General features: G+C 55.1%; 48 protein-coding genes (1 of these 48 running past the window's edge). 15 read left to right on the top strand and 33 right to left on the bottom strand.

The window, feature by feature from the left end; genetic code table 11:
- From speA to nspC, 4 genes are all read left to right on the top strand, one after another.
- Positions 1-1,511, top strand: partial view of a biosynthetic arginine decarboxylase gene (gene speA / locus CZ345_RS02715; RefSeq protein WP_420538661.1) — the 3' portion only. The gene continues 391 nt to the left of window position 1, outside the view; only the last 1,511 of its 1,902 coding nucleotides appear in the window; its start codon lies off the left edge, out of view; it ends in the stop codon at positions 1,509-1,511.
- 161 nt (positions 1,512-1,672) lie between these two features.
- Complete coding sequence (locus tag CZ345_RS02710; RefSeq protein WP_077071666.1) at positions 1,673-2,869, top strand: saccharopine dehydrogenase family protein; 1,197 nt, start codon at positions 1,673-1,675, stop codon at positions 2,867-2,869.
- A gap of 216 nt (positions 2,870-3,085) precedes the next feature.
- Positions 3,086-3,310, top strand: coding sequence for a SlyX family protein (locus tag CZ345_RS02705; RefSeq protein ID WP_077071665.1), 225 nt, complete (start codon positions 3,086-3,088; stop codon positions 3,308-3,310).
- Positions 3,311-3,345: 35 nt separating this feature from the next.
- A complete protein-coding gene (nspC, locus tag CZ345_RS02700) occupies positions 3,346-4,539 on the top strand; it encodes a carboxynorspermidine decarboxylase (protein WP_077071664.1) in 1,194 nt (397 codons plus the stop codon).
- Positions 4,540-5,569: 1,030 nt separating this feature from the next.
- Here nspC and CZ345_RS02695 read toward each other — a convergent pair.
- The 12 genes from CZ345_RS02695 to CZ345_RS02640 form a co-directional block, all read right to left on the bottom strand.
- Positions 5,570-6,919 (bottom strand): hypothetical protein, encoded by a 1,350-nt coding sequence (locus CZ345_RS02695; RefSeq protein WP_144277218.1) that lies wholly within the window; start codon positions 6,917-6,919, stop codon positions 5,570-5,572.
- Positions 6,920-7,133: 214 nt separating this feature from the next.
- The gene (locus CZ345_RS02690; RefSeq protein ID WP_077071662.1) at positions 7,134-9,224 is read right to left on the bottom strand and encodes an acyltransferase; all 2,091 of its coding nucleotides are present in this window, start codon (positions 9,222-9,224) and stop codon (positions 7,134-7,136) included.
- A 128-nt stretch (positions 9,225-9,352) separates the two neighbouring features.
- Positions 9,353-12,808: a bifunctional glycosyltransferase/CDP-glycerol:glycerophosphate glycerophosphotransferase gene (locus tag CZ345_RS02685; protein ID WP_077071661.1), complete on the bottom strand. Its 3,456-nt coding sequence runs from the start codon at positions 12,806-12,808 to the stop codon at positions 9,353-9,355.
- Between the two features lie 33 nt (positions 12,809-12,841).
- Positions 12,842-13,918 carry an NAD-dependent epimerase/dehydratase family protein gene (locus CZ345_RS02680; RefSeq protein WP_162274917.1) on the bottom strand — a complete coding sequence of 359 codons (1,077 nt, stop codon included), beginning with the start codon at positions 13,916-13,918 and terminating at the stop codon, positions 12,842-12,844.
- Positions 13,919-13,964: 46 nt separating this feature from the next.
- Positions 13,965-14,684, bottom strand: coding sequence for an IspD/TarI family cytidylyltransferase (locus CZ345_RS02675; RefSeq protein ID WP_077071660.1), 720 nt, complete (start codon positions 14,682-14,684; stop codon positions 13,965-13,967).
- Entirely contained in the window at positions 14,681-15,766 is a 1,086-nt protein-coding gene (locus CZ345_RS02670) for a CDP-glycerol glycerophosphotransferase family protein (RefSeq protein ID WP_077071659.1), read from the bottom strand. The genes CZ345_RS02675 and CZ345_RS02670 overlap by 4 nt, the downstream gene beginning before the upstream one ends.
- Before the next feature lie 72 nt (positions 15,767-15,838).
- A complete protein-coding gene (locus CZ345_RS02665) occupies positions 15,839-17,641 on the bottom strand; it encodes a polysaccharide biosynthesis/export family protein (protein ID WP_077071658.1) in 1,803 nt (600 codons plus the stop codon).
- A gap of 1 nt (position 17,642) precedes the next feature.
- Positions 17,643-19,190: a KpsE/RkpR family capsule polysaccharide export protein gene (locus CZ345_RS02660; protein ID WP_239446593.1), complete on the bottom strand. Its 1,548-nt coding sequence runs from the start codon at positions 19,188-19,190 to the stop codon at positions 17,643-17,645.
- On the bottom strand, positions 19,177-19,842 hold the full coding sequence (locus CZ345_RS02655; protein WP_077071657.1) for an ABC transporter ATP-binding protein: 666 nt from the start codon (positions 19,840-19,842) through the stop codon (positions 19,177-19,179). Before CZ345_RS02655 ends, CZ345_RS02660 begins: the two co-directional genes overlap by 14 nt.
- Positions 19,839-20,606 (bottom strand): ABC transporter permease, encoded by a 768-nt coding sequence (locus CZ345_RS02650; RefSeq protein ID WP_077071656.1) that lies wholly within the window; start codon positions 20,604-20,606, stop codon positions 19,839-19,841. The genes CZ345_RS02655 and CZ345_RS02650 overlap by 4 nt, the downstream gene beginning before the upstream one ends.
- A 3-nt stretch (positions 20,607-20,609) precedes the next feature.
- The gene (locus CZ345_RS02645) at positions 20,610-20,999 is read right to left on the bottom strand and encodes a DVU3141 family protein (protein ID WP_077071655.1); all 390 of its coding nucleotides are present in this window, start codon (positions 20,997-20,999) and stop codon (positions 20,610-20,612) included.
- Complete coding sequence (locus CZ345_RS02640; protein ID WP_162274916.1) at positions 20,996-21,853, bottom strand: tyrosine-type recombinase/integrase; 858 nt, start codon at positions 21,851-21,853, stop codon at positions 20,996-20,998. The genes CZ345_RS02645 and CZ345_RS02640 overlap by 4 nt, the downstream gene beginning before the upstream one ends.
- Before the next feature lie 849 nt (positions 21,854-22,702).
- Here CZ345_RS02640 and CZ345_RS02635 point away from each other — a divergent pair.
- Positions 22,703-24,187, top strand: coding sequence for an outer membrane homotrimeric porin (locus CZ345_RS02635; protein WP_077071653.1), 1,485 nt, complete (start codon positions 22,703-22,705; stop codon positions 24,185-24,187).
- Positions 24,188-24,351: 164 nt separating this feature from the next.
- Here the strand turns inward: CZ345_RS02635 and CZ345_RS02630 are convergent, their stop codons facing one another.
- Positions 24,352-25,485, bottom strand: coding sequence for an MFS transporter (locus CZ345_RS02630; RefSeq protein WP_162274915.1), 1,134 nt, complete (start codon positions 25,483-25,485; stop codon positions 24,352-24,354).
- 218 nt (positions 25,486-25,703) lie between these two features.
- Between CZ345_RS02630 and CZ345_RS02625 the strand changes: the two genes are divergently transcribed.
- Positions 25,704-26,303 (top strand): DNA-3-methyladenine glycosylase I, encoded by a 600-nt coding sequence (locus tag CZ345_RS02625; protein WP_077071651.1) that lies wholly within the window; start codon positions 25,704-25,706, stop codon positions 26,301-26,303.
- 29 nt (positions 26,304-26,332) lie between these two features.
- Positions 26,333-27,013, top strand: coding sequence for a DUF3298 and DUF4163 domain-containing protein (locus tag CZ345_RS02620; RefSeq protein WP_077071650.1), 681 nt, complete (start codon positions 26,333-26,335; stop codon positions 27,011-27,013).
- Between the two features lie 215 nt (positions 27,014-27,228).
- On the opposite strand, the gene CZ345_RS02615 is transcribed toward CZ345_RS02620, so the two are convergent.
- The 3 genes from CZ345_RS02615 to CZ345_RS02605 form a co-directional block, all read right to left on the bottom strand.
- A complete protein-coding gene (locus tag CZ345_RS02615) occupies positions 27,229-28,338 on the bottom strand; it encodes a glycoside hydrolase family 3 protein (RefSeq protein ID WP_077071649.1) in 1,110 nt (369 codons plus the stop codon).
- Positions 28,331-29,029: a TetR/AcrR family transcriptional regulator gene (locus CZ345_RS16475; protein WP_077071648.1), complete on the bottom strand. Its 699-nt coding sequence runs from the start codon at positions 29,027-29,029 to the stop codon at positions 28,331-28,333. Before CZ345_RS16475 ends, CZ345_RS02615 begins: the two co-directional genes overlap by 8 nt.
- A 540-nt stretch (positions 29,030-29,569) precedes the next feature.
- The gene (locus tag CZ345_RS02605; protein ID WP_077071647.1) at positions 29,570-29,842 is read right to left on the bottom strand and encodes a hypothetical protein; all 273 of its coding nucleotides are present in this window, start codon (positions 29,840-29,842) and stop codon (positions 29,570-29,572) included.
- Between CZ345_RS02605 and yddG the strand changes: the two genes are divergently transcribed.
- On the top strand, positions 29,841-30,740 hold the full coding sequence (gene yddG / locus CZ345_RS02600) for an aromatic amino acid DMT transporter YddG (protein WP_077071646.1): 900 nt from the start codon (positions 29,841-29,843) through the stop codon (positions 30,738-30,740). The two genes, CZ345_RS02605 and yddG, sit on opposite strands and share 2 nt — an antisense overlap.
- A 117-nt stretch (positions 30,741-30,857) precedes the next feature.
- Here yddG and rlmN read toward each other — a convergent pair whose 3' ends face one another.
- The 6 genes from rlmN to CZ345_RS02570 form a co-directional block, all read right to left on the bottom strand.
- Positions 30,858-31,955, bottom strand: coding sequence for a dual-specificity RNA methyltransferase RlmN (rlmN, locus tag CZ345_RS02595; protein ID WP_077071645.1), 1,098 nt, complete (start codon positions 31,953-31,955; stop codon positions 30,858-30,860).
- Between the two features lie 25 nt (positions 31,956-31,980).
- The gene (locus tag CZ345_RS02590; RefSeq protein ID WP_077071644.1) at positions 31,981-33,075 is read right to left on the bottom strand and encodes a tRNA dihydrouridine synthase; all 1,095 of its coding nucleotides are present in this window, start codon (positions 33,073-33,075) and stop codon (positions 31,981-31,983) included.
- A 202-nt stretch (positions 33,076-33,277) separates the two neighbouring features.
- The gene (locus CZ345_RS02585; RefSeq protein ID WP_162274914.1) at positions 33,278-34,075 is read right to left on the bottom strand and encodes a ComF family protein; all 798 of its coding nucleotides are present in this window, start codon (positions 34,073-34,075) and stop codon (positions 33,278-33,280) included.
- A gap of 26 nt (positions 34,076-34,101) precedes the next feature.
- The gene (locus CZ345_RS02580) at positions 34,102-34,671 is read right to left on the bottom strand and encodes a flavodoxin family protein (RefSeq protein WP_077071643.1); all 570 of its coding nucleotides are present in this window, start codon (positions 34,669-34,671) and stop codon (positions 34,102-34,104) included.
- A gap of 51 nt (positions 34,672-34,722) precedes the next feature.
- Positions 34,723-35,337 (bottom strand): MBL fold metallo-hydrolase, encoded by a 615-nt coding sequence (locus tag CZ345_RS02575; protein WP_077071642.1) that lies wholly within the window; start codon positions 35,335-35,337, stop codon positions 34,723-34,725.
- Positions 35,338-35,432: 95 nt separating this feature from the next.
- Positions 35,433-36,341 (bottom strand): AraC family transcriptional regulator, encoded by a 909-nt coding sequence (locus CZ345_RS02570; RefSeq protein WP_077071641.1) that lies wholly within the window; start codon positions 36,339-36,341, stop codon positions 35,433-35,435.
- Positions 36,342-36,567: 226 nt separating this feature from the next.
- On the opposite strand from CZ345_RS02570, the gene CZ345_RS02565 reads away from it, so the two are divergent.
- Positions 36,568-37,365: a sulfite exporter TauE/SafE family protein gene (locus CZ345_RS02565; RefSeq protein ID WP_077071640.1), complete on the top strand. Its 798-nt coding sequence runs from the start codon at positions 36,568-36,570 to the stop codon at positions 37,363-37,365.
- Positions 37,366-37,431: 66 nt separating this feature from the next.
- Here the strand turns inward: CZ345_RS02565 and CZ345_RS17285 are convergent, their stop codons facing one another.
- The 3 genes from CZ345_RS17285 to CZ345_RS02550 all read right to left on the bottom strand — a co-directional run bounded on the left by CZ345_RS17285 (position 37,432) and on the right by CZ345_RS02550 (position 40,887).
- Entirely contained in the window at positions 37,432-38,358 is a 927-nt protein-coding gene (locus CZ345_RS17285) for a LysO family transporter (RefSeq protein WP_239446591.1), read from the bottom strand.
- Between the two features lie 182 nt (positions 38,359-38,540).
- Positions 38,541-39,263, bottom strand: coding sequence for a dihydrofolate reductase family protein (locus CZ345_RS02555; RefSeq protein WP_077071639.1), 723 nt, complete (start codon positions 39,261-39,263; stop codon positions 38,541-38,543).
- Between the two features lie 226 nt (positions 39,264-39,489).
- Positions 39,490-40,887 (bottom strand): OmpP1/FadL family transporter, encoded by a 1,398-nt coding sequence (locus CZ345_RS02550; protein ID WP_162274913.1) that lies wholly within the window; start codon positions 40,885-40,887, stop codon positions 39,490-39,492.
- Between CZ345_RS02550 and CZ345_RS16985 the strand changes: the two genes are divergently transcribed.
- Complete coding sequence (locus tag CZ345_RS16985; protein ID WP_162274912.1) at positions 40,886-41,131, top strand: hypothetical protein; 246 nt, start codon at positions 40,886-40,888, stop codon at positions 41,129-41,131. The two genes, CZ345_RS02550 and CZ345_RS16985, sit on opposite strands and share 2 nt — an antisense overlap.
- Positions 41,132-41,301: 170 nt before the next feature.
- Here CZ345_RS16985 and CZ345_RS02545 read toward each other — a convergent pair whose 3' ends face one another.
- Positions 41,302-42,036 (bottom strand): purine nucleoside phosphorylase YfiH/LACC1 family protein, encoded by a 735-nt coding sequence (locus tag CZ345_RS02545; RefSeq protein ID WP_077071637.1) that lies wholly within the window; start codon positions 42,034-42,036, stop codon positions 41,302-41,304.
- The gene (locus CZ345_RS02540) at positions 42,021-42,686 is read right to left on the bottom strand and encodes a 5-formyltetrahydrofolate cyclo-ligase (protein ID WP_083717080.1); all 666 of its coding nucleotides are present in this window, start codon (positions 42,684-42,686) and stop codon (positions 42,021-42,023) included. Before CZ345_RS02540 ends, CZ345_RS02545 begins: the two co-directional genes overlap by 16 nt.
- A 208-nt stretch (positions 42,687-42,894) precedes the next feature.
- Between CZ345_RS02540 and CZ345_RS02535 the strand changes: the two genes are divergently transcribed.
- The 3 genes from CZ345_RS02535 to CZ345_RS02525 all read left to right on the top strand — a co-directional run bounded on the left by CZ345_RS02535 (position 42,895) and on the right by CZ345_RS02525 (position 47,168).
- Positions 42,895-43,602: a metallophosphoesterase family protein gene (locus tag CZ345_RS02535; protein WP_144277214.1), complete on the top strand. Its 708-nt coding sequence runs from the start codon at positions 42,895-42,897 to the stop codon at positions 43,600-43,602.
- 33 nt (positions 43,603-43,635) lie between these two features.
- Positions 43,636-46,581 carry an Rne/Rng family ribonuclease gene (locus CZ345_RS17280; protein ID WP_239446589.1) on the top strand — a complete coding sequence of 982 codons (2,946 nt, stop codon included), beginning with the start codon at positions 43,636-43,638 and terminating at the stop codon, positions 46,579-46,581.
- Positions 46,582-46,661: 80 nt separating this feature from the next.
- Positions 46,662-47,168 (top strand): hypothetical protein, encoded by a 507-nt coding sequence (locus CZ345_RS02525; RefSeq protein WP_077071635.1) that lies wholly within the window; start codon positions 46,662-46,664, stop codon positions 47,166-47,168.
- A gap of 464 nt (positions 47,169-47,632) precedes the next feature.
- Here CZ345_RS02525 and CZ345_RS02520 read toward each other — a convergent pair whose 3' ends face one another.
- The 5 genes from CZ345_RS02520 to CZ345_RS02500 all read right to left on the bottom strand — a co-directional run bounded on the left by CZ345_RS02520 (position 47,633) and on the right by CZ345_RS02500 (position 53,625).
- Positions 47,633-48,052, bottom strand: a complete 420-nt coding sequence (locus CZ345_RS02520) for a Ros/MucR family transcriptional regulator (protein ID WP_077071634.1) — start codon at positions 48,050-48,052, stop codon at positions 47,633-47,635.
- A 725-nt stretch (positions 48,053-48,777) separates the two neighbouring features.
- Positions 48,778-49,509, bottom strand: a complete 732-nt coding sequence (thyX, locus tag CZ345_RS02515; RefSeq protein ID WP_077071633.1) for an FAD-dependent thymidylate synthase — start codon at positions 49,507-49,509, stop codon at positions 48,778-48,780.
- A gap of 264 nt (positions 49,510-49,773) precedes the next feature.
- Positions 49,774-50,760, bottom strand: coding sequence for a Holliday junction branch migration DNA helicase RuvB (gene ruvB, locus CZ345_RS02510; RefSeq protein WP_077071822.1), 987 nt, complete (start codon positions 50,758-50,760; stop codon positions 49,774-49,776).
- 24 nt (positions 50,761-50,784) lie between these two features.
- Positions 50,785-51,390, bottom strand: coding sequence for a Holliday junction branch migration protein RuvA (gene ruvA / locus CZ345_RS02505; RefSeq protein ID WP_077071632.1), 606 nt, complete (start codon positions 51,388-51,390; stop codon positions 50,785-50,787).
- 285 nt (positions 51,391-51,675) lie between these two features.
- Positions 51,676-53,625: a sigma-54-dependent Fis family transcriptional regulator gene (locus CZ345_RS02500; RefSeq protein ID WP_077071631.1), complete on the bottom strand. Its 1,950-nt coding sequence runs from the start codon at positions 53,623-53,625 to the stop codon at positions 51,676-51,678.
- 342 nt (positions 53,626-53,967) lie between these two features.
- Between CZ345_RS02500 and hpsG the strand changes: the two genes are divergently transcribed.
- The gene (gene hpsG, locus CZ345_RS02495) at positions 53,968-56,460 is read left to right on the top strand and encodes a (2S)-3-sulfopropanediol dehydratase (protein ID WP_077071630.1); all 2,493 of its coding nucleotides are present in this window, start codon (positions 53,968-53,970) and stop codon (positions 56,458-56,460) included.
- An 86-nt stretch (positions 56,461-56,546) separates the two neighbouring features.
- Positions 56,547-57,425 carry a glycyl-radical enzyme activating protein gene (locus CZ345_RS02490; protein WP_077071629.1) on the top strand — a complete coding sequence of 293 codons (879 nt, stop codon included), beginning with the start codon at positions 56,547-56,549 and terminating at the stop codon, positions 57,423-57,425.
- Here CZ345_RS02490 and CZ345_RS02485 read toward each other — a convergent pair.
- Positions 57,409-57,671: IS5/IS1182 family transposase (locus CZ345_RS02485; protein ID WP_077071628.1), on the bottom strand; the 263-nt coding region annotated here is incomplete at its 5' end. The two genes, CZ345_RS02490 and CZ345_RS02485, sit on opposite strands and share 17 nt — an antisense overlap.

Genomic DNA, 57,671 nt, shown 5'->3' with positions numbered 1-57,671 from the left:
TCATCGCGGCCATCAGCCAGCTCAAAAGCCGCGAAGCCTGCCTCATCTGCAACGGCTACAAGGACGAAGAATTCATCGACCTCGGCCTGCACGCGCTCAGCATGGGCTTCAACGTCATCTTCGTGCTGGAAATGCCCGGCGAGCTGGAAGTCATTCTCGATGAAGCCAAGCGCATGGGCATACGCCCTCAGATCGGCGTGCGCGTCAAGCTCACCACCAAGGCCAGCGGCCACTGGTCGGAATCGGGCGGCGAACGCTCCGCCTTCGGCCTCACCTCCGCGCAGATCGTGGACGTCGTGGATATTCTTAAAGACCACGACATGCTCGACACCCTGAAGCTCATGCACTATCACCTGGGATCCCAGGTTCCGAACATCCGCGACATCCGCGCCGCCGTCATGGAAGCCACGCGCATCTACGCAAGCCTCGTGCAGGAAGGCGCGGCCATGGGCTACCTCGATCTCGGCGGCGGCCTCGCCGTGGACTACGACGGTTCGCACACCAACTACGTCAGCTCCCGCAACTACACCATGATGGAATACTGCACCGACGTGGTGGAAGCCGTCATGACCATTCTCGACGCGCAGGGCATAGCGCACCCGCACATCGTCACGGAATCGGGCCGCGCCACGGTGGCCTACTATTCCATCCTGCTCTTCAACGTGCTCGACGTGAGCCTCATCGAAGTGGGGAGCCTGCCCGAGGAACTGCCGGAAGATACGCCCGAACCCGTGCGCAACCTGAGGGAAACGCTTCAGAACATCAATCCGCGCAACCTGCAGGAAGCCTACAACGACGCCATCTACTACTACGATGAAATGCGCCAGCTCTTCATCACCGGCCGCGTCACTCTGCGTCAGAGAACGCTTGCCGAACGCTTCTTCTGGGCCATCATGCGCGTGCTTTCCGAAGAAAAGAACCGCGTGAAGTACATCCCCAAGGAACTGCATGAAATCGACTCCATGCTGGCCGACATCTATTACTGCAACTTCAGCGTATTCCAGTCGCTGCCGGACAGCTGGGCCATCGACCAGCTCTTCCCGGTCATGCCCATCCACAGGCTGGAGGAGTTCCCCGAAAGACAGGGCATTCTCTCCGACCTCACCTGCGACAGCGACGGCCGTATCTCCCACTTCATCGACCCCCAGGGCCTGAAGACCACGCTGGAGCTGCACCCCCTGAAGGACGGAGAGGAATACTATCTGGGTACCTTCCTTGTGGGAGCCTACCAGGAAACGCTGGGCGACCTGCACAACCTTCTAGGCGATACCAACGTGGTTTCCGTACGCATTCAGGAAGACGGCAGCTACGACTTCGTGCGTGAAATCGACGGCGACTCCGTTTCCGATATTCTCGCCTATGTGGAATACGATCCGCACCGCGTGCTGGTAGGCATACGCAAATCCGCGGAAAGGGCCGTGCGCGAAAACCGCATCACCCCCGCCCAGCGCTACCAGCTCATGCAGGCCTTTGAAGACGGCCTGCGCGGCTACACCTACTTTGAACGCTAATCCTCCGGCCTTTTTGCCGGAACAGGGAATCTGCGGGCCGGAGTCTTCTCCGGCCCATCCCCTTACCACCCCCGGCCGAGAACCTCGTTCTCCCCTTTTTCACTAAGGTTTCAGCACGGCAAATCCGCCGCTGAGGCCTTCATGCTGCAAGGAGCAAGAACATGGCAAAAGTGCTGATCATCGGCGCCGGCGGCGTCAGTTCCGTCGCCACGCACAAGTGCGCGCAGGCCGCTGAAGTCTTTACCGAAATCGTGCTGGCGAGCCGCACGAAATCCAAATGCGACGCCATCGCCGCAAGCGTGAAGGAACGCTACGGCCGCGACATTGAAACCGCTCAGGTGGACGCCGACAACGTGGCCGAACTCACGGCTCTCATCCGCCGCGTGCAGCCCGACCTCGTCATGAACATCGCCCTGCCCTATCAGGATCTGCACATCATGGACGCCTGCCTTGAAGCGGGCGTGAACTATCTGGACACCGCCAACTACGAACCGCCGAACGACGCGCATTTCGAATACAAATGGCAGTGGGCCTACCAGCAGAAATTCAAGGATGCCGGACTCTGCGCCCTGCTCGGCTCCGGCTTCGACCCCGGCGTGACCAACGTGTTCTGCGCCTACGCCCAGAAGCACCTGCTGGATGAAATCCACGTTCTGGACATCATCGACGCCAACGCGGGCGACCACGGCCTGCCGTTCGCCACCAACTTCAACCCGGAAATCAACCTGCGCGAAGTGTCGGCCAAGGGCCGCTACTGGGAACGCGGCGAATGGGTGGAAACCGATCCCCTTTCCTGGAAGATGAACTTCGACTTCCCCGAAGGCATCGGCAAGCGCAACTGCTACCTCATGTATCATGAAGAGCTGGAATCGCTGGTGCAGAACCTCCGTGGCATACGCCGCGCCCGTTTCTGGATGACCTTCGGCGACGCGTATCTGAACCACCTGCAGGTGTTCAAGAACGTGGGCCTCATCGGTATCGAACCGGTGAAGTTCCAGGGCCACGACATCGTTCCCCTCCAGTTCCTGGCCAAACTCCTGCCCGATCCCGCCTCCCTCGGCCCGCGTACCGTGGGCAAGACGTGCATCGGCTGCCTCATGCGCGGCGTGAAGGACGGCAAGGAACGCACCGTGTACATCTACAACATCTGCGACCATCAGGAATGCTACCATGAGCTGGGTTCGCAGGCCATTTCCTACACCACGGGCGTACCCGCCATGGTGGGCGCCATGATGATGGTCACCGGCAAGTGGAACAAGCCCGGCGTATGGAACATGGAACAGATGGACCCCGATCCCTTCCTGGAAGAACTCGGCAAGTACGGTCTGCCCTGGAAGGTCACGGAACCTGCCCTGTAATCTGCGGCCGGGCGCGTATGTACGGGCAACGCCTCCTTCCGGGGGCGTCCGCCGTCATTCGCGTCCGGCTTCTTTTTCACGCTGCCTCCTTGTGCGGCCGTCTCCGGCAAAATGCTGCCGCCCCTTTTTGAGACCGGCCTTTCAAAGGCATGCAGATACCTTACAGGCGCGCCGTGCCGACGATGCCGCAAAGGAAACTCCGTTACGGGAGGCGTCATGACCGTTGAAGAACAGATAGCCCGGCTGGAAGAACTGGCGTATTTTCAGGAAAAACTGCTCGGCCAGCTCAACGAAGCCCTCACGGGTCAGCAGGCCCAGCTTGATGCGCTGGAAAAACGCCTTGCCGGACTGGAAGAAAACGTCTCCGCCCTGCTTGAAGCCTCGGACGGAAACGCTCCCGCCAATACCCTTCCCCCGCACTACATGCCGGAGCGCTACTGATCGGGCGCAACTTTGCCGGCTCAACCCCCGCCGCCATGAACGAATACCTTTCCAGACTCCGCCCCGAATCCTGGCCCTCCCCCTGCTTCGTCACCGATCTTGCTCTGCTCAGAAAAAACGCCGCCGTTCTCGACGACGTGCAGAAGCGCACGGGCGCAAAAATCATGCTCGCGCTCAAGTGCTTTTCCCAGTGGATGACGTTTCCCGTGCTTTCCCGCGCCATGCGCGGCCCGCTTTACGGCTGCTGCGCCAGTTCCCCCGATGAGGCGAGGCTGGCAAAGGAAGACTTCTGCGGGGAAGTGCACGCCTTCGCCGCAGCATGGAGCGAAGAGGAACTTGCGGAAACCCTGCGCTATGCCGACCATATCGTGTTCAACTCCTTCGCCCAGTGGAAGAAATTCCGCCCCATGGTGGAGAGGGCTTCCCGTGAACGCGGCGTGGATATAGAATGCGGGCTCCGCCTCAACCCGGAACACTCCGAAGGGGCCGTTCCCATTTATGATCCCTGTTCGCCCGGTTCCCGCCTCGGCATACGCCCGGCCGCCTTCCATGCCGAACTGGAAAAGGACCAGCACGCCCTGGACGGCATAAGCGGCCTGCATTTCCATACCCTGTGCGAACAGAATGCCGACAGCCTGGAACGCACGCTCAAAGCCGTGGAAAAACATTTCGGCGCGTATTTTTCCGGCATGAAATGGATCAATTTCGGCGGCGGCCACCACATCACCCGCGCCGATTACGACATCGAGCTTCTGTGCCGCTGCATCGAACATGTGCGGGATACCTATGACGTGCAGGTCTATCTGGAACCCGGTGAAGCCGTGGCCCTCAACGCAGGCGTACTCGTCGCCACGGTGCTCGACGTGGTGCAGGCCGACATGCCCATCGCCATTCTCGATGCCTCCGCCGCCTGCCACATGCCCGACGTTCTGGAAATGCCCTACCGCCCCAACATCATCGGCGCAGGAGAAGCGGAAGAAAAGAAGTTCACCTGCCGCCTTGCGGGCAAATCCTGCCTTGCGGGCGACGTCATCGGCGAATATTCCTTTGATGAGGAGCTGAAGCCCGGCGACAGGCTCGTCTTTCTGGACATGGCCATCTACAGCATGGTGAAGACCAATACCTTCAACGGACTCCGCCTGCCCTCCATCGCCATCTGGGATTCGGAAACCGACCAGCGCCGCGTTACCCGCACCTTCAGCTACGAGGACTTCCGCACCAGGCTGTAGGGGAGCCCTACAGCAGTCAGAAAAGGCGACCTGTCCGGGACAGGTCGCCTTCTTTTTTACCAGGCAGGAATGTCATGATAGGCCGTGCTTATGCAGCCTGCCCTGCTCAATGTTATATGGCGGAAGCCAGAACTCCGGTTTTGTTCCGAGTTTCGCCGAGTACGGAGGCATTTTCTGTCGGCATAAGGGTATACGCACATCCTACTGTTGCCGTCCGCAACAATCTGAAGTCAACCCGACATCATCAGAGTTCCTTTTTTGTCACGGTAATAAAGCAGCCTCTGGTAAAAAACACGTTGCTTTTCTGTCTCATGCAACGCAGAGGGATGTATCCGACACACGCTAAAGAACTACATACTGTCTGGCTATGACCTAGTACCTATAGTTGTGATGAGGTTCCAGTCGGATGGATTCACATAAGGTATTCGTATTACCATGAGCGCGAAACAATACCCTAGCCTACCGATATATGCTCATTAAAGTGTAGCACCACATAGCCGACAGGAATGAACTCCGTGTAGAAGACGCATATGCCCATATCGCCACATTCCGCACCGATGAAGAACATCACTGCGCCCCCTAGGGATGACTCCGCGCAGTCCAGACAAGAAACCGTGTTCTAAACACTATTATAGTTACAAATCTAGAACTATGGACGGAAGCGCCATATTCCACTTCCACGCACACGGACACATCGAACTTCTGCGCAAAATCATAGCCCCGTGCCAGAGCTCCGCCCGCTCTGGCCCCGGATACACTCCTCGGCACCATGCAGAGCTGCGTAGATCCAGCATCCCCCGAGGGGGCTGTACGGAAAAGGAAGACTTCGGCGCAAGATATGCGTCACTCCCCACCGCACAGTCAAAAAAGCACTATACCCACGGCAGAGCGATAAAAAAGAACTTTTCTCACGTCATCATCCAGAATAACATGTGTACGGTCAAAACAACCATCACCTTGTTCTTTGAGATGACAATGATATTTGAGTTCAGTACATTGTTATCATAACAAAATATCATCAGATAACAATTTATTTCCTCCACATTAAAGGAAACATATCTTGGATTGTCACATGAAGTGTTCTTTTCAAAGCATATAAATCTTCCAAGGAATAAGAAGGTTGCACTTTTTTTCCATCGGGAGGTGTCAAAGGAACAAAGGAGGAGAAAATTTCCTTGAGACCTTCCTCATCATATCGATACGGAGCCATGCTGGAGTGAAAGGGAAAACCTTTCAGTACATGCGCATGGACGCATGGAAGGCCTGCAATGCGTGCCGCCTCCACCCGGTCAACAGCTTCCGCATCGCCGTAATACATATGGATCTCCAGATTGGCGAGAGAAGTGCTGCTCAGCAACTCTTCAAGGTTTCCCCGCTTCTGAGCGTCTTTCAGCATAAAGGGGAAGCGCCTTATCAGCTCACATGTTCTTCTGTAATGGGTAACATTCACAAGATTATCGTTACCGAAGGCCAGCGTCTGAGGACTGAAGGCATGAACCGTCACCTCCATGCCGGAAAAGCGGACAGCCATGGCGTGCCCCAGCACAATGGAAAAAAAAGCCCCGGCCGACGTGCTGCACACCACTATTCTGGAATATCCCTGAAGCATATCTCCCAGATACTGGAGAAGCGCATCGGAGAAAGCCAGGAAATAGCAGTAGTCGATTGGCTTGATGAACAGTGCGGAACAGCCGAACTCCCTGTTTCCAAACAAAAAGTTCTTTTCCACTAACGGCTGTGTAAAGATGTAGCAGGTATCGCTCTCATTCTTTACCCTGTGTTCCGTAGGATAGAATATTTTTGCAGCCAGCTCATTAAAGTATTCGTGCACATGATTCATGTTTTCGGCATGCAGAATACGTTTTGCCGCCGTAAGCAGCACTGCGGAAAGCTCCTGTGTTTTCAAAAACACGGAGACCTCCGCCAGCAGGGCGCGACTTTTCTCCCTGTATTTCTGAAACGTCAGCCCTCCCGCCTCGGCTCCTGCCAGCATCCAGACGGCGATCAACGCCGAAATGGCTTCGATATCAAACGGGTTAGCGGAGTACGCTCTGATGTAGGACATTTCGGCGCTCATATAATTTTTCATGTAAAAAAGTGAATTTCCTATACAAAAATCTACCTTACTGGAAAATTCACTATGAGACGAAAGTTTATATTTTGTAAAATAATATAACGCTTCATGATATCTTTTAACAGAATATAAAGCAAGCCCACCAAACATATATATAACGGGAGTTCTTTCATTACATGAATCAATGATAGAAATAATACTTTCTATATTTTTATCTTTCCATAACTTTCTCAGTTTTTCCTCAAGATCATCCTTTTTAGGAGTATCAATATTTTGATTGCTTGCATATGATTTTTTTAATTCCATGTGCATCTCCATTATTAAATTCCATGTTTCTGTATTTCTTTTCATACATATTTTATATGTAAAATATATATGAAAAGAAATACATCATGACATGAATGATTTGTATTATCCTTATGGATAAAACATTTTATCCTGCTTATCCATAAGGATAATACATCAAAGGCCCCTGCAATAGAGCACTGTTTGTCCAGTGCATTGTCAGGGCAAGGAATGATTACTCCTTCCCGCTCTGCTTCTTACTGATATAATCATGTATCCTTTTTTCATCCCAGGTGATCCCAGACTTTATGGCCTTCGCCGGAATTCCGGCAATGATGCTGTTCGGGAAAAAGTCCTTTTTACCGACAAGTGAATGAGCACCAACCACGCAGTCTCTGGGAATATGGGTATCTTTCAGCAGGGTGACGCTCTGCCCAAGCCAGACATGGTCATCCACATGGATGCCGAACTTCGGCATGTTGATGGGAGCACCACTTTCGAGATCGATGATGGTGTGTCCATCCGTGGGGCGGAACAGGACATCCAGCGACATGACGATATCCTTGCCCATGATGATCTCCATGCCGGGCTCGGCATTACAGATGCAGCGAAGCGTACGCAGCCAGGAGCGTTCCCCTACCCACATGGTGGTATCATCCGCAGTCAGATTCAGAGAGACGCTGTCCGCCGACACCTGCCTATCCAGATGCAGGAAGCTTCTTTCCCCCATGAACACTTTTATTTTATTTTTTATTTTTACCGTCTCATGTACTTCCACAAGCCCGTTTTTCCCCTTGAACTCGATCTCCATCTTTGGGAAGGAGTCCACCTCCTCACGGCTGCCGTTTTTATGTACCACAATGATTCTATTCCCTTTTTGAATTTCTCCCTCATTGCGGAACTGATGGGCGATCTTGTACGCCGAACTTATATTCACTTCATTGATTTTATTTTCTTTTTCAGAAAATTTCAAAACAGGGTGCAGCGTGTCTGAAATAAACTCCGCAAACACTTCCTCATAGTTATCCTCAGAAAATCCTCTCCTGAAATAGATTTCCTTTGCGTTGTTCATCAGGGACGCAGCATTCACCTTTAATGACCCGAACAACTTTTCATACTTATCTATATCTTTTGCAACGCAGTATATATACATGCTCTTATTGATAAAATATATTCTATAATATATATCATCAATGCCATTTATGGTCATGTCGAATTTTACAGCTTCATATTTACTTATCGATGTTATCATTGGGTAATGTTTATTTATATACATATATAAAATTTTCATCATTTTGCTTTGAAAACTATAAAGATCATCTATAGTTTTCATTGCTTCATATTTTTCATTCAATATTTCATTTATGATGAAACTCGCTTTTCTTGCAGTATTTATATCACTGCCTTTACGCATCTGCTTATTCAGAAAATTCAGGAAATAAAAACCAAACTTTTCTGGACTTGAAGAATGTGCGGATATTCCATTGGTACAGTGCACCCAGGTGACAATATTGCCATACTGGGATATCCCGTAACGCAACGGTATGTTCTTTTTCTTAAAAAAGCTGAAACATTGGTCATAGTCCACCTTCGACGCAATGTTTTCAACAAGGAAAAAACTGCTTTGGGAATTGGTGATATCGATCTTATTTCTTCCGAGGTCGTCTTCTGCAGTTAAGTCAATGCCCAGAACATCATTAAAATATTTGGTGATCTGAGGTTTCCATGCGGCCAGATCATACTGAGGATTCAAAGCGTACGCTGTCGAGCCGCCCAGAAGGTTCGCCAGATAGATTGCGGCGGTAGCACCTCCCGAACTGCCGAAAAACACAATATCTTCCGGCGCAACATTCAACAGCGTCATAAACTTTTCAATGATCGGCAGCATATTCTTTAAATATGACATCTCCTTCGTGCCATAGTACCATAAAACACCATTTGTCTTTTCAGCATATGATTTATTCTTCTTTGCATTATACATGGGATCATCTATGCAAAGATAATTTCCATCCAATATATTGATATATTTCCAACGCAAAAATACAGGATATTTCTTTCCCGCTCTTCCTCCACCACACAGGCTGATATACAGCTTCTTTGCTTTGGAAGGGAAAAACAAACATTCATATTCAACCTGATTATTCTCAATACAGTATCTGTTTACGCCTTCAAGAATTTCAAATGACTTCACATTCGTCTTTATCGGCGTTTCTTTCATCCATGTTCTTGAAACAGTATACAGATTCTTTCTTGATTTTATAATATCAAAGTTATCATCATCTTTATCAAAAAGACTTTCCATATCTTCAAAATTTAAACCGCTCATACTTCCTCCTGAAACAGGACGTACTGATGTGAATACTCATTTTTTCCGCCAAGAGCTATCCTGTCGTCATAATATTCTTTTATCACAAAGAAAAACTTTATATATGTTCATATGATAACCATAAATGATCATACGTTATCCTCATGAATGCCCTTGCCTGCAGCAGGGCTATTATCTACAGCCTCTCCGAGAGCAATATCTTCTACAGCGGGCAGCATCGTATCCGCAGCTTTTTCCTTAAACGATTCCAAGTCGACCATGGCGCAATATCCGCTGTACGCGACTATCCCCGGCGCAGTTTCCGCAAACGCTTCCACCTGAAGGCCTGCTACCTGTCCGAGTCCGGCAGGAATGTCCCAGCTGTGAACCGATCCGGGAAGAACGGCCACTTTGTGCCCATTCGGGTATTGAGCAGACTTGTATCGGATGTTCCATCCTGAAACTGCGGAATCGGCCTCCCATACCAAACGGAGGGAACCATCTTCCAAGCGCTCCAGATGGGCATGTTCCGGCCTTGATACCCGTATGGGCTCTTCCACCTTCAACACAGCCTCCGCCTTCACCTTGTCCCCCAGATCGGCCACCAGCCTGTATTCAACCGGCCAGCCATGCTTGAGGACATCGGTAAACGTTGTCTGCTTTGCGGGAAGTCCGGCAATCTGCTCATATTTCTTGCCGCGGATTTTTCGAAAAAGGGTGTACCCCTTTCCGCCCGGCACATCCGTCCATGCAAGCTGTACGCCTTCGGGAAAGAGCTTGCGCACCCGGAAGGGGGCGGCCATGCTTGCCAGACGACAGGTGCTGGCGGCCAGCATGGCATCGGTATCCGCCACGCCGGTATGGACCTCATACCCGGCAAAGCGCCAGGCAATGTGCCGAGCCTTCACCATATTCCGCGCGCTTTCCAGCGCACGGATATACGTCATCCCTTCAACGACGCGTTTGCAGTTGTTTCTGTCGGTAAAGGCGAAGAATGCTTCTATCCTGCGCTCATACTCCGCCTCAATGGCACAGTTCTTTTCCATATAGGAACAAATTGCCTCCACCACCGATTCGTGATTGCGACAGACCGGGCCGAAACCCATGGTCTCGTAATCCATGGTCTTCGCCTCATACTGCGGCGGCAACGCATCGGGGTGGTAGTACACGAGCGGCTTCTTCATGAAGGCGAAGTCATACTGAATACCGGAATGATCGGTAACCATCAGGCTGGATTCCGACAGCATCTTTTCATAATTGATGTTGCCGCTCGCACCGGCAAGAATCTCCACATAGTCGTTTCGGTCAAAATCATTTACCTGAGGACTGAGTATGGGATGCACCAGATAAATAAGCCGGTAGCCGCAGCGCTTCGCACATGCGATGAGCTTTTCATCGTTGATAAGACTGTTGTAAATCCGGTAGTACTCAGTTTCCTTGAAATTGACGCTGTAGGAGTGCATCTCTCCCTTACGGTTGGTGCCCGCAGTCACATTTCTGCGCCATGTGGGAGCAATGAGTATCTGCCGCTTATCCGTGCTGATCAGTCCGTCATAACGTGGCGCGCCGGTCAAAAGCAGACGCTCTTTACTGTATCCATACACAGGATGAGAAATATTTTTTATTTCATATTCAGACACACAAAAATAATAAAGTGTATTATCGAATATTCTATTCTGATATTCTGCAATCTGCTGTATGGAAAGTCCGTGCTGAAGACAAAGCACGCGATAATTCAAGATATCTCTGAAATATTCCTCAATAGCATTGCTGAATCCGCAATACTGCTTAACGTCAACGCGTGTAGCAAACACATAAGCTGCGTGAAGAGATAAAAGACGAAGTTTAAATGAGTTATAAGCAAGAACATTTTTATATGTCTTCCGCAGACGCCGGGAATCCTCACAGTCTCGATTGATGATGTAGTACATATCTACGCCATCAACGGCATGATCGTTAACATACCGGAACAGATATTCCCCATTATCCCCGCCCTTGAAAAGCTGGTCGAAACTGAGCCATACCTCTTTCTTTATAAAGGGCTTCGTAGCCCAGTAGGCAAGGCGCAGGCCCAAGACTCTGAGCATCCTCCCGAACGGCAGCTCATGTCGACATGCCCTGCGCACCAAAAAGGCATACAGCCCGAGTTCCTTTTTCAGGCAGGGGAACATACCGGCCTGCGTTACGGAAATTCGGCAATGTTCGGAGTCATAACTTATAAGGTAACGCCCGATACGCCAATAAAATGCATCTGCGTTACCCAGGCGCGCTGCTGTTTTTACAAAACGAACGGGAAGACTTATGGTGCAGTCCTTATGCTTCAAGTAAAAACTTATGGATACACCACTTTTTAACAGATCTGTAGGAATAACCACAGATCCGGTAAAACCGCTCTTCATGGTCATGCCGAAATATTTATCAAGGGAATATACAGAATCTTTGATAAAGGGAATTTTCTTCGATGCTACTTTTGCAAAACCTTCTATTTCTTCCTTCTTGAAGATATAGGTATTTGATATTTCATAATCAAAAATAATATTTTTTCCAAAGCGATTTATCGCCTTGATTTCCATGGTCATATTTACATGGCGTTCTATAATTTTTCTTTTGAATACACCAAATAATTCTGTTGAAGAACTACAAATATCAGGAAGCAGTTCAGGCTTTCTATATTTGATCTTCAGCATAACGAGCGACATATACTTAGGAAATAATTTTTTATTATTAATATTATACTTTGTCAGAATAGTATCATCTACACCAGAAAAGACCTGCGCGCACACTTCAAAAAACTCTTTAAGCAGATCACCGGAGAGTATATTCTTATTTCTGTTATTGCGATTGCACGCAAAACGCAACTCCACAAGATATGTTACTGCAAGCTTAACAAATATCGATTTCTTATATTCTTTTACAAGAGGAATATAAACTTCTTTCAGCGTCCGACTGTACCATTCCAAATAATACTGATCTGGATAATTATAAAAATCAGTCTCAAATATAAAATCAACTTCAACTTTTATATTTGAAATATAATATTTTTTTTCATTTGCAATATTGCGTATTATATAATCAAATTCACTTTCGAATACATAATTTTCATTAAATTTTATATTTTTAAATACATCACGCTTCCAAAAATAGCTCTGCAGACAGAGGTTGATGAAGTTATCGCTGTCCTTGTATATACTTTTTACTGCTTCAAAGTAATGTATTTCTTTCTGAGTGTCGGAAAGTTTGTAAGGAGAGATGCAGATGATATTAAATGTATTATTTTTTTTGCATATATCATGAAGTGCCGACAGATGAGCGGCCGATAAAAAAACATCACTGTCACAGAAGTTGACAAAGGCTCCGCTGGAAAGTTCCATGCCCTGATTGCGTATGGACGCCATTTCCTTCCCCGGACATTCCAGACAGCGAGCCCCTCCCCCCAGAGCTTCCACAGCACGCCGCGAAGCCTCCCGGGTTTCCTCGCTGCATACGGTATCAAAGATATTGAGCTGAAGAAGATCGGCAGAGGCCCCGTCATACAGCGCCGCAAGCCTCTCCGCACAAGCCTCAGCCTTGGTTATGATATAATTTATAGAAAAAAAGGCAGACATACGTTATCTTCTCCTCATCACATCCATGAGCTTTCAGCAGAGTTTGTCCCTCATGACGCGCATCATCCGTTCAAACATTTCCCGCAGTCCCTTATGAGGAAAATAATTCAGGCCATTAAAAGCACTGCCGTCCAGCTGAATATGAATTTCTTCGGCATAACGCTTCTGCTTCTCCTCATCACAGTCAAAAACAAGCCTGCTTCCTCTTCCCATAGATGAAACAAGTTCCGCCATTTCCCGAATGGTCGAATATGTCTCAGGGTTGGAAAGATTATAGGCTCTGCCGTTTTCTCCCAGAAGCAGAACGGAAAGTATGCTGCGCACGGCATCGGATGTATAAAGATAGTCGCGCTTTGTCGTTCCCATGGTATGGAGAACAATATCCGCCCCCGCCAACGCGGCACGCGCAAACTGCGCGTAAACACGGTTATCCGTATCGGGTATGCCTGCACCGAAGGTCAGGGTCGGGCGCACTATCTTCACGGGCACCCCATACTGTGAGGCATAAGCTACACACAATGTTTCCGCCATGCGCTTGCTCTGGGGATAGCTGCTGCGTATGGCCAGTGGGTTGATTGATCCGCTTTCTTCTTCCCGCACCCGCTCATGATCAAGCTTCCCATACACTTCCATGGATGAAATATAGACAACGGAACGAGAAGAATGCTGCCGTGCGAAATCAAGAATATTTCTGGTGCCGTCCAATGTTGTGGTGATAACGTCTACCGGCCTGGAAATGAAATCCAGGCTGGCCGTCGAACTCGCCGCATGGATAATGTAATCCGCAGCCATACTCTGCGGAAAAGCATCCCTCACATCCGCCACATGAAAAACAAGCTTTGTTCCCCAGAAATGCTTCTGCCCGGCAAATACCTTTTCCGCCTTGACCATACTGCGGACCACGGCACAGATACGCATGCTCATACCGCGGCTTTCGGCGGCATAAAGAAGAACCTTAACAAGAAGAGAACCGATAAGTCCTGTTGCTCCAGTTACCAGTACAGTAGCACCGTTCAACTTCTCCCACGGGATAACCCGATCGGAAACAACCTCCGCCATGTCTTCAACAAGAACAGGATGTTCAGAGCACCACGATGACTCTTTTTGCATATCACACCTCATTTATTATAATATATTTACAGTTTTCATCATATTATTACATTCCCATAACCTGCATGCTTTCCTGAGCATTCAAAATTCCCTTGAAAAGATAATAATCTATGGGGGTAGTAATTTTTATATTTGAAGTAGAACAAGATACATAGTGAAGTTCATGACCGTAATGCTGCATAAGAGCAGCAGAATCTATCGCATCATTGATACCATCCTGCATAGCTCTGCGATGACATTCAACAATGTCGCGTACCTTAAAAGACTGGGGAGCCTTGGCTATGATACACTGGGGACGAGGTAAAATTTTATCAATCGTCCCGTATTTTTCTACGAGACAAAAAGTTTCAATGGCATTTGAAGACGATATGGCAGAACCAAACTGTTGTACGGAACTGATATTTCTGGAAATCAAATCTTCATCTATGATAGGTCTGACCCCGTCATGAATCAGAACGACATCATCATCGTTGGCGTATTTGGCTATTTCAAAAAGACCATTTCTGATGGATTCCTGTCCTGTACTTCCCCCGGGAACTACTACTTTCACTTTCGAAAGGTCATAATGCGCAATTAGCGAATGCATCAGCTTTATATGCGATTCCACACAGACGACAACGATACCATCTATGCTTCTGTGCCTCTGAAAATGTTCTATAGTATAAACAATGATAGGCTTCCCAAATACTTCAAGAAACTGTTTAGGAACTCCATGCGTATGCATCCGTTCCCCGACTCCACCAGCAAACACAAGCGCATAATTCATTTCACATTCCTTTTACTTAGTTTTTCAATAAAACACGCCACACGTTCAGCACTATGACCATCACAAGCACTCATATACTTTTCCCATATATGGTGTTCGTCATTATTTAAATAGCGTATCTTTTCTACAATCTCCTGTGATGAATGGCATACATATTTTTCACCGACAAGCTCTTCTGGTTCAATATAAATCCCTCTTTCTTTATGTTTGTATCCTATGATATCAGAAATAAATAGAAATATAGGGCGCCTGAAAAAGGAATAATCAAAAAGAATAGAGGAATAATCCGTTACCAACACATCCGACATAGCAAGACAATCTTCCTGCAACAAAAGGGAAACATCTTTCCATCCCTCTGGTACATCCTCCACGACAGAAGGATGCCTTCTCAGCAAGAAACACCAATCCTGCCCCAGTTTCGCCTGAAGAAGCGCAACATCAAGCTGATACCTGTGGGTACGCTTTCCCTGCATATCGCCCGACCGAAAGGTTGGTGCGTACAGGAGCAGTTTTTTTCCCCTGCATTCTGGAAACATATGAAAAAGTTTTTCATGAGCCTCTGCAATATCGCAGGTATATAACCTATCCGTACGCACAAGCCCCAGAGGAAGAACCTGTTTAGGATTTAAATTAAATGCCTGAGCATAGTTATTAATCAATTTTTTATCTGATATAATAAACCAGTCAATATTTCCGTGAATTCTGTTAAGCCGCCTTATTTCAACTTCAACATCTATATGATTTCTTATGGCATCAAAGCCGACATATTTATAAAGTCCGCTACTATGCCATACCTGAACACAGACGGTTTTGTCTTCGATTCGTAAATTACTTACCATCGGAGACGACTGATCCATAACCAGTACGCTTGATCTGGATATATTCCATAGAGCGGAAAGACAGCATGTCGTTCCATCTATACGGACGGATTTCACCTTTTCATGCAAGTACTCCCAGAGAATATCAAGATTGGAATAACTGCGACTTGTCCCGCACTCGATAAAACAGATGCGTGAAGTTCCCGGGAACAGGCAGAAGAGCTTATAAAGCAATTTGCATAGCTGTTTTTTCCAGTATTTCATCTTCATTCCTGAACTCGCCTTCAAGAAAATCCACTCTGCGCTTCCCTCTGCACAAGGACTCATACCGTTTAACTACAGCCCTACCGCCACCTTGGTGGCCACGGCAATCTGGTAGAGTACCTGAGAAATACTCTTGGCCAGTTCCAGATTCTTGGTATCCACGCGGGGCATGACCAGAATGCGGTCTCCAGCATGCACGCCCAGTTCCGCAATGGGGCCCACCTCCCCGTTCATGCGCGCAACAAGAATGTTGTCCTCATCCGCACGGTCGGTAAGGCCGCCCGCGCTCTTCACATAGTCTTCCGCCTTCATGGCGGCATCGAAGGTCACGGCCTTGGGCAGAAGCACCTCGCCGGACACCTGCACCACGTCGCTCTTCTGCGGAATGACCACTTCGTCGCCGTCTTCCAGCAACAGGTCGCGCACCTGCCCGCCCCGGCTCACCACCACCACGCCGTCGGGCGTGAGGCTTGCCGCACGATGGATGAAGTCCTGCACCAGTTCCGCCTCGCGCACGCGGATCTCGGCCTCCTCCGCCGTGGCGGACGTGGCCGTGAGCGCGGAACGCTCCAGGCGGTGCAGCGAATCTTCCAGTATGGTCTTCTGCTGGCGCGCCACGCTCTGGCGGCGCACATACACGGCGGAAACGTCGGCAAGGGCCGGGTCCACCTCCACATAGGCAAGCAGGGCCCGCAGCGTGGTGCTGTTCTTTACCGGGAAACGCGATGCTCCGCGTATGGCGCCGCTCACCGAGGCCATGATGGTGCGGCCACGCGTATCGGCCACGAATTCCACGCTGTCCCCGTCGGCAAGACGCATGGAGGAAAATTCCTGCATGGTCATGTACTCATTGAAGGGCCTGCCGCCCCGGATGCCCGTAACGCTCACATGCGTGGCGCTGGAAAGCGGGCTGCCGTAGGCAATGAGCTGCGAGCCCGTGGCCTGCCCCTTGAACTCATACCGGGCCTCCTGCCGCAACATGCCGCAGGCCGCCACACTCACCCCGCGTTCTCCCACAAGGATGACGTCGCCTTCCTTCAACCGGATGTCGGGCATGTTGCCGTTGAGGGCGAAATCATAAAGATCAAGACTCGCCACCACCTTGTTGCCGCGCTTCACCTTCACGTTGCGGAAGGTGCCCCGGTTCGGCGTAATGCCCCCCGCCCTGTCGAGGTACGACATCACGGAATCCACGGGGCTGCCCGCATAGCGGCCCGGCTGGTTCACAAAGCCCGTCACATACACGGCCACGGGCTGGGAACTCTGGAGATTGACGTAGATGTTCACGTTGTCGGTGAATACCGAGGCAAGGCGCGAGCGCACCGCCCCCTGCAAAGCGGACTGCTTGAGCCCGGCCACACGCACAGGCCCAACTTCCGGCAGAAAGATGTTGCCCTGCTGGTCCACGGGCAGCACGTCGTCATAGGTTTTCGCGCCCCATACGCGCACCATGATGCGGTCGCCGGGCAGAATGACATAGTCGCCGTTCATGCCGTCACTGTAGGTGCCCGCAAAATTTCCCCGGAACAGATTGGCCCCGAAGGGAGCAAGCAGCGCGGAGGCGGAAGGCGACAGACTCCCCTGCGCCCAGGCGGGCGGCGCGTCCATCACCGTGGGGATGGACTGCTTTTCCCGGTACGGGGCCGAAGCGTCGAACACCGGATAGCCCCCGGGCGTGGACTGGGAAACCACATTCATGCCGTTTCTGGCCGAGGCAGGCAGCCCGCCCTGCATGGGCGTGCCCGATGCCATGGAAGAGCCGCCGTACTGCGCCGCCCCGCTGTAGTTCTGGAGCGGATTCTCCGCTGCAAAAACAGGCTGAGCACAGAGCGTGCAGAGCGAAAATAGTATGCCGGCGTGGTATATCGCTTTCATATTAAAATCCCGCATGTTCTCGGATGGACGCCCATACCAGCGACACGATGCCCAGAAGGAGCAGCAGCGCCGCAAACACATAGAGCGTGAAAAGGAAGGGCCGGGGGTACAGAGATTCGTCCGGCAGCGTGGGCTGCTGATACGCCACCACATAGCGCGACTGCGCCATCTGCTGGATGCGCGCCTGCTCCAGGGAGGTCATGGCCGAAACAAGCTGCTTCTGGGCAAATTCCGCCTCTATGGTCAGGTCTTCGTACTCGGCCACAAGGGAGTTCAGGTTGCCCTGCACGGTGCTCTGCCCGGCCACGCGCAGCTTTTCTTCCCCAAGCTGCTTTTCCACCGCCGCAAGGCGCTGGTTCAGCGACTTCAAAAGCGGAGCTTCCGCGTTCATGTACGATTTTGCTTCCGATATCTGGGTGCGGAGCGTCGTGGCCTCGGCTTCCAGCCGCGTCACCAGTTCCTGAAGACCGGCCGCCGTACTCTTGGGGTCGATGAGATTGTGGGTGTCGCGGAATTCCCGCATGGCGCTCTGCGCATGGCGTACACGCTCTTCCGCACGGCTCACTTCCTCGCGCGCAAGTTCCACCGCATCGTGGCGTGCCCGCTCGTTCATGGCGTTCACCAGAGCTTCGCTGGCGGAAAGAATGGCCTGATTGAGTTGCTGCGCCATGTCCGGCGTATAGGCGCGCACGTTCAAATTGATAATGCCGGTATCCGGGTCCAGCTCCGGTGTGATGACACTGTGCCAGTAAGTGATAAGCTCATCCTGCGTTGGGTTCTTCCACAGTCGGGAAATAATATCATGACTGCTGTCAGTATAGTGGTCGACAAACTTCAGCTCGCTATCGATGCGCCGGGCAAGATCGAGGCTCTTGATATAGTCTTCCAGGATATAGACGTCATTGCTGGTGGAAGATGACTTCAGAAAAACGGAAGTGATATCCGTTCCCACAGAAGCGGAACCCGTCTCCGCAGAACGTATGGCGAAGGAAGCCTGGGAAATATACATGGGAGATGCAATCAGCAGAAAATAGCACAACGCCAGTGCGACGGGTGCTATAATCATGGCAGGCAGACGATATTTTTTATACTTCACAAGAATTCGACTGAATACAGTTTCCTTTTCAACTGGCTGTTCCGCAACTACAGGGAGAACTATCTCTGTGGAAGAATTAAAAGCTTCTTCCTCCTGTCGTTTGTTCAGTTCGGTAATCTTGTTGCTTGTATATTGATAAATATATTTGAGCCGTTTTATTCTTTTCGTTTGTGCTTCAAACTGCTTTTCCAGTAATGCAACTGTTTCAGCATGGCTGCGTTGTTCCTCTTCGGAAGGAAGTGTCGACACATCTACAGCCTTTAATTCTTCCAGCGAATCCGCAATGCGCCTTCCTTCCAGACGTGCATGCTTCAGAATATCCCGAAGCCAGACTTCATGCGTGGTGGCAGACTTCAGCTGACGTGCCAGTTCTTCCTGTCCAGCAGCTTTGGTCATCTGTTCCTGCCCCTCTCCTTCATTGGCGACAAGAGGCGTAAGCTTAGACTGTTCCATCACAAACTCCCTTATAGGCCGTCAAAGCTTCATCAAGTGCAGGAAACAAATGGAGGCGACCATCCTTCAATATGGCGGCATTGTCACAGTTCTTCTTGATGACGGAAGTGCTGTGGGCAATAACCAGCAATGTGGAATGCTTCCTCCGTTCGGCAAAAATACGCTGGGCCTTTTCCCGGAAGGAGGCATCGCCCACGGCGTAGCCTTCGTCGATAAGGTAGAAATCAAAACCGATGGCCATGCTCAGCCCGAAGGCCAGCTTGGCTTTCATGCCCGAGGAATAGGTGCGGATGGGCATGTCCATGTAGGGCCCGAGTTCGGAAAAATCCTCTACGAAATCGGTCACCTGCTTGATGTTTGCCCCGTAGATGCGGCAGGTGAAACGCATATTCTCCCGCCCGGTAAGGCTGCCGTGAAAGCCCCCCGTGAACCCTATGGGCCAGGAAACACGGCTGGTACGCCTCACCGTTCCCTTATCCGGTGCTTCCGCACCGCAGATAACGCGCAAGAGCGTGGACTTGCCCGCGCCGTTCAGCCCGAGAATGCCCATGCTCGTCCCCTCATGAAACGTATAGGAAATATCGTTCAGCACGGTTTTCCACTTCCCGTTTCCCATACGATACCGCTTGGTAATGTGCTTAAGTTCTATCATCGCAGTTTCCGCCGGACGTAACGCTCAAGCAATAACCCAAAACACAAGGATACGACTGTGCACGATACAAGATAAAAAATACTGTACGACATAGCTCTGTACCCTTGAGATATGCTCATTCTGCATATTTCAATCAGTTGCAGCATGGGATTCCACCACGCATAATCCATCAGATAGGAAGGAAGGCCAGAAATGGAGAAAAAAAGGCCTGAGGTGAAAAACATGATGCGCAGGACGATGGAAACTATTTTCTCCGTTACCGGGAAAAGGACATTGAAGGCATGGCAGACGAGCCCCACTCCGAGTCCAAGAAGCGGAGTAATGATCAGGGTAAAGACGAGCACGGAAAAATTACTGATGTGAAAGTACACGCCGAAGGCCGCCGACACAGCGATAAGGATGAGGGCGGAAACGATTTCCTTTCCCCAAAGAACCACCATGCGCCCCAGCATGAGATCCAGCGGCGTGACCTGAGGAAAGGTCAAAAGCGCCATATTCCCGGAAACGGCGCTGATGCACTTGTTCACCGTCCCTCGAAAGATGGAAAAGATGCTGAATCCTGCCAGAAGAAAAAAAATGATGGGCATACCGTGCGGGGGATGAAAGCCCATATAGGTGCGCAATCCCCAGAAAATGACGATCCCCATCATGGTATCGAAAAGCGCCCACAGATAGCCCAGGCGGGAGGTGCCGTAGATGGTATGCACCTCGCGCATCATCAGGGCATAGATGACGCGACCCTGCACAGTAAGCGCGCTGTCCATGGCTTATCTCTGCACGTTTTCAAAAATCGGCTCGGCCGTCGTCCAGCCCGAAGCATCTCTGCATGCGGCAATGCGGTGGGTGATGCCCCCGGCGCGAACCGCCGCCCTTCTGCACGTCTGCCCGAGGCCGGACGTGTAGGAAGATTCCAGCATCACCAGGCTGTCCATACCGAAAGGCGTGGGCATGTAAGCTTCTTCCCCCACCTGCATGCGGGAAAGCGCCAGCGCAAAGGCATCCCCGGAAGGCGCCGCCGCTTCCGCGGGCGCAGAAGGCACGGAAGGCTGCTTCTGTACGCAGCCCGAAGCAAGGGCACAGACAAAAAACGACACCGCAAGGCACGCAAAGGCCCTGCCGCCTGCGCGGAGGCTGCCCGGAACAAGGCGAACAATCATTGGAAGGCCCCCTGCGAAGGATCGGCCTGACCGCCCTGCATCTGCGCCTGAAGAAGAAAAGCCTCGGAGGAATAGTGCCCCAGGCGGCTGCGTACATCCTTGTACGTTGCCCCGTTCTGAAGCAGCGAATGCACGAAGATATGACGAAGATCGTTCAGACGCAGGGTGGGACGCCCCAGCTCGCGGCGAAGCTTGTCCCAGAAGGCGAACACCGTGACCACCCTCTCCCCCGTGGCGGGGCGGAAGAACAGCCACGGCACATCGGCACGCACGGGCAGCTCGGCAATAAGCCTGACCGCCGCCTCGCTGAGCGGCAGGCGGCGCACAATTTCGGAGCCCCGGCGTACGGCAAGGCTGCGCCCGGGAAGGTCCACATCTTCCCGGCGGGCATAGAGAATTTCCGACTTGGAAGCCCCGGTCAGAAGCAGAAGGTGAATGGCCTGCGCTGCAATATTGTTCCGGTACAGGTTGAGAAGAGCGATGAGGCGCTGCTTTTCCGAAGAGGAAAGCACCTCCGGGCAGCGCGGCGCGCTGCGGCGGCACACGGCATGGCGGAATGCCTCGTCGCTTGCCAGCACATGCCAGCGTACGGCGCAGTTCAGAATATACTTCACCAGCCAGAACAGCCGGTAGCAGGTATTATGCGAAAGCCCGGCGGCAAGGAGCTTTTCCTTCCACTGATAGAGCTTTTCTTCATTAATATCCTCAAGCCGGCATTCCCCCAGGTAGGGCAGAATATGCCGGTCCACATACCTCACATCCGTCTGCCAGCTGCGCTTGTGTTCCCTGATGTAGGGAACATACCTGGTATGAATGAATTCGCTCAGCACCACACGCCCCGCTGTTTCGTGCAAGAATTGCAGTTTTTTCAAGGGGAAACGTACAAGTCCCCCCTATTAACAGAAGATATGACAGCAGGGAGCGTTTTCTTTATATATTTCAATATGTTATATGTTCCAAACTTCCTGTTCTTCCGCTATAAACTGACAACACGAGAAAAACCTGCGCTACCGTCTTGAATAGTATTATTTTTTTTATAAGAAAAAATAACATGTTAGTGATACCTCTCTCTTTTTCACCCTTGTCAGAATTCTGATATTTGCTATCGTACGTTCATATCTTCTGTTGTGAAAACAAAAGGATACAGAAAAGGCCGCGTTCATTGCCCTGAACGCGGCCTTTTCTGTCTGCTGAAAGAGAAAAAACAAGGCTCTTGAAAACGCTCCGTTCCTCCACAGAAGCCGGCATAAGTCGTTCCTGTCAGCCACAAATCCTCCGTATCGGAGCCGACAGCAAAACTCCCCATCGCTGCCCCGCAGCCTGAAGCGCCCCTTATCAAAAAATCGACAGTTCCAGAAAAACAGAAAGAAACATGTAACCATACGCCATCACATCCATAGCAATCCCCATATCAAAAACCTGACCCAACCCTTCCATGACATTTATTATATTCTTTATTATATAATATTGTACAACATTATTCCTTATTTTTCTATAACAACAATAAGACATCAACGTATAATAACGTGCAAAAAACTGAATATTCTAACATTTATCATATTGTTCTTGTCATAAAAAAGAAACTATACCTTTCTCATGCCTTTACAGCAAAGGCTTATGAACCCCGATCTCTTTAATACATGTGATGTATGGATGAAAGGTTGCCATACAAAAAGGCATCGGGAAAACATGGAAGGTATGGTATGAAAAAAATTCTTACCCTCATGCTTGCGGCCGGAATGACTCTTGCTGCGACAGGCGGCGCTTCCGCCGTAGATCTCAAGGTCAGCGGAACGTACGATTTCTCCTTCAGCGGCTCCGACAATCTGAACGGCAGCAATTCCTTTATGGACTCTTCCGACTACCGCCACAACACCGGCCGGGAACTGAATCAGCGTCACTTCGATGCGTATCAGCGGCTGCGGCTCGGCATGGAATTCACCATGTCGGAACAGCTTTCCGCCTTTTATCAGGCCCAGGTGGGCATATTCACCTGGGGCGGCCCCTATAAGGGCGCGAGCAAGCAGGAAAACGACGGCGGCGCTCTGGGAACCCGCGCAACCAACATCACCACCCGCCTCGCCTATCTGGACTGGATGATTCCGCAGACCGATATCCAGGTGCGCATGGGTCAGCAGGAATTTCTGCTGCCCAACTATGTGGCCGGAAGCCCCGTCATGGATGACCCCGCCACCGGTGTGATGATTTCCGCGCCCATTACCGACACCTTCAACGCCAGCGGCTTCTGGATGCGCGCCGTATCCGATCCGCTGAAGAACGCCTACGGCGAGTATGACTATGATGATGCGGATGTGGATCTCTTCGGCCTCGTCGGCGATCTGAAGTACGACTACTTCCGCCTCACCCCCTGGGCCATGCTCGGCCACGCGGGGAAGAACTTCAGCGAAGTATCCAACGCCGGCCCCACCGCTTCCGGGCTTCTGCCCTTCAACGGCATGAACCGCCTCTCCTGGGATAACGGCGCCCTGGTGGTCACGCCCGACGGCTCCGACTCCACCGTCTGGTTCGCCGGCATAGGCGGCGAAGTCACCATGTTCGACCCGCTGCGCCTCGCCATGGACTTCTATTACAGCGGAACGGATAACGGCGCATCCTCTCTGGAACGTGAAGGCTGGTATCTGGCCGCTCTTGCCGAGTACAGACTGCCCTGGTTCGTCCCCACCCTCAAGGGCTGGTATGCCTCCGGCGACGACAGCAAGGTGACCAACGGTTCCGAGCAGCCGCTCTACCTTTCCGGCGGCTTCAAGCCCGGCGCGAGCTCCTACTTCAAGGGCCGTTTCAACATTGCCAACACCATTGATAACGGCAGCGCAGGCGGCACCTGGGGTATCAGCGCACAGCTCAACAAGATAAGCTTCATCGACGATCTTTCCCACGATCTGCGCGTGACCTACTTCCGGGGCACCAACAGCAGCAACATGCCCAACATCATCAACAACGTGTACGGCGGTTCCGTATCCCCGGCCGACTACCTCACCACCCGGGACCACGTTGTGGAAGTGGACTTCGACACCACCTATCAGATCTACAAGAACTTCGTCTCCGTACTGGAACTGAGCTACGCCTTCCAGGACTTCGACGGCAACGTGTGGAGAAATGCCGCCGGAGAAAGCGGCGACTTTTCCAACGCCTGGCGTGCCGCTTTGAACTTCCGGTACAAGTTCTAGTATTTGATCCTCCGCCGCCGGTCTTCTCCTTCCGTCATTCCGGGAGAAGACCGGACCCTCCGGCGAAAGGATGTAAAAAGGCCGGCGTCATGCCGGCCTTTTTCTTTTCCTTCAAAGTACGGTACGCCTGGCCCCGGATATATGTGCTGCCCCGAAAGGCGCGCTTACCGTTTCACCACGCCCGCGCCGAAGAACAGCGCAGCGCACAGCAGCACCACCACTCCCATGGCCGTCTGCAGGCCTGTCGCAGCCCCCAGCATGCCGATAAGCGGAGGAATGAAAAGCTGCCCGCTTGCGGCCAGCATGGAAAGAAAGGCCGTCACCGTTCCCGTCGGCAGATCGCGCCGCCTGCCCGCCGCACTGAAAAGCACCGGCACCGTCACGGAAAGCCCCATGCCCATGAAGGCGTATCCCGCAAGGCAGAGAACAGGCCAGGGAGAAAGAAGCGCCGTGAGCATACCGCCCAGCGCACAGCCCGAGCATACGCGCATAAGCAGGGAATCGCCGAAATGTTCACGCAGCCTGTCGCCGAAAAAGCGCATGATCACCATGGAAATGGAAAATGCGGCATAGGCGAGCGCGGCCGTCTCTTCCGAAGCACCCTTCACTTCATGCAGAAGCAGCACGCCCCATTCGCCTACCGATCCTTCGGAAGAATAGGAGCACAGCAGGAGCAGACCGAACACCAGCACCCACAGGGGCGGCCGGCGCAGGCGTTCGCCCCTCTCTCTTCTGCGCGGAGTATCATGCAGAAGGTTGCGGGCAAAGAAAGGCAGAAGACACACCAGCACCAGCGCTACGGCAAGGAAGTTTCCGAGAGGCGGAACATCGAGCGCAGCCATGCAGGAGCCGAAAAGCGCCCCCAGAAGCCCCCCGGAGCTGTAAAGCGCATGCATGGAGGATATGACCGGGCGGCGCATGGCGCTTTCCACCAGAATGGAACCAGCGTTGATGCCCACATCATTCACGCCTATGGCAAAGCCCAGAAGGGCAAAGCAGCACGCGGCGGAAAAAAGCCCGGAAACCAGCCCCAGGCAGGGAAAAAGCGCAATAAGGAAAAGGGATGCGGCCGTAAGCACGCGGCGGCAGCTCGAACGGGAAATGGCAAAGCCCGCCAGAGGGAAGGAGCAAAGCCCGCCGAGCCCCATGCATAAAAGCACCATGCCCACATCGGCATCCGTCAGAGAAGCCTGCGCCTTGAGGGCAGGCATGCGCGACATCACGCTTCCGTATGCCAGCCCCGTAACGGCAAAAAAGAAGGAACAGGCCCAGCGCGGGCCTATGGTCGGCTTTTTCATGTTCATATTCCTCAGCCGAAGCAGACTCTGAAAACGCAGGGAGTCCTTCCGGCACACGAAGTTCTACAGCGGTACGGAGCCCGGGCTTCTTCCGCATCAAGGGGCGTTTCAGCCATGCTCCGCGCCCGAGGGCAAGCTCTAGGCCTGAGCGTACGCCGTGTCAAGCCGCCCTGTACTTCACCGGGGAAACAGGCTACGGTGCCGCATGGAGGAACGCCATGGACAACGCCTGCGCATGGTGCCGGACGCATGATCTGCTGCGCCGCTATCACGATACGGAATGGGGAGTCCCCGTGCATGACGATACGCCGCTTTTCGAGCATCTCATGCTGGAAGTCATGCAATGCGGCCTGAACTGGCTGCTCATGCTGAAAAAACGGGACATCTTCCATCGTGCCCTGGCGGACTTTCACGTAAAGGAGCTTGCCGCCTTCACGGAACGCGACATCGAAGCCGCGCTGCTTGTCCCCGGCATGATACGTTCGCGCCGCAAGGTGGAAGCCGTTGTCGCCAATGCCCGTGCCTTTCTGGCAATGCAGCAGAAGTACGGCTCCTTTCACGACTGGCTCTGGAGTTTTACCGACGGGCACATGCTTGTGTACGCCGGGCACGACGGCGCCGTCCCCGCCAGAAACGAACTTTCCGACCGCATAAGCGCCGGGCTGAAGGCGCACGGTTTCCGCCACCTGGGCAGCATCACCGTCTATTCCATGCTTCAGGCCTGCGGCATCATCAACGACCATGAACGCACCTGCCCCCGTTTCCACGCCGTCATGCAGGGAGCGAAGGTCGCCCGGATCAACGATGAAACAGTCTGACGCGCCCAAATCCCCGGCAAGGAGACGCCATGAAACTTTTTTCCGTTGCCCTGACCGCCTGCCTGATCCTGAACGCGGGCTCCTGCATCGCCGCCGAAAACGTCGTATCCACCTACACGGAATCCTCTTCGTCCGTCAGCTTCACGGCATCCTGGCAGAGATCCGGCCTTTCCCTGCCCGACAGGATTGCCGATGAGCTTGTCGCCCGCAAGGCGGCCGAATTCCGGGCGACGGCCCAGGAAGAACACGCCGCTCTGCAGGACATCCGGGGGGAAGAAACTCCGCCTCTGGAAATGAACCTGAAAGGAACGCTTTCCGGCAACGGCAGAACGCTTTCTCTGCTGTGGGAGGAATACGTCTACACGGGCGGGGCGCACGGCAACCTCATTCTTTCCTCGCAAAACCATATGCTGCCCGGAGCAGAGGTCTTTACCCTCGCCGATCTTTTCCCCCGTAAGGACAAGGCGCTGAAGCTCATCAGCGAACTTTCCCGGAAAAAACTCCTTGCCCGGGGTCTGCCCGAAGACATGGTGAACATGGGCACCGTGCCGGAAGAAGAAAACTTCTGCACCTTCGTGCTGGAAAAGGACGGCATCACCTTCTATTTCAGCCCCTATCAGGTAGGCCCCTGGGCGGAGGGGGTGGTCACCGTTTCCCTGAGCCTCGGGGAACTTTCCGGCGCAGCTCCGCGCATGTCGTTCTGGGAGTAATCCGCCGCACAGAGCGTTTTACCTGTGAAAAAGGTAAAACGCGAGGCGGCGATACCGCGTCGCCCGGCCCAAAGTGAGCGGAAAAACCGCGCTTTTCCGCAAAACGACAGGACGTATGATTTGAAGGGCAAAGCATTTCACACTAAAATGCTCTAAAAACTTTCCGTCAAAAAGGCCGTGGAACATGTTCCACGGCCTTTTTTCGCATCATGCCTTCAGCGCGCTTCAAAAAGATGCGCCTTCATGGCCTCTATGCGTCGCCACGAACGCTCCAGCCTTTCCCCGCTCACCTCTCCGTTGCGCACAAGATCGAGAACGGCCTGAAGAACCTTCTCATGAAGCACAGGGTCATGCTTCAGATAGTTGCCGAAAAGGAGAATATCGTTGCCTGCAAGAAGCGCCAGCCGCACACGCTCTTCCAGAGACCGCCCTTTGTACACGGCCCCCATCTGAAGATCGTCGCTGATGACGACGCCGTTCCAGCCGAGTTCCCGGCGAAGCAGGCCTTCAATAACTGCGGGAGAAAGGGATGACGGCAGCACGGCATCCATGCCGCCGTGATGGATATGGGCCACAAGCACCATGCCCGGCCAGCCTCTGCGGAAGGCTTCCCGGTAAGGCAGAAGTTCCTTTTCACTCCAGCTTTCCGTCACGTCCGGCAGATCGTGATGGGAATCCTTTCCCGCGCTTCCGAGCCCCGGAAAGTGCTTGAGCGCGGGCAGAACGCCCGCCTCATACAGTCCGTCGGCAAAGGCGAGCGCCCGCTTCGTCACCACTTCGGGCTGCGAACCGAAAAGACGGTCGGCATCGCCCAGGCCCGGACTCACGGGGGAAAGGCGAAGATCCACCACCGGAGCAAGATCTACATTGATGCCGAGGACGGCCATTTCCTGCCCTGCACGAAAGCCCAGAACGTGAACGTCCTCCACGCTCATGCGCCCCATATCTGCGGCGGAAGGCAGCGCGCCGAAACCGCGCTCCGTCTTCAGGCGGCGCACCCGGCCTCCTTCCTGATCCACGGCGATGAGCAGCGTACGGGGCGATGCGTTCTGAAGCGACGATGTCAGCGCCTTCAGCTGGGCGGGAGATTCTATGTTGTAGCTCTCCCCGGCCTTCTTTCCCTTATCAAAAAGAATGACGCCGCCGATGCGCCCTGCGGCCACGGCCTCCAGCACGGAAGGCGGTGCGCTCGTTCCCTGAAAACCTACCATGATCATGCCTCCGGCCATCTCCTCCAGCGAGGGGGACTCCCCCTTCTGCCGGATGGAACAGGCCGAAAGCAGAACGCCGCACAAAAAAAGCGTGAAAAAGAACAGTCTACGCATGTTCCGCCCCCTCTTCAGGGAGAACGGGGGGAAGTTTCCCCTGGGCATGGAGTCCGGCAAACTCCCGCAGCGCAGCAAAAAGCAGAATCTTGAAGTGGCGGTTCACATCTTCCTTGCGGTAGGCAAACACGGTGCTCAGCGTACGGGCCATATCCCGCTGTACGCAAAGCATGAGCAGATACGGCGCCATGACCGTGATGATGCAGCTTTGCAGGGCAGGGTCCTCCCGCGGAATCCCCGTAAGTTCCGACAAAAGGGAACCTATGCTTCTTTCCTTGGAAAGCGTTCCCGCCAGAAAGGCCACGCCTCCCAGCGGTGAGGGACTGATGAGTTCATGCGCCCATATTCTCGCATACCAGCTCTGCCCATCGAAGGCAGTGTCGATATAGGCGTCGAGCACTCGTTCCAGCTTCTGTTCCACCGGAAGATCGGCCGAGGTGATGACGGCCATCTCCCTCTCGTTCACAATGTGTTCGTGCACCTCGTCCAGCACGGCGCGGTACAGGTCGTCGCGGCTGCCGAAGTAGTAGTTCACCGCAGCGATGTTGACGCCCGCCTCACGGCAGATCATCTTGCTTGTGGTGTCGGCGTAGCCGTGTTCGGCAAAGAGGCGCACGGCCGTGACGAGAATCTGACGGCGCGTGGCCTCACCGTCTTCGCGGGAATGTTTCTTGCGGGAAAAAAACAGCATTCGGGAGCAACCTCTCATAGGAGCATGTTCCGGGAACGTCATGGCCGGAAGCGGCGCACGTTGCCGCGTCGAAACCGTTGCGGCACAGCCTTCCGGCGCACCATACCGCAGGATGCGCCGGGCCGCCGGAACGACATCTTCAACATACGGCAAGAAGAAACGTCCCGCAACGGCATGCCTGCCCCGGACATCCCGGATAAAAAACGCAGAGAACCGCGGGCGCAAGGCATGACCCGGAGCGCTCGGAAACATGCCTGCGCGCTCCGTGCGCGCGTGAAGGAAGGAACGGGAAAAAGAAACTGGGGCATTGTGGACGGCCATGCCCCAGAACCTTACACAACCGCAGGGGGTGGCAACGCCATGCGTATCTCTTCATGACGCCTCGCCGTCCTTCCCCGCAAAGCGGTTTGCGCTCCCGGGAATGGAGAGGGCTATCCCGGGCGCGCCACGAGCGAAATTTCTCCCGACAGGCGGGAACCTGCCGCCTTTGCAGCGGCAAATAAAATCTAAATTTGAATTTGAACTACTCTCCCCTTTCTGTCAAGGCAAAAAATATTTTTCCCCTTTCCGGCGGATACCTTGCCGGAAAAAACGTCCCCCTCCTTGACAAAAAACAAAAAACTGGCACAAGAGCAGCCGCATACGCGGTACGCCCGGAAAAGACGTTGTAAATACAGCGTAATCCGGGTCCGTCCGGTATTTTTGCCGCATACCGGAAATGCCTGCGGCAGCATAAGACACATGGCCCGTCCCCTTTCGCAGGAGGGAATTTTCCCGCCCTGCCAAAACGCTCCACTCAAGGAGTTTTTCCATGGTCCATCTCCCCGCCGCAAGCCACAAAGCCACGCTTCTCGGTCTTACCGCTCCCGTATGCTGGGGCATGTCCGTCGGTCTGGTGCGAAGCATCACCGAACAGTTCGGCCTCGCCGCCGGGCTGACCATACTCTATGCCGCCACCTGCGTATTTCTGGTCTTCTTTCTCGGTCTGCCGAAGCTGAGCGCCTATCCGAAAAAATACCTTCTTCTGGGGATTCCTCTGGCCAATGTCTGTTCCATCTGCTTTTCCCTGTCGCTCTTTCTTTCCGACGGCGGGCAGCAGACCGTGGAAGTGGGCATGGTCAACTATCTCTGGCCCTGCCTCGTCGTGCTTTTCGCCGTACTTTTCAACGGGCAGAAGGCCCGCTGGTGGATAGCTCCGGGCGTCATCATCAGTTTTCTCGGCGTGATGATGGTGCTCGGCGGAGAACGGGGCATACAGCCCGGAGAGATATGGATGCACGTTCAGCAGAACCCGTGGAGCTATGTGCTCGCCTTCTGCGGCGCGGTGGCCTGGGCCGCCTACTCCAACTTCACCAGAGCCTGGTCCAACGGGCAGAACCCCACGCTCATCGTGTTCGCCATCGATACCGTGCTGTTCTCCTCCCTGTGGGCCGCCGGCTACGGCGATATCTCCCATGCTTCCTTTATGGGCTGGCTCAGCGTCGCCATCGGCGCCGTGGCCATGGGCGGTTCCTATGCGGCATGGAGCTATGGCGTCACCCGGGGCAACATCACCATTCTGGCCATAGCATCTTATTTCACGCCGGTGCTCTCCTGCCTGTTCGCAACCCTGTGGATAGGAGCCAGCCTGGACGGCGCCTTCTGGAAGGGCGTGGCCGTCATCGTGTTCGGTTCGCTTCTGTGCTGGAGTTCCACCGTCATGAGAAAATAGAGCAAAGCCGCAAGCAGCAAAGCCCGCCTTCCCTTTCTCCGAAGCGGGCTTTTTTCCGGCTCTCCGGCAGATACGGACTTCGCCGGGCGTGTTCCGAACGGCGAAACGGAGAAAGCCTCAGGCTCCGGCCTTCGCCGCGTCGTGGGCGGCGCGAAGCTGACCGCAGGCGGCTTCTATGTCCTGCCCCTTGCTCTTGCGCACGATGGCCGTGATGTCCTTGGCCCAGAGCGCCTTTTCAAAGCGCAGAAGCTCTTCCGGCGTGGGGGCCTGATAGGGCGTGCCCGGCGTGGGATTGTAGGGAATGAGGTTCAGCTTTGCCTTGAGGCGCGCGCAGATGCGCGCAAGCTGACGCACATGTTCGGGCTGATCGTTCACCCCTGCAATGACGAGGTATTCCAGAGTAATGCGTTCCCTTGTCTTCAAAGGATACTGTTCCAGCGCGGCAACAAGATCATCCAGATGCCAGTGCGCGGCGCGGGGCATGAGCTTTTCCCTCAGTTCCTGATTGGGGGCATGGAGAGACACGGCAAGAAACGCAAGCCCGCTGTCGCCGAATTCCCTCATGCCCGCCTCAATGCCGCAGGTGGAAACCGTGATGCGGCGGGGAGAAAAGGCCAGCCCCCGGGGATGCTCCAGCGTGCGCAGCGAATCCATGACGTTCTTCAAATTGAGCAGAGGCTCCCCCATGCCCATGTAGACGATGTTGCGGATGATGGGCCGCTCCGGCTGCGTGTCGTGCACATGGGCGCGGGCCACCTGAATCTGCCCCAGTATCTCGCCCATGGTCATGTTGCGGGAAAAGCCAAGCTTCCCCGTACTGCAGAAGGAACAGGCCATGGCACAGCCCACCTGCGTGGAAACACACTGCGTCATGCGTACGGAAAGATCGTTGGGACGCTTGGGCGCTTCGCTGGGAATGAGCACGGTTTCCACAAGCTGCCCGTCGGCAAGCTCCAAAAGAAACTTGGTCGTACCGTCGGAACTCACACGCACATCGGCAATGGAGGGCCAGCGTATCTCCGCAAGGTCGGCAAGCTTTTCCCGGTCGCTCTGGGAAATGTCGGTCATCACGTCGAAGCCGGTTGCGTTCTTCGCCCATATCCACTGCCACAGCTGCATGGCACGGAACTTCTTTGCTCCCAGCTCCTCTACAACGAAGCGTTCAAGGGCGGGATAGGGAAGGTCGCAGAGATTGACTTTGCTTGATGTGAGCATGGCATATCCTCAGGCCGCGGAGCGGTCAGTTGCTTGTGTCGCAGAAATGGCGTTCCAGTATGTCGTCCAGCTCTTCCCAGCTCGTGCAGGAAACGATCTGCTGGCGCAAAGCCCTCGCCCCATCCAGATTCTTCACATAACGGGGAACGAAAGTACGCATTTTCAAAAGGGCAAGAAGAGGCGAGTAACGGCGGGCAAGAAAGGCATGACGGCGTATGACGAGGGCAAGTTCCGCCCTGTCCGCAGGCACATGATCGAGAGCATCGAAGGCCTGCTGCACGCCTTTTTTCGCTTCCGCCCCGGCCACTTCCGAAGCCGAAAGCGGAGACGACGGCAGTTCCCCTTCCAGCGCCCCCTGCGCGATCATTTCCCGGTGTCTTGCAAACACGGCGGGATTCTTCAGCGCGCCGCGCGCGTACATGACTGTGGATGCGCCGGTTTGACGCAGTACGCGGATGCCGTCCTGCGCGGTGAAAAGGTCGCCGCTCGCCACCACGGGCACGGAAAGTTCGGAGGCAAGTTCGCCTATGGCGGAAAAACGCGGCAGCCCGGAAAATCCCTGTACCGCATGACGGGGGTGCAGCGTCACCCAGCCTGCGCCCATGTCCGCCAGACGGCGGGCAAGGTCGAGATACACCTCATGTTCGGCATCCCAGCCGAGGCGCAGCTTGAAGCCCGCCCTGCCCGGCCCTGCCGCACGGATGACGGCCTCGGCCACACGCAGAGCATTGGGCACATCGCGCAGCATGGCCGCCCCCGCCCCGGTTTTCGTCACCTTGGGCACGGAACAGCCCATATTCACGTCGAACCACGAAAAGCCCCGCTCCCGAAGAAGTCCCACGGCCTTTTCCATGAACGGCGCTTCCGCGCCGAAAATCTGCACCACCAGCGGACTGTCGCTGACAAGGGAACCGTCGTCCAGCCTGTCCCCATCCGGGGCCGTGCAGGCCAGAAGTTCCTCGGTATTGCGGCCGCCGTACACCAGGCCCTTGGCGCTTACCATTTCCGTACAGCACACGGCGGCCCCCATCTCCCGGCACAGCAGGCGGAAGGAAAGGTCGGACCAGCCGGCCAGAGGGGCCAGCCACGGAGTATCGGGACGGAAGGAAAGCGCGGTCATGGATGATCCTTAAAGCAGACGAATCGGAAAAACATGCAAGGCACGCTTCTCACGGCAGGGAAAAACACGGGAAAGACGAAACACCGCATTCAGCGGAGGCACTCTCCGCCTCACAGAAAAAATGCGTTCACCGCTTCCGCTCATGGAAACTCCGGCGGGAAAAGCGGCGTTTTCCGGCGTTATCCATAGCAGGCGGAAAAGCTTATGGCAAGGCTGGCTCCCGGCCCGTACCATGCCGGGAGGAGCGGGCAACCACGGCTGCATCCACTCTTGACGCTCCTGCCCTGAGCAGACAGTCCGCAGCTCTCTGCAGCGTGGCCTTCGTGGTGCATACGTCGTCGATAAGCAGCACATGCAGGCCGTCCAGCCGTCCGACCGCCTCGAAAGGCTGAGGGAGCTTTCTGCGCTCCTCCCTGTCCAGCATTGCCTGGGGCGAAAGCGATACGCGCTTCACCAGAATATCGGCCCGCACGGGCACGCCGAGGGCCTTCGCCACGGGGCGGGCTATTTCCAGGCACTGATTGAAACCTCTCTCTCTCAACCTGCCGACATAGAGAGGCATGGGAATCACCACGGAAGGCAGAGGAGCGGCCTCATAGTGCAGGGCGCATACTCCGGCAAGGAGCGCTCCCAGAAAATCAAGCGCCGCAAGGCTGCCGCCGAACTTTGCGCGCAGCACAAGATCGCGCAGCAGCCCCTCGTACACGCCGAAAAACAGAAACTCGCTCCAGGGAGGCAGATGGACCATGCATTCCGAACAGCTTGTGCAGGGAGCATCCTCCACCACGGAAGGTTCCCCGCAGTAGGGACAGAATCCCGACGTCCGCCGTCTGACGCGTTCCGCGCACTGCGGGCAGAGAAAAAAGGCCGCCGCCTCTTCCGGGGAAAGCACGGTCCCGCGCGGAAAAAACGCCGGTTCAAAAGGTTCACGGCAGGCCACGCAGCGCTTTTCCCGAAGTCCCAGGGCGGAAAAAAGACTCTCCGCCCACGACGACGGCATCGGAAAAAGCCCCGAAAGGCGTGCCCTCACCGTTTTTCCCCGGCAAAGGCACGGGCGTATTCCCGAATACGTTCCCGGCTCTGCGCGCTTCCGGCCAGAGCGGAAGGCCCGTCCAGCCCGTAGAGGCAAAGAGGCGCACGCCATTGCATCCCCAGCGTGAGCGCCATGTAGCGGAGCGTTCTTTCCGCCCCTTCAAAAAGCTTTTCTCCCCTCGGCCGGGCGCCGAAGAGCACGGCGGAAAGCGTACCGCCTTTTCCCGGTCTTTCCGCACAGGCCCAGAAACGCTGCGCGCGATCCACCCAGGCCTTGGCCTGCGCCGGAATGTGATAGAAATACACAGGGGAAACGACTATGCAGAACCGTGCGCGGAGCATCTCGTCAAACAGCGCCGCAGCACCGTCCTCCGGGCCGTCCAGCGCGCACCGGCCGGGATTTTCACCGCAGAAGCCGCAGGATATGCAGGGCCTCACCCCGCAGTCCGCCACCCTGCGCAGCGTGCTGCGGCCGGGCAGGGCCTGCTGCAGCAGAGAGGCGGCAAAATCGCTGTTGCCCCCGCGGCGCGGGCTGCACGCGGCAAGAAAAAACTCTTCCGCCATGGCTTCTCCTCCGCACGAAACTGCGCCGGAACGAGGCGTTCCGGCAGCATCTCAGGCGCGGCAGTAGCAGTTGTTCACGGCTTCGTAGCCGATGCTGGTTTCCGGGCCGTGGCCGGGATAGACGACCACGTTTCCGGGCAGCGTGTAAATGCTCTCACGCAGGGAGCGGACCAGTTCGTCCCCGTTGCCTCCCGGCAGGTCGCAACGGCCTACGGAACGGTAGAAAAGCAGATCCCCGGTGATGATGAGGCCGAGGTCGGCGAAATAATAGCAGAGGCTTCCGGCGGAATGGCCGGGAGTATGGATGACACGGCAGTGCAGCGTGCCCCAGTCCACTTCGCCGGGGGCGAGCGTTTCCGCCTCAAAGGGCTTGAGGTTCATGCCGAAGCACATGCCCCTGCACAGAAGCATGGAACGGTCCACCCAGTCTTCCATACCCACCAGAACCGTGAGTCCGGTGGCCTTTTCCATGTCGGCACAGCCCAAACAGTGATCGCTGTGCAGATGGGTCAGCGCCACGGCGCGCAGGGTGAGACTGTTTTCCGCAAGCTTCTTCAGCACAAGCTCCGTGTCGTCGGAAGGATCGAAAACGACGGCGTCCCTGCCGTTGTGCACGATATGGCAGTTGGCCTCCAGCGGACCGAAAGGAAGAGTGATGACGGGCATGACGGCTCCTGAATGAATGTGTTCCTTATGGCTCTACCTTTTTTAGACGCGCCGCGCAATGAGGACGACCGCACGAAAGGCGGGAGCGCTCTTCCCTACGAGCCTCCGCCCTCGATGATGTCGCGCAGAGGCGGCCTGCCGAAAAGACGCTTGTACTCCCGGGAAAACTGCTGCCTGCTCTCATAGCCTACGGCAAAGCAGGCATTGGCGGCGCTGCACTTTTCCAGGGTCATGAGCCTGCGCGCCTCATAAAGCTTGAGGCGCTTATGGAACTGCAGCGGACTCAGGGAGGTGACTCTGCGGAAATTCCTGCCGAAGGTGGATTCGGCCATATTGGCCATACGGGCCAGGGCATCCATACGCAGCCGTTCCCGGCAATGAGCGCGCATGTATCCTACGGTCTGCGCGATCTGCGCGGCAGGCGTACCCGGAGTGTAAAAATTTCTGAGGCAGCCGCCGAGCGGTCCCATGAGAAGGTGAAAGTGAATCTCCTTCACGATCATGGGCGCAAGCACCCTTGCCCTGTCTTTATCCTTCACGGCATCCGCAAGGCGCAGAAAGGCAAAGAGCAGATCCCGCGTCATATCCGCCGTACGAAGCGCACTTTCCGAAGGCGGGGCCGGAAGAGTTCCGCCGCAGGGCACTTCGGTCATGAGCTGAAAAAGCAGCGGCGTACGCAGTTCCAGCGCCATGGAAAGAAAGGGGCGATTCGCGGATGCCTCCTTCACCAGAAAGGAACACGGCATACCCACGCAGTTCAGAAGATACGCTCCCCTGCCGCAGGCATGACGTTCCTCCCCCATGGCCGCCTCCTGAACTCCCTGCACGGCCACCCCCACCGAAGGAGGACAGACAACGCTTTCCAGCCGGACGGATTCCTCTCCCCGGAACAGCGTCACCCCGCCGATGGAGGAAACATATCTCCCCGCCCGGGGCATGAGCTCCATAAGACGGGTTCTCAGCAGGGCGTACCCGTATTCCAATTCCGAAAAGCTTCCTTCCATGTATGTTCCTCTCACGGCGCGGCCCGGACGGGGCTGAGCTTCAAAAACGGAAGGAACGCCCTTCCCTGCGCGATGATATCATAGTTTCACAGGGGAAGAACCTTGTCAAACCTGCGCCGGACTGCCGGGACAAAAGAAAAATTTCGCTTGTCCGGTACAGAACATCCGGCATTGACGTGCCTCTTGCAGCCGTTATGATGGGGCATCGTTTTTACAGGGAGAGCACATGATCACAGCAATGCTTCTTTACTGCGTTCTCGGCGCAGTGGCCGGGCTTCTGGCCGGGCTTCTCGGAATCGGCGGTGGCGCCGTGGTGGTGCCCATGCTCGTCTTTGCCTTTCAGTGGCTGAACATTTCCCAGGATGTGGCCATGCACATGGCCGTGGGCACGTCTCTGGGCAGCATCATGTTCACCGCCGTTTCCAGCGCCTTGGCCCATCACCGGCACGGCGGCGTGGACTGGCGCGTATTCCGTTCCATCGCCATCGGCATTCTGGCGGGCACCTACGGCGGTTCCTTCATCGCCGCGCGCATTCCGGGCCGCTATCTTCAGATGTTCTTCGTGGTGTTTCTGTATTATGTGGCCACCAACATGCTGCTGAACAAAAAGCCCAATGCGAGCCGCACCCTTCCGGGCTTTGCCGGCATGACGGGCGCGGGCGTCTTCATCGGCGCCGTGTCCAGCCTCGTGGGCATAGGCGGCGGCACGCTCTCCGTGCCCTTCCTTGTCTGGCACAATGTGGATATGCGCCGGGCCGTAGGCACTTCCGCAGCCATCGGCTTTCCCATCGCCCTGGCGGGCTGCCTCGGCTTCATCACCAACGGCTGGAATGCTCCGGGTCTGCCCGAATACGCGCTCGGCTACGTCTACCTGCCCGCGCTTGCGGGCATTGTGGCGGTCAGTATGCTTACCGCCCCGCTCGGCGCAAGCATAGCGCATAAGCTTCCCGTGCCGAAGCTCAAGAAATTCTTCGCCTGCTTCCTCTACGTCATCGCCACCAAGATGCTTCTGGATGCGATATAACAGAAAACAACAGAGAGCAGAAAGGGCCGCGAAATGCGGCCCTTTTTCTTCGGCAGAGAAAAGCGCTCAGCGCAGCGCCATGAGAAGCGGCACCACCACGGGTACGAGCAGCGTCAGACACATGCCGGAAAAAAGAGCCAGAATGGCGCATCGCTCGCCGCTCACCTGCGCGATGACGGGCAAACAGGTATCCATGGCGGCCGCCCCGCCGGCCAGCACCGGCCCGAGTCTGCCGGAAAAACGTACCAGAAAGGGCGGCAGAAGCAGCGCGAGAGCCTCATGAATCATGTTGGATAAAAGCGCCACGGAACCGAGCGCAGGATCGCCCAGCCGTGTCATGATGACCGTGGCCAGACTGTAGTAGCCGAAGCCTGCGCCGACGGCCAGCGATTCCGGCAGGGAAAGCCCGGAAAAGGAGGAAAGCACCAGCCAGGCCAGCGCACTCCCGCAGAGCGTTCCCGCCACCACGCCCAGAGGGATGAGCAGAATGCGGCCCTTCATGTCACGAACTATGCCGAGAGCCTTCAGATCAAAGCCCACGGTCATGCCCGCAAGGACGAGAAGCAGGTACAGAACCCATACCGCGGCTTCCGCCGCAGCCACGCCCTGCGGAAGCACACGCAGACAGCCGAGGATCACCCCGGCCATGAAAAAGCCCAGAGCTATGAAGGATGAGGCGTTGGCCGCAAACCTTCCCCCCTCGGAGCTGTCCTTCCCGGCGGCGTATTCAGGGAAGGCGAAGCGGCCGAGAATCCTTGCCGCCACAAAACAGCCCGCCACGGAAAAGGAGCTGATGACGGCGGCATACAGCCCAAGGCTCTTCATCTGTCCGATGAGTTCATCGTCCAGTCCCAGGGAAAGCCCCAGGAGAAACAGCATGATGCGCACGGTCCAGCCGAGAGCCGTATTCACTCCGCGCACCACGGCGGCGCGACGGCGCAGCGCCCAGCCTGCGGGGATGCCCCCTGCAATAAGCCCCATCTCAAGAATCATCCCTGCCTCCCGTGAAAACACATCCTGCCGCGCAGCAGACTCCCGCTGCGGAAATCGCCGGACCAGCGCTGCCCCTGCAGTCCCGGAAAACGGACGGTTCCGTCCTCCGGCGGCCCTTAACCATATTCTTTCCCGCATGTCCCGCCGCCATGCGGCCGAGAACACGCCGCACAAGCCGAAGTCTACGCCCTGCGGTAGCGCAGCCAGGCCGCGCCGTCCTCCAGTCTTTCCATTTCCTCAAGACGGAAAAAAGTCGTCACGCTTCCGTCGAACAGGCTCCTGTCCTGTGCGTTTCCCGTCACGGGCAGAAGAACAAGACTCAGTTCGTCGATGACATCCGCCCGGAGGAAGGAACCGTTCAGAAGGCTTCCCCCTTCCAGCAGAAGTCTGCGTATGCCGAAAATGCTTCTGAGCTTGTGCAGAGCGAGCGGCACGTCGATATCATCCTTCCCCGCAAAGATATAGGACACCCCCGCGCTGTGCAGATAGGCAAGACATGCCTGCGGCACGCTTTCGCAGAGCACTTCAATGATGTGCGCTCCCCCGTACCCCGGGTCCTCATCCTCGATGCGCGGCCCCTTCCAGCCGAGACTGCCGTGCCTGTCGAAGGCCACGGCAAAAAAGGAGGCGTTCTCATCGGCCACATGATCCATGGGCGGAATCACCTCTTCGCGGAAACGGGAAAGGTCGGGCCGGAAGGCGCGGGTGAAGCTTTCCTCCATGGTCACGCGGCCGCAGGCGAAGGCGCTCGCGGCATAATCGCGGTTGATGCGGTAATACGCCTGCACGGCGGATTCACAACGGCTGTCGCGCAGAAAGTCCCCCGTCACCCTGCCGTCCAGCGACATGGACATGTGACAGACGACGTAGGGCCGTTCCTGCTGGTTCTGCACGTTTTCCTTCATCAACAACCTCCAAAGCCCGCATCCCGGGATAATTCGCAGAAAGCCCGGGACACGAAGCCGCGTCCCGCATGTCCGGGACAAACGCTGCGGCAAAAGAACCGCCCTGCCCCGCGGCCGGGTCATATTACCGGAAAAAAGGAAAAAGACCAGAGGGAGAAAAGACCGGAAAAAAGGCCCCTGCGGGGCAGGGGCCTTTATGCACGGGAATTTCTTCCGTATTGAAAGCCTAGAACTTGTAGCCGATGGTCAGGCCGAAGTTGTGGGCATAGCTGTTGTGCGCCCGGCCTTCATAAGTGTTGATCATGGGAAGACCTCCCTGCGTGCCGACTCTGTCACTATAGTTGATGTCGCGCACGTCGATGTACATGTAGGCGAGGTCGAGAGTCCAGTTTTCGTACTTGAAGCCCGCGCCCAGGGTGTAGTAGTTGCGGCCGTTGGAAGGAACGAGATAATCGTAGCAGTTGGTATCCTTGAGGGGCGACGTTTCGTAGGTGAAGCCCGCACGCAGGGTCAGCCAGTCGAGGGGAGCGTATTCCACGCCGAAGGTGAAGGCCCAGGTGTCGCGCCAGTTCTTCTGCTCGAAGAAGGTGGGGGTACGATCGCTGTGCATGTTGATGGTGAGGTTGCGGTAGCGGCTCCACACGGTATAGGCCACGTCGCCTTCAAAGCTCAGGTTGGGCAGGGGCTTGTACATCACGCCCAGGGTGATGACGTCGGGGATGGAAAGCTTGCCGTCGGCATTGCAGTTCTGCATGACCTGCTGCAAAACGCCTACGCTGTAGGGATCTCCAGAGAAGCGGAAGCGGGTGCTGCCCTTGAAGGTCATGTCCTCGCTGGCGCGATAGGTAAGACCGGCGCTCCACTGATCGTTGAAGCGGGCATGCAGGCCGAAGTTGTAACCGAAGGCATAGCCGTTTTCAGAATGGATGCGCGCATCGGCATGGGCCGCACCGAGATCGGTGGCGTAGGAAAACGCGGGATTAGTGTTGTACTGCTCGTTCAGGCTGAGGTAACCCCAGGTGTAGCTCACGCCCGCGCTCACGGACCACACGTCGTTGAGCTTGAAGGCAAGGTTGGGGTTGATGGTGCTGGAAAGCAGCGTGACGGATTTGATGCCGCTGGAAAGCAGCGAAGTCTGCATGGAAGGCTCACCGCCGTAGGCCGTCCAGTTGTCCGGGAACTGGGAACCGAGGCCGTAACGGGTGAAGGCTCCCACGCCGAGCCACACCCTGTCGTTCAGCTGATGGGTGACGTAGAAGTGGGGAATGGGCCAGGCCTGATCGGAGGTGGAAACAGTCTTACCGGTATGATTACGGCTGATGTCGAAGTTCAGCATGGAGACGGCAAGGCCCATCTGCGTAGCCGTGCCGGGAATCTGCGTGATGCCCGCGGGGTTGTAGGCTATGGCCGAAGGGTCGTCGGCACGGGCCACCATGCCGCCGCCGGCGCCGCCGCCGAGGCCCATGCCTCGGGCGCTCCATTCCGTGATGGCGAAACCTTCGGCAAAAGCGCCGGAAACACTGCCCGCCACCAGCCCGAAGGCAAGCAGGGAGGAAGCGACAAATCTGGCCTGGTGGCGCGCAGCACGAAAGAGAGCGCGCATCGCATTACGAGATACGTTCATGAAATCCTCGGATTGGGATGATTTTGCCCGGCCGGTGCCGGAAAGGCGCATTATTTCCCTGAAAAGGGCGGAAAACACCTCCGAAACCGGCCTCTCTCCGGCATCGAAAATAATGCATCCGTTATGCCTATCCCTCTTTGTAAAAAAAATAAACCGTTATTTTACGGTAGATCTTGAACTTTTCCATCAAAAACATGATAACGCTGCCCGATTTTTCCTTTTTCCGTCACAGCGGCAGCGCTGAAAAAACGTGCTTGTCCCTGCGCCGCAAGCCATTGCGCCGCTCCAGCTTCCTTCGGGGGAAAAGTCGGAAGACATGCGCCCTGCCGGCTTTTCCCCCGAAGGGGGGCCACTTCATGAATCAAAAACTTTCAACATTCCGCCGGAAGAACATCCCCATGTCTTCCCCGAATCTTACGCGGAGCGTATCCAGATGAAACTTCCCTGCCGCCCGTCCTCACTGCCCATACGCCGGGCATGACGGTAGGAAAAGAACATGCGCCAGTTCTCAAAGGTGCACAGATCAAGGCCGAGAATATGCCCGGGCACAAGGCCTGCCGCTTCCAGCTGACGGCGGGCAAGCATCCACAAATCCACACTGCGGCGCTCTTCATCATACCAGGGAAGAAATTCCGGTCCCCACTCCTCGGCAAAATTCACGAATTCCGAAGCCGCCGGTCCGAGACTCGGCCCGCGCACGGCCCACAGATCGTGGGGATCAAGGTCGTAATGGCTGCAGAATTCCTCCACGGCCAGACGGGGATAATCCTGCCGGTTTCCCCTCCATCCTGAATGAATGGCCATGACGAAGCGCCCCGAGGCATGGGCTACCAGAATGGGCTGACAATCCGCCGTCTTTATCATGAGCGCAAGGCCGGGACGGGAGGTAGCCATACCGTCGGCCTGCTCCGAGGGTGTCTGCAAAGGGTTCTGGGCCTGAGGTTCAAAAAGGGTGCGCACGCCGTGCACCTGATGCACCTCGGCGAACGCCCCGACCTCCAGAAGGGGAGCAATGGAGGCACGACGCCTCTCGGAAACGCTTCTGTCCTGTCCGCCGGAGAGGGAAACACTGCCGAAGGCCCGTGTGGAAAAGGCGCAGCCCACCCCGGGAATGCCCGGAAACTGAAAGGGAATCACGGCTGAAGACAAAGAAGTTCCTCCTCGGTGCATACGGCTCCCACGGGTCTGTCCCACGCATCGCGGGGCAGACGGGGAACAAGAAGTTCATGAAAGGCGAGCCCCACGGTAGAGCAGCGTGCCCGGGCAAGCATACGGTCGTAATAGCCTCCGCCGTACCCGAGGCGGAAGCCCTCCCTGTCGAAGGCAAGCGCGGGCACAACGATCAGCGTTTCCGCCCCGGAGCAAAGTTCCCCGGCGGAAAGAACTCGGGAATAATCCTCCATGCGCGGTTCCAGAATACCCATGCCCGACGTTTCCAGTTCCCCGGCTCCCCGGCAGAGCAGCATATCCATCATGCCCGCGTCATCCCTGCGGCAACGCGGCAGAAAAACATCGCGCCCGCTTTTCCACGCCTCCGAAAGAAGCAGCGAAGTATCGGCCTCATCCCGCAAGGCCATGTACAGGACGACACGGAGGCTCTGCCGCCAGAAATCACTTTCCAGAAGTCTTTTCTGCATACGAAGGCAAAGCTCCACCCTTCGCCCGTCATAAGTCAGCGCCCTTCGCTTTTCCCGAAAAACGCGGCGAAGCTCCTTCTTGTCGCCCTGCAGGGGGATACCTTCTCCCGCCGGAGCCTTTCCTTCGGCAGAAAAATATGTGCCGTCATAAAAGAAATCCATAAAAAACGCCTCTCTGCCTTTCTCTTTCACATTTGCCCGCCTTCCCCCCTTTGTCAAACGGAAAAAAGTAGGCTATGCTGCGTGCAGCAGAAGAGTTCTGCGGATATTTTCGTCCGCACCAGCGGAAAAGGATTTTCCCTACATGCCAAGCCCCGTTCCGGAATCAGCTCCGTACGTCCCGAGCTGTTCCTCTTCGTCGGCGCGCCTCATGCGCTTCGCCGGCTCCACGGATACGAAAGACATGCCCGATTCCGGGCGCGTCTGGGTCGTGCTCGGCGATATTCACGGTTGCATCCGCCGTGTGGGAGACATCCCGGAGCTGGAACATGCGGCCGGAGTCATTCTCACCGGCGATCTGACCACGCTGGGAGGCGTTGCCGCCGCCCGCACGGTGATCGAGGCCTTTGAGGCCGTGCATCCCGTCGTTCTTGCCCAGATAGGCAACATGGATCGCGCAGAGGTGAATGACTGGCTTGAGGCCAAGGGCATCAACCTGCACCGCAACGTGTGGGAACTGAGCCCGGAAGTCGCCCTGCTCGGCGTGGGCGGCTCCACGTTCAGCCCCTTCGGAACGCCATCGGAATTTCCAGAGGCACGTTTTTCGGAATGGCTGGAGGATCTTGCGCGCCGCGCTTCCCACTACAGGGATTTCGTGCTGGTGGCGCACAACCCTCCGTACAACACCGTCTGCGACCGTACCGACGGGGGCCTTCATGTCGGCTCCACCGCCATACGGGACTTCATAGAAGAATATCAGCCCGCCGCATGCCTGTGCGGGCACATCCATGAATCCGCAGGCATTCAACGCGTCGGCCGCACGCTTGTCGTCAACCCCGGCTCCTTCTCCACCGGAGCCTATGCCCTGTTCACGTCGGATGAAGCCGGCGTAAGGGCCTCTCTTCGCAGGCTTGCATAAGGTCGACGACGCATTAATTTTTTTGAGGATCACATGAGTCAGAACCCCGTTCTTCCCGAAGAGAACAACGAAGAAATCAAAACCGCAAAACCCCGCCGCACCAGAAAAACCTCCACAGAAAACGCGCAGGCTCCCGCCGAAGAGAAAAAGACCGTCCGCCGCAGCCGCAAAAGCGCCTCCGCCGAGACTGCGGAAGAACAAAAAACCGAAGGAACGGAGGAAAAGAAGCCCCGTCGCCGCACGGTGAAAAAGGCCGAACCTGCGCAGGATGCCGTCGAAACGGAAAGCAGTTCCGAAGAAAAGCCCGTCCGCAAGGTTCGCAGCCGCAAAAGCGCGGGCAAGCCCCGGAGCGAACAGGAGGAGGAAACCGTCATTCATATAGGTTCCGCTCTGGTGCTCGACGACATGCTCCCCCCCTCTTCCGTCACCGTGGAGCAGGAAAGCGCCTCTCCCGCACCGGAAAAGAAGCGCCGCACGAAAAAAAGCGCGGCGGTGAAGGAAGCCGCTCCGGTTGAGGAGGCCCGCCCTGCGGACGCTTCCGCCGAGGCCGAACAGAGCCCCGCACCCGAAGAAAAGAAGCCCCGCACCCGCCGCACTTCCCGCAGGAAAAAGGAAGAAAGCAAAGCCCCCGTCGAAACCACGCCGGAAGAAGCCCCCTCGGACGAAGAGGAAACCGTCATCCACATAGGTTCCGCTCTGGTGCTCGACGATATGCTTCCTCCTTCCTCCGTGGCGCCCGCGCCCGTGGAAGAAACGCCGGAAGAAGAAAAGCCCCGCCGTTCCCGCCGTCAGAACAGGGAAAAGGTCGTACAGGAGGCCGGAAACGTCGTTTCCGCCGAAGAAGAGGATGAGGACAACATCGGCAACGTCGCTCCCGCTGCGGAAGAAGGCGAACCCGCCCTGTGGCAGGACGACGGCATCGTCACCCACATTCTGCCCTATCCCGGAGAATTCGACGAGGCCCGTCCTCATTCCCGTTCCCGCAGAAACCGCAGAAACCGCGATGCGCAGCCGGCGTTCAACGGTTCGCCCTACCTGCCCTCCTCCTATCAGCAGAATTTCTATGATCAGCCGCAGGCTCTCGTATCCGACAATCCGTTCGGAAACCGCAAGAACCGCGGCAAGGGCAAGAACCGCAAGAATCAGGGCGTGCCCGCTCTGCCGGACGACTTCGACTTCAACGCCGCCATGCTGAACGACAGCGTGCTCGGCGTGGCTCTCGGCCGTCAGGAAGAAGATTTCCTTCCCGAAGACGACGGCCCCCAGCCCGCGCTGCCCGGTCAGCCCGTAGCCCAGCCCCTTTCCGCAAGCGACATGGCGGAAGAAGATCTTGCCGCGCTCGACGCCGCAGTCAACGGCAACCGTATCGACATGCCCCAGCCTCAGACGCAGAAGGAAGGCCGCGGCAAGGGCAAGAACCGCAAGAATCAGAAGGAAGAAAAGGCCGAAAAGACGGCCAGACCGGAAAAGAAGGCCGAGGTCGAGGAAGGAGCCCGCGCGCGCCGTATTCTTTACGTCAGCGTCGTGCCCGACGAACAGGTGGAAGTGGTCATCACCGAAGACGGGCAGGTCACCGAATACTTCGTGGAAATGGCCCATCAGGTCAAAATTCGCGGCAACATCTATAAAGGCATCATCAACAACATCGATACCAACCTTCAGGCCGCCTTCGTCAACTTCGGCAACGGCAAGAACGGCTTCCTGCAGATCGACGAAGTGCACCCGGAATACTATCTTGTGCCGCACGACGCCTCGCACGGCCCCAAGTATCCGCCCATACAGAAGGTGCTGAAGGTGGGGCAGGAAGTGCTGGTGCAGGTGGTCAAGGAACCTTCCGGCACCAAGGGCGCCTTCCTCACCACCTGGATTTCCATTGCCGGGCGTTTCCTCGTGCTCACTCCCGGTCAGGAACAGATCGGCGTTTCCCGCAAGGTGGAAGACCCCGAGGAACGCGCGCGCCTCAAGGATCTCCTGAACGGCATACAGCCCGGCGAAAACATGGGCGTCATCATCCGCACCGCCAGCGAGGGCGCAAGCAAGGCCAGCATTCAGCAGGACCTGCAGTACCTCAAGAAGCTCTGGAAGGACATTCAGAAAAAGGCCCCCACGGAAAAGTCTCCCTCCCTCATCTATCAGGAGGCCGACCTCGCCACCCGTTCCGTGCGCGACTACCTTTCGGAAGACATCGTGGAGATCTGGACGGACGATGAGACCACCAAGACCCGTGTGGAAGACATCGCCAAGCTCATCTTCCCCGACAGAGCGGGCGACATCGTCAAGCTGCACAAGGATCAGCGCCAGACGCTGTGGGAACGCTTCAACCTGCTCCGCCAGCTGGAAACCGTAACCAGCCGCGAAGTGGTGCTGCCCTCCGGCGGCCGTCTCGTCTTCGACCAGACCGAAGCTCTCATGGCCATCGACATCAACTCCGGCAAGACCCAGGGCAAAACCAACTTCGAGGCCATGGTCTTCCGCACCAACATGGAAGCGGCCGAAGCCATCGCCCGTCACCTGCGCCTGCGCGACATCGGCGGACAGGTGGTCATCGACTTCATAGAAATGCGCGACAAGAACCATTGCCGCGAAGTGGAACGCACCCTGCGCAACGCCATGCGCAAGGACCGCGCCCGCCACGATGTGGGCCACATGAGTTCCTTCGGTCTGCTGGAGCTGGTGCGCCAGCGTACCGGCACCTCAGCCATTTCCATTTCCTGCGAACCCTGCCCCCACTGTCACGGCACGGGCGTGCGGCGCAACATGGAATGGCAGTCTCTTCAGGCCCTGCGCGATCTGCAGAGCAAGCTGTGCAAATCGCAGGACAACGGCAAGGGAAAGAAGAACGAAAAGACTTCCGAACCTTCCACCTTCATTTACGAAAGCGATACGGAACTCGCCCTGTACCTGCTCAACCGCAAGCGCGACCGCATTGCCGCGCTTGAGGAAAAGTTCGGGGTGCACATCGAAATCCGCCTGAAGTAACGCGCCCGCGGCGCGCCACAACAACGCTCTGAGCATGAAGGCCCTGCCCCTTTCGGAGCAGGGCCTTTTTTGAGGAACCCATGCTGAGAACCATCGTCGTCCTTCTGCTTCTCGGACTCTGCGGCTTCTATTTCTATCAGAAGCAGCAGACGGAAGTCCCTCTTCCGCCCTCCGTCCCCCGAACCGTGAACGAATCCGCCCTGAGCGACCTGAAACAGAGCCTGCCCGCCGTCATTTTTGAAAAGGACATTCTGCCCGCCATAGAGCAGAACCGTAAAACGGGCCTTACCCCCGGCGAAATCGATCACCTTCTCGACAAGCTGGATACCATAGGCAGAGCGCTCGGCGGCAGCGTATCCTCGGCGGTGGAAAAAGCCGCCGAAGCCATCGCTCCCGACAGGTTTCCCAAAAAGACCGTGGCGGAACATGCGGAGGACATGGCGGCCTCCCTGGCTCATGCCGCAGGAGAAGGAGTAAAGGCCAGCCTGCCCTTCCTCAAAAATATGGCCGAAGAACTGCTGCGCGCCCTGGCTGCGGGCCTTTCCTTCCTGCTCGATCAGGCCGCCGACCTCATGCAGGGAAAATAGCGGCTCTCAGGGCGCAGCATGGCCCGGCGTCCGGTATTGCGCTCCTCCGAAGCCTTGCGGAACCGGCTCAGGCCTCCAGGCCCGACGCGGTGCGCCCTTCCCCTTATCCCAGGCCTCCCGAGAACGGAGGCCTCTTTTTTTCTTCCCCGGCAGAGTACTCCCGTGCATCCCCGTTCCGGCTTCCGGCGTGTCCTCCACAGCCTGAAAAGGCCGTCCCGCAATGACGCGCCTTTTTCACGCAAAAACGCCGCTGCGGAGGTTCGGGCCGTCCTGCGACCAGAGAAGAACCTCTTTCAAAAAAACATGCCTTTTCAGCACACGCAGGGAGGCCGGAGCCATGCTCCGGCAGAAGCAGGTATCCCTCAAAAGAAAACATCTGCGGCATACGCCCCATAACAGAGAAGGCCGGCTTCTCTGCCGGCCTTCCTGTGAAGAAACGAAAAAGGTTCCATGGGGCGACAGCCCTACTTCGCCGCCGCTTCGCGAGCCATGGCGCGCTTTTCCCACAACTTCATATCCTTCATCTTCTGACGACGGGCACGCTGCAGTTCCTTGCAGGTGAGCGGGGTACCCTTCTTGAAGCCCCACTTCGCACGGTAGGAAGCCGCGTCGAGGCCGTGGAGGATAAGATGCTTCTTGGTGATGACCTTGAAGGTCTTGCCGCATTCCAGGCAGACGATGCTCTTTTCCTTGATGGAGCGCTTGGGGTCAACAACCGGAGCTTCGGCGCTGGGGCAGGCTTCTTCCACTTCTTCACAGCAGTCAAGCTTCTTGAGCTTGCTGGAAAGGGAAGAAATCATTTCCGCCATTTCATCCTCAGACATGACGCGGACGGAAGCCTGCGCCTTAACAAGTTCTATAGCGTGCTTGAGATAATCTTCCATAACGGCCTCCTTATAAAGAAATAGTATATCTTATGTAAACGCAATCTGCGCTTCTGTCAAATGCAAGGAAAGAAAAAACGGCTTTTCCGACATAAAAGACGTACTGCTTCCTTTCCCTAGTGCCGCAATGAAATTCGAGCAATACATGACCGCATGATCCATCTTTCCGTTTCAGAAAAAAGAAACGCCGTCCTTGCGGGAATGGATGATCCAGTTAAAAGATATGTCGTAAAAACGGCATCCAAAGCCGGGCGACAACATGTCCCGGCATGTCCAGCACAGGGAGAAGACATTCTCTACACATACCGCCTTTCCCTGTAAAAATATATGATAAGGCGAAGGATAAAGCCCTATGACATATATGTCCTTCTCTTCGTGCGGCACAGCCTCTGCGTTGTTGCATGAAGACGTTAAATCCGGGGGAGAGTTTTCTCCGCCGGGCCATGCTGTCGGAGCCGTTGCCGCCCTCCCTGTCATGTCCCGACTGCCCCGCGGCACATTGCAGGGCCACCTGCCCTGCGTCTCCTTCCGTGACAAGCACGGCATTCACGCCATTCCCCTCGTCACGGATGAAACAGTCCTTTCATGTTCTGCACGCCCGGCAGCAGAGTACGCCTTTTCTGAAGGCAAGCGTACATGGATGCCTGCGACACGAAGGAGCATCCGCAAAAAAAAACGGCCCGGGAGTACACCTCGGGCCGTTGCATACCTACGGGAAGCCGTCGTCAGTTCTTCGCGGGCAGCGGATAACGGCCGCAGGTGAACTTCTCCCCTTCCGGGCAATAGCCCAGGCGCTCGCACCTGGCTCCGGCATGGCGGAACACTTCGGGAAGCACCTCACGGCACAGGGCCAGCATGGAACGGGCCACGCCGCGTATTTCCCACTGCGCACGCGTACAGCAGCGATGCTCGAAGAAGTTGAGCAGCGCACGGCAGTTCATGGTCACCACAATGCTTGAAGAGGCGGCCTGCGGCAGCACGAAGCGGGCATCCTCACAGGCGTGTGAACCGCGTCCGGCTTCTTCCAGAATCTCCTTCAGATCACGGTACGCCGCCCCCACCTCCTCCATGAAGGCCTGAAAACGGACTCTCGCCCTTTCGTCGGCGGCAATGGCGGGAGGCATGACGTAATCCATGTTCGAGGCGTCCACATAACGCTGGCTCTGCTGGGAATAGCTGGCAATGCGGTGCCGCACGAGCTGATGGGTGAGCGCGCGCGACACCCCGGAAAGGGCAAAGGTGAAACTCACATGTTCAATGGGACTGGCATGGCCGGACGCCATGATCTTTTCCACAAAGGCCGCCTGCTTTTCCCGGCTTATGCCGCCGGAAAGCAGTTGCGGCCACATGTCCGCCACGTCTCCGGCATGGTAGCATTGACGAAAGGCGGCATAAACAAGGGCAAGGGGGTCCGGCGTATGGGCCAGCAGCTCCACACGGGCTTTGACTTCTGGCATGATTCCTCCAGATGTTGCGGCAATGCCGGGCATGACGCGCTGACGTTGCGCGGTCCGGCCTCAAAAGCTTGAACAGTTTTCATCCGTCCGGGCCATGTTTCCCGGCACTTCTTCCGCCGCCCCGGCCAAAACGCCGAAAACGGCGTTCTGCGAGAGGCAGACGCAAGACCGGCCCCTTTTCCGGGGGGGCGCTTCCTTACGATACCCGGAACACGCCTTGCCCGGCATTACGGGGAAACACCGCGCCGGAACGGAGTGCGTACGCTACAAAAGACTTCCCTGCGAACTTCCGCCGTACAGGCGGTTCAGGTGCCGGTAGGCCTTGGGCGTGGCCACGCGCCCCCTCGGGGTACGGTTCAGAAATCCGCACTGAATGAGATAGGGCTCATAAATATCCTCGATGGTGCGTATTTCCTCGGAGCAGGCAACCGCCAGCGTCTTCACGCCCACCGGGCCGCCGCTGAAATGATCGATGAGCACGGTGAGTATCTTGCGGTCCATCTCGTCAAGGCCCGCCTCGTCCACATCGAGTCTGGCAAGAGCGGCACGGGCCTGTTCTCCGTCCACCACCCCCTTTCCGTACACGGCGGCAAAATCCCGCACACGGCGCAGCAGACGGTTGGCGATACGCGGCGTCCCCCGGGAACGGCGGCCGATCTCCAGCGCGCCCTCATCCGTCACTTCCACGCCGAGAATACGCGCCGAGCGCTTCACCACGCGGGAAAGCTCTTCCGGCGTATAGAATTCCAGACGGCTGATGATGCCGAAACGGTCGCGCAGCGGAGAGGACAGAAGCCCCAGCCGCGTAGTGGCCCCCACCAGCGTGAACGGCTCTATGTCCAGCTTCACGGTACGTGCGGCAGGCCCCTGACCGATGATGAGATCGAGGGTGAAATCCTCCATGGCCGGGTACAGCACTTCTTCCACGCTGATGGGCATACGGTGAATTTCGTCCACAAACAAAATATCGTGCCGGGAAAGATTGGTCAGAATGGCCGCAAGGTCGCCGCTGCGTTCCAGCACGGGGCCGGACGTGGTCACAAGGTTCACCCCCAGTTCCGCCGCCATGATGCGCGCGAGCGTCGTCTTGCCGAGCCCCGGGTTGCCGTAGAACAGCACATGATCCATGGACTGCCCGCGTTCCTTCGCCGCATTCAGGTACACGCGCAGGTTGGCGCGCAGCTCCTCCTGCCCTATGAAGTCTTCCAGCCGCTGCGGACGGATGTTCTCGTCGGCACTGTCGGGAACCATGCTTTTGGGTACGAATTCTGCCATTTACTTCTTTCCTCTGGCCAGAGCCTTGAGAGCCGCGCGCAGCGCTTCGCCCACGTCAAGGTCGGCATCCTTGTCCAGGACCTCTTTAAGCACCCGCCCGGCCGTCTCCTCGTCATATCCCAGATTGGCAAGGCCGGTAAGCGCATCGCGATATACGGACGTCGCCTTCCCCGCCGGAGCGGACAGCGAAACAGGAGCGTCGCCCTTCAGCTTGTATTTCAATTCCAGAAAAATCTGCTGCGCGGTCTTCTTTCCTATGCCGGAAACGCGGGTCAGGGCGGAGGCGTCGTCGTCGGCCACGATGCGGCGCAGATCGTCCGGCCGGAATGTGGAAAGAATGGCAAGCGCCGTGCGCGCGCCCACGCGGTTGATGCCCGTGAGCAGGTTGAACGTCTGCCTTTCATCCCAGGAAGAAAAACCGAACAGCTCCTGCGCGTCTTCCCTGACAATGAAACTGGTGTAGAAGGCGCAGCTCATCCCCTGAGCTGGCAGCTCCGCCAGAGCATGTTCGGGCAGAAAAATCTCATAGCCGACGCCGCCGGCCGTCACCAGCACGCAACTGTTTTCGGTGCGTTCCAGCACGCGTCCTTCCACATAGGAAAGCATCCTTCCTCCTGCCCGCATTCAACCGTGCGGAATATATGCTTTTTATACAATCAGACAGACTACTTTATTATTCTGAAAATGTCCATGCTCCCCACCTCCTCATCGTGCGGGTTTTGCACACAACATACGGAGCTCGCACAGCCGCATCAACTTTCAAAGTTCGGCGTCCTTCTTATAAACAAAGTTCTAAAGCATGAATCAAAGGCTGACTGGAACTGACAAGGCATATTGATCACAAGAAAAAATGTACCGGGCCATATTTCTTTCGTCGCATACCATCTTCACTTATTCATTATCGTTATCATTATATGAAACACGCCGTATACTCAAGCCGTTCTTTTTCATTTTGTTATAAATCGTATTTCTTGAAATATTTAATATCGTAGCAACCTTATTAATATTACCGTTATATTTTTCCAACAGTCTGGTTATAATATTAAGTTCTATCTGTTCCAGCGTCATTCCAGAAAAACATTCCTCTTCATTACCGGAAAACTCCACTCCCACCTTTTTTTTCATTTCCGGGAAAAGTGCTTCAGGCAGTCGATCGACATACTGTTCTCCTTCTCCCAGTGTACATACCATTCGATCGATGATATTTTCCAGTTCCCTGACATTACCGGGATAATCATAGGCCATGAAGGCCTCCATCACCTGAGGCGAACAGGCGACACTTTTTCTTCCCGAGTGCTTGCATATCTTTGCCAGCAGCTCCTCCACCAGCAGCGGAATATCATTTTTCCGTTCCCGAAGAGGAGGAATTGACAGAGAAAGAACATTGATCCTGTAGAAAAGATCCTTACGAAATGCCCCCATGGCTACCTCATTATTCAAGTTCTTATTGGAGGCGGCAATAATGCGAACATCTATTTTCCGTGCATTGCCCTCACCTATTCTGGTTACCTGCTTTTCCTGAAGAATACGCAACAGCGTTACCTGAACATCGAAAGGCATTTCACTTATTTCATCAAGAAAAATGGTTCCCCCCTCTGCAAGCTCGAATTTCCCGGGCCGGCTCTTTCTGGCCCCGGTAAACGCGCCTTCGGCATAACCGAACAACTCGCTCTGAATCAGCATCTTGGGAATTGCCCCGCAGTTGATGGCAATAAACGGTTTGTTCTTTCTGGAGCTTCCGTTATGTATGGCCTGAGCAAAAAGTTCCTTTCCTGTACCGCTTTCTCCATAGATAAGCACATTGCTGTCATTGGATGAAGCTCTCCGCGCAAGCTGTATCGCATCGAGCATCGGTACAGAATTGCCGATAATATCCTCAAACGCGTAGGTAGCCGAATATCCAGACTGATATGCGGTTACCTTCCGTATCTGCGCCGCTTTTTGCAGGGTCACTACACAACTTTCTTCTTCCAGAGGAATGAGAGAGAGAATATAGTACTGTGCATTTCTATCCCGACCGATACGGATTTCTCTGTCCATGATTCTGCGGCCGGAAGAAGTCGAAGTCAGCACTTCCATGATTTCTGAAGGAATGACGGAACCGCTGTCGGCATTCAGCATTTTCCTGCACTTGGTATTGCATTGAAGTATGACACCAACTCTGTTGATGAGCATGACGCCGATATCAAGTATTTCGGAAAGTACGGTTCTTTCACTGAGCAGAGTATTCAAGCGTATCTGCTCGGAAATAGCATGTGCGAGAAGCTCTGTGATACCGCGCGTAAACAGAGAGTAGTTGGAAATTTCCTGCGTAACATTAAGTACGCCCAGCAGCCTGTTTTCCTGCGAAAGTATGGGGGAACACACAGCATAACGATTATACACCCGACGCAGCCAGTGTTCCGGCCCGAAAACCTCTTCTGTTTCATGACTTCGAAGACAAAGGGACACACCCGTCGTACCGGCATATTCTTCTGCGGCGCTGTTCCCTACGACATTATGAGGAACACGATTGAAATCAACATCATTCCCCATCCAGTGCAATACCGTTCCTTCTGAATTATAAAGAACAACCAGAGTATTATTTCTTTTAAAAGAACTGATAAATTTTTCCATTAAAGGAATGGAACAGGAAAGCAGACGACTGTTTTTCGACAGCAACCCTTCAATATCGCTGGTCCGACAGTTTCTGTCCGGATCTTTTTCCAAAGGAATACCAAGCTCCCTGCTTCGCTGCCAGGAAAGAAGGATTTCCTCCCGAATGATATCAGGATTAACGGCTTTTCCCTCAAAAAAATTCTGTTTTTCACGAAGAATACGTTCGTATTTTTCCTGAGACATGAGTACTCCGCTAAAATTTTGTGCAAATAAAAAGCCGAATATTTTCTCTGAAATTTTTTTTCAGAGAAAAAAATTCGAAAAACTTTTAATATCAAATAATAACAGGATATTTTATCCATAAAAAAAACTCACGCCTTCGTCAAGCAGCCATCTGTCTCCCCGCAAATGACTGCTTATTTTTTATATATGCTTATTTTTTTAGCGCTTATTTTTTTAACAATTCAGCATCATTTCTTGAGTATTATATTTTATTATACTGATTTTATTAATAAAATTGATAAATTTTTTTGGCATACTTCTTGCTAGAAAGAGAAGCATCTTTCTACGCCTAAGGAGTTGCTTATGAGCTGCTGTACCTGCTTATCTTCCCATGAAAAGACCCTGGAACTGATTAAGGAAGGCAAGGCCGACCCCAAGCGGGCCCTGCATCGTCGACTTTACGCGATGGCGGATAAATTCGTAGGAACGACGCCGTACATCGACATGGAGCGCGGCAGGCTGTTCACCGAATCCATGAAGGAAACGGAAGGGGAACATCTTACGCTCCGCTGGGCAAAGGCTCTCATGCACATCGCCAAGAACATCACCGTCTATGTCGACGACCTGCAGTTGATTGCAGGGCGCTGCGGTACGGACAAAGGGCGTTACGGTATCCTGTATCCCGAGCTGGACGGCGACTTTTTCGCGGATGTTCTGGAAACAGTGGCAGGTCGTAAGGACGTGGCCCTGCTTGTCTCCAAGGAAGATGTGGAAATGGCCAAGGCCGAAATAGCCCCGTACTGGACGGGCAAGACCTTGCACGAGGACATCGTGCGTCATCTTCCCGACTTCTGCAAGCGCCTGTCCTACAACGATCCTCTCGGACGCGATCCGCGCTTCATCGCCATTGAGTGTGCAACGCAGCGTGCGGGCACGAACTGGACGCCGGATTACGCAAAGGTACTCAACAAGGGGATGGCCTGGGTGAAGGCTCAGGCTCAGGCCAAAATCGATGCCCTGGATCCTACGGATATCGCCGCTTCCGTGGAAAAAAAGCCGTTCTATGAAGCCATCATCATTACGGCTGACGCCCTGATCCTGTGGGCCAGAAGACATGCCGTTCTGGCACGCGAAAAGGCGGCAAAGTGCACCGATCCCGTCAGGAAAGCGGAACTTCTGGTAATCGCAGAACACTGCGAATGGGTGCCGGAACATCCCGCACGTACCTTCCATGAAGCTCTGCAGTCCCAGTGGTTTCTTCAGGCTTTCTGCCGCTTGGAACATCGTGCGGGCGGTATCGTCACCAACGGCCGCATGGATCAGTATCTGTATCCCTTCTACAAGAAGGATATGGAAGAAGGTCGCCTTACCGAAGAGCAGGCTCTTGAACTGCTTGACTGCCTCTGGGGCGCCATCGCACAGTACATCGACGTTTCCATCACACCGGTTTCGGCAAAACTTCTCAATGGTTATGCATCCTGGGAAACCGTCACCGTCGGAGGCCAGGATCGCTCCGGCCATGATGCCACCAACGAACTGACCTATCTCATACTGAAATCCCGTCAGGATTGCCCGTTGCCCCATCCCGAGCTTTCAGCCCGTATCCACAGCTGTGCTCCAGAGCGTTATCTGCGTATGGTGGCGGAAACCATCAAGGTAGGCATGGGATTCCCCAAAGTCATCAACGACCACGAAATCATCAATCACTTCATGGCGCAGGGCGCGCCTCTCGCCGACTGCTTTGACTATATTCATTCCGGCTGTACAGAAGTGCGCCTGGGCAACCGCGACGTCAACACCACACCGACCACTCAGGTAAACTTCCCTGCCTTTGTGGAACTCACCCTCTATAACGGGCATATGCTCAAGCATGGGGATGAGCTGCTGACCTTCGCCTCGGGCGATCCCCGCAGCTTCGCCACCTGGGAAGAATTCTTCGATGCCTTTACAAGACAGCTCAAGTACGGCCTGAAAGTCGCATTCACCAACCAGTACATTATCCACCGGCTGCGTGCCCGGCACTTCGCCGGTCCCCTCGCCTCCGGTCTGCACGACCTGTGCTTTGAATACGCCATCGATCTGCACGACTACCGCCATGTTCCGGGCAGCATCGACAGCACCTATTTCAACTGCTTCGGATACGCCACCACCATCGACTCTCTGAGCGCCATCAAGAAGTTCGTCTACGACGAGAAAACCGTGAGCATGGATCTTCTGCTTACTGCTCTTCGTGCCAACTTCGAAGGCTATGAAGACCTTCGCCTGATGCTGAACAGCGCCCCCGCTTTCGGCAACAACGATCCTTATGCCGATGCCATCGGTCTTGAGCTGGACCGGATAAGCCAGCAGTTCTGCATAGACCACGAGTATTCCCTGGGACATCGCATGAGTTACCGCATGGTATCTGTTACCGGCAACGTCCCTCACGGTGCCGAAGTAAGCGCCATGCCCAACGGCAGAAAGGCTTACGAGCCTATCTCCGACAACTGCTCAGCGTCCCACGGTGTGGACACCGCAGGCCCCACTGCCGTGCTCCTGTCCAATCACAACACCAAGAACTTCGGCATGTCCCATTACGCCGCACGCCTGCTGAACCTCAAGCTTACGCCTGCATGCGTACGCGGTGAAGAGGGAACCAGAAACCTCATGTCCCTGCTGCGCGCTGTTGTGGATCTCAAACTGTGGCACGCTCAGTTCAACGTCATCAATCGTGAAACACTGATTGCAGCACAGCAACACCCCGAACAGTACAAGAACCTGATCGTGCGTGTATCCGGGTTCAGCGCATACTTCACCGACTTGTCCAAGGCCATGCAGGACGACATTATCGGACGCACGGGCTACGATCATATCTGAACAGGCTGATATATACCAAAGAGTCATGCCATAGCCCCCTATGGCATGACTCTGAAAAAGCCCGAAAACATGTCCAGGAGGATTGCATGGCCGCCGCTGAAGGAATTGTTTTCAACATACAACGCTACTGTGTCCACGATGGTCCCGGTATCCGTACTACGGTATTCTTAAAAGGCTGCCCATTGAGATGCGCATGGTGCAGTAATCCTGAATCCCATAACATGCACCCTGAACCGGGATACAACAAAAGCAAATGTCTTGGGTGTTACCGCTGCATCCAGTCATGCCCTCTGAAGGCACTCTCCCCGGCGGAAGACGGTTCCGTACAACGGAACAAAGAACTGTGTCGTCCCGAACTGTGCGCTGCACAAGGTAAAGAGCCTCCGTGTACAGTCTGCTGCCCTGCCAAGGCCATGATCCTCTACGGTCGCAGAATGACTTCATCCGAAGTCGTAGATCAGGTGGAAAAAGACTCCATCTTTTATAGAGAAGGTGGAGGAATAACACTGAGTGGCGGAGAACCACTCCTTCAGGCAGAATTTTCTTTGGCAATACTAAAAGAATCCAAGTACAGGGGAATACACACCTCCATAGAAACCACAGGATATGTGGATAAATCTGTTATTAATAAAATATTTCAATATATTGATTATATTCATATGGATATAAAATCTGTAAATGATTCAGTACATAAAAAATATACAGGAGTTGAATCAACAAAAATTATGGATAATTTAAAATATATATATGAATCATTTCCAGAAGCTACCATAAGGATCAGAACTCCTGTCATTCCAGGAGTGAATGACTCAACGGAAGCCATTACGGCCATTGCCCGTTTTCTCAAGCCTTTTACCCGAGTAACCTACGAGCTGCTGCCCTATCATTCCATGGGGGCGCAGAAATATGCCTATCTGGGAAAGGAATATTCTCTAGGTTCAGGACTCATTAAATATAAAAGATGACAATGGCAGCGAGACAAATGGCCGAAAAGAACGTGTGTGCACAACGGTCATAACGCATGGCTATTCTGCGCCAATCCTTGAGTCGGCCAAACATGATTTCTATCTTGTGCCGCTGCTTATAAACCTCCTTGTCATAGACCACCGGAGTTTTCCGGCTGTGTCTGCCGGGAATGCACGGCGTGATTCCTTTACGGGACAAGGCATGACGAAACCAGTCGGCATCATAGCCTCTATCCGCCAGAAGCT

This window comes from Mailhella massiliensis (assembly GCF_900155525.1).
In the GTDB taxonomy this organism is placed as follows: Bacteria; Desulfobacterota; Desulfovibrionia; order Desulfovibrionales; family Desulfovibrionaceae; genus Mailhella; species Mailhella massiliensis.
The sequence above is the reverse complement of the archived record's forward strand: the minus strand, read 5'-3'. Positions and strand labels throughout refer to the sequence as shown.

What these genes read in the sequence shown, in the direction of transcription:
- CZ345_RS02650 (WP_077071656.1), bottom strand. Translation starts at nt 20,606, where the DNA reads ATGGACAGCGCGCTTACTGTGCAGGGTCGCGTCATCTATGCCCTGATG.
- CZ345_RS16475 (WP_077071648.1), bottom strand. Translation starts at nt 29,029, where the DNA reads ATGCTGTTTTTTTCCCGCAAGAAACATTCCCGCGAAGACGGTGAGGCC.
- CZ345_RS02555 (WP_077071639.1), bottom strand. Translation starts at nt 39,263, where the DNA reads ATGAAGGAAAACGTGCAGAACCAGCAGGAACGGCCCTACGTCGTCTGT.
- yddG (WP_077071646.1), top strand. Translation starts at nt 29,841, where the DNA reads ATGGTCCATCTCCCCGCCGCAAGCCACAAAGCCACGCTTCTCGGTCTT.
- CZ345_RS02525 (WP_077071635.1), top strand. Translation starts at nt 46,662, where the DNA reads ATGCTGAGAACCATCGTCGTCCTTCTGCTTCTCGGACTCTGCGGCTTC.
- CZ345_RS02660 (WP_239446593.1), bottom strand. Translation starts at nt 19,190, where the DNA reads ATGGAACAGTCTAAGCTTACGCCTCTTGTCGCCAATGAAGGAGAGGGG.
- CZ345_RS02685 (WP_077071661.1), bottom strand. Translation starts at nt 12,808, where the DNA reads ATGTCTGCCTTTTTTTCTATAAATTATATCATAACCAAGGCTGAGGCT.
- CZ345_RS02580 (WP_077071643.1), bottom strand. Translation starts at nt 34,671, where the DNA reads ATGGCGGAAGAGTTTTTTCTTGCCGCGTGCAGCCCGCGCCGCGGGGGC.
- CZ345_RS02630 (WP_162274915.1), bottom strand. Translation starts at nt 25,485, where the DNA reads ATGAAAAAGCCGACCATAGGCCCGCGCTGGGCCTGTTCCTTCTTTTTT.
- CZ345_RS02670 (WP_077071659.1), bottom strand. Translation starts at nt 15,766, where the DNA reads ATGAAATACTGGAAAAAACAGCTATGCAAATTGCTTTATAAGCTCTTC.
- CZ345_RS02675 (WP_077071660.1), bottom strand. Translation starts at nt 14,684, where the DNA reads ATGAATTATGCGCTTGTGTTTGCTGGTGGAGTCGGGGAACGGATGCAT.
- CZ345_RS02590 (WP_077071644.1), bottom strand. Translation starts at nt 33,075, where the DNA reads ATGACCGCGCTTTCCTTCCGTCCCGATACTCCGTGGCTGGCCCCTCTG.
- ruvA (WP_077071632.1), bottom strand. Translation starts at nt 51,390, where the DNA reads ATGCTTTCCTATGTGGAAGGACGCGTGCTGGAACGCACCGAAAACAGT.
- CZ345_RS02625 (WP_077071651.1), top strand. Translation starts at nt 25,704, where the DNA reads ATGGACAACGCCTGCGCATGGTGCCGGACGCATGATCTGCTGCGCCGC.
- CZ345_RS02570 (WP_077071641.1), bottom strand. Translation starts at nt 36,341, where the DNA reads ATGGAAGGAAGCTTTTCGGAATTGGAATACGGGTACGCCCTGCTGAGA.
- CZ345_RS02635 (WP_077071653.1), top strand. Translation starts at nt 22,703, where the DNA reads ATGAAAAAAATTCTTACCCTCATGCTTGCGGCCGGAATGACTCTTGCT.
- ruvB (WP_077071822.1), bottom strand. Translation starts at nt 50,760, where the DNA reads ATGGTTCCCGACAGTGCCGACGAGAACATCCGTCCGCAGCGGCTGGAA.
- CZ345_RS02540 (WP_083717080.1), bottom strand. Translation starts at nt 42,686, where the DNA reads ATGGATTTCTTTTATGACGGCACATATTTTTCTGCCGAAGGAAAGGCT.
- CZ345_RS02620 (WP_077071650.1), top strand. Translation starts at nt 26,333, where the DNA reads ATGAAACTTTTTTCCGTTGCCCTGACCGCCTGCCTGATCCTGAACGCG.
- CZ345_RS16985 (WP_162274912.1), top strand. Translation starts at nt 40,886, where the DNA reads ATGAAATCCTCGGATTGGGATGATTTTGCCCGGCCGGTGCCGGAAAGG.
- nspC (WP_077071664.1), top strand. Translation starts at nt 3,346, where the DNA reads ATGAACGAATACCTTTCCAGACTCCGCCCCGAATCCTGGCCCTCCCCC.
- CZ345_RS02680 (WP_162274917.1), bottom strand. Translation starts at nt 13,918, where the DNA reads ATGCAAAAAGAGTCATCGTGGTGCTCTGAACATCCTGTTCTTGTTGAA.
- CZ345_RS02535 (WP_144277214.1), top strand. Translation starts at nt 42,895, where the DNA reads ATGCGCTTCGCCGGCTCCACGGATACGAAAGACATGCCCGATTCCGGG.
- CZ345_RS02615 (WP_077071649.1), bottom strand. Translation starts at nt 28,338, where the DNA reads ATGCGTAGACTGTTCTTTTTCACGCTTTTTTTGTGCGGCGTTCTGCTT.
- rlmN (WP_077071645.1), bottom strand. Translation starts at nt 31,955, where the DNA reads ATGCTCACATCAAGCAAAGTCAATCTCTGCGACCTTCCCTATCCCGCC.
- CZ345_RS02585 (WP_162274914.1), bottom strand. Translation starts at nt 34,075, where the DNA reads ATGCCGTCGTCGTGGGCGGAGAGTCTTTTTTCCGCCCTGGGACTTCGG.
- CZ345_RS02655 (WP_077071657.1), bottom strand. Translation starts at nt 19,842, where the DNA reads ATGATAGAACTTAAGCACATTACCAAGCGGTATCGTATGGGAAACGGG.
- hpsG (WP_077071630.1), top strand. Translation starts at nt 53,968, where the DNA reads ATGAGCTGCTGTACCTGCTTATCTTCCCATGAAAAGACCCTGGAACTG.
- thyX (WP_077071633.1), bottom strand. Translation starts at nt 49,509, where the DNA reads ATGCCAGAAGTCAAAGCCCGTGTGGAGCTGCTGGCCCATACGCCGGAC.
- CZ345_RS02575 (WP_077071642.1), bottom strand. Translation starts at nt 35,337, where the DNA reads ATGCCCGTCATCACTCTTCCTTTCGGTCCGCTGGAGGCCAACTGCCAT.
- CZ345_RS02690 (WP_077071662.1), bottom strand. Translation starts at nt 9,224, where the DNA reads ATGAGCGGTTTAAATTTTGAAGATATGGAAAGTCTTTTTGATAAAGAT.
- CZ345_RS02550 (WP_162274913.1), bottom strand. Translation starts at nt 40,887, where the DNA reads ATGAACGTATCTCGTAATGCGATGCGCGCTCTCTTTCGTGCTGCGCGC.
- CZ345_RS02710 (WP_077071666.1), top strand. Translation starts at nt 1,673, where the DNA reads ATGGCAAAAGTGCTGATCATCGGCGCCGGCGGCGTCAGTTCCGTCGCC.
- CZ345_RS02705 (WP_077071665.1), top strand. Translation starts at nt 3,086, where the DNA reads ATGACCGTTGAAGAACAGATAGCCCGGCTGGAAGAACTGGCGTATTTT.
- CZ345_RS02665 (WP_077071658.1), bottom strand. Translation starts at nt 17,641, where the DNA reads ATGAAAGCGATATACCACGCCGGCATACTATTTTCGCTCTGCACGCTC.
- CZ345_RS02490 (WP_077071629.1), top strand. Translation starts at nt 56,547, where the DNA reads ATGGCCGCCGCTGAAGGAATTGTTTTCAACATACAACGCTACTGTGTC.
- CZ345_RS02645 (WP_077071655.1), bottom strand. Translation starts at nt 20,999, where the DNA reads ATGATTGTTCGCCTTGTTCCGGGCAGCCTCCGCGCAGGCGGCAGGGCC.
- CZ345_RS02520 (WP_077071634.1), bottom strand. Translation starts at nt 48,052, where the DNA reads ATGGAAGATTATCTCAAGCACGCTATAGAACTTGTTAAGGCGCAGGCT.
- CZ345_RS17285 (WP_239446591.1), bottom strand. Translation starts at nt 38,358, where the DNA reads ATGATTCTTGAGATGGGGCTTATTGCAGGGGGCATCCCCGCAGGCTGG.
- CZ345_RS02605 (WP_077071647.1), bottom strand. Translation starts at nt 29,842, where the DNA reads ATGGAAAAACTCCTTGAGTGGAGCGTTTTGGCAGGGCGGGAAAATTCC.
- CZ345_RS02695 (WP_144277218.1), bottom strand. Translation starts at nt 6,919, where the DNA reads ATGGAATTAAAAAAATCATATGCAAGCAATCAAAATATTGATACTCCT.
- CZ345_RS02500 (WP_077071631.1), bottom strand. Translation starts at nt 53,625, where the DNA reads ATGTCTCAGGAAAAATACGAACGTATTCTTCGTGAAAAACAGAATTTT.
- CZ345_RS02565 (WP_077071640.1), top strand. Translation starts at nt 36,568, where the DNA reads ATGATCACAGCAATGCTTCTTTACTGCGTTCTCGGCGCAGTGGCCGGG.
- CZ345_RS17280 (WP_239446589.1), top strand. Translation starts at nt 43,636, where the DNA reads ATGAGTCAGAACCCCGTTCTTCCCGAAGAGAACAACGAAGAAATCAAA.